Annotated in this window: 58 protein-coding genes (3 of these 58 only partly in view); 43 read left to right on the forward strand and 15 right to left on the reverse strand. The window is 58.8% G+C overall.

The features are described 5' to 3' along the window. Positions 1–2: a 2-nt sliver of an ABC transporter substrate-binding protein gene (locus ABJM11_RS13475; RefSeq protein ID WP_348296397.1), read on the reverse strand. Its footprint begins 931 nt before the window's first position; just 2 of its 933 coding nucleotides fall inside the window; the start codon is cut by the window's left edge — 2 of its three bases fall inside, at positions 1–2; the stop codon falls past the left edge of the window. Next, a protein-coding gene (locus ABJM11_RS13480; RefSeq protein ID WP_348296398.1) for an ATP-binding cassette domain-containing protein crosses the window boundary here: on the reverse strand, positions 1–765 show its 5' portion. It extends 9 nt beyond the left edge of the window; only the first 765 of its 774 coding nucleotides appear in the window; it begins with the start codon at positions 763–765; its stop codon lies off the left edge, out of view. The genes ABJM11_RS13475 and ABJM11_RS13480 overlap by 11 nt, the downstream gene beginning before the upstream one ends. An 87-nt stretch (positions 766–852) precedes the next feature. Then, positions 853–2,643 carry an ABC transporter ATP-binding protein gene (locus tag ABJM11_RS13485; protein WP_348296399.1) on the reverse strand — a complete coding sequence of 597 codons (1,791 nt, stop codon included), beginning with the start codon at positions 2,641–2,643 and terminating at the stop codon, positions 853–855. A 117-nt stretch (positions 2,644–2,760) separates the two neighbouring features. Further along, positions 2,761–3,723, reverse strand: a complete 963-nt coding sequence (locus ABJM11_RS13490; protein WP_348296400.1) for a hypothetical protein — start codon at positions 3,721–3,723, stop codon at positions 2,761–2,763. A 73-nt stretch (positions 3,724–3,796) separates the two neighbouring features. Then, positions 3,797–4,249: a YaiI/YqxD family protein gene (locus tag ABJM11_RS13495; RefSeq protein WP_348296401.1), complete on the reverse strand. Its 453-nt coding sequence runs from the start codon at positions 4,247–4,249 to the stop codon at positions 3,797–3,799. Between the two features lie 282 nt (positions 4,250–4,531). Between ABJM11_RS13495 and ABJM11_RS13500 the strand changes: the two genes are divergently transcribed. The 3 genes from ABJM11_RS13500 to ABJM11_RS13510 are packed head-to-tail and all read left to right on the forward strand — an operon-like array spanning position 4,532 to position 6,056. Then, the gene (locus ABJM11_RS13500; protein WP_407069996.1) at positions 4,532–5,116 is read left to right on the forward strand and encodes a histidine phosphatase family protein; all 585 of its coding nucleotides are present in this window, start codon (positions 4,532–4,534) and stop codon (positions 5,114–5,116) included. Between the two features lie 39 nt (positions 5,117–5,155). Continuing rightward, complete coding sequence (locus ABJM11_RS13505; RefSeq protein WP_348296403.1) at positions 5,156–5,494, forward strand: zinc ribbon domain-containing protein YjdM; 339 nt, start codon at positions 5,156–5,158, stop codon at positions 5,492–5,494. Between the two features lie 37 nt (positions 5,495–5,531). After that, positions 5,532–6,056: a phosphate-starvation-inducible PsiE family protein gene (locus tag ABJM11_RS13510; protein ID WP_348296404.1), complete on the forward strand. Its 525-nt coding sequence runs from the start codon at positions 5,532–5,534 to the stop codon at positions 6,054–6,056. Between the two features lie 26 nt (positions 6,057–6,082). Here ABJM11_RS13510 and ABJM11_RS13515 read toward each other — a convergent pair whose 3' ends face one another. Further along, the gene (locus ABJM11_RS13515) at positions 6,083–6,820 is read right to left on the reverse strand and encodes a tellurite resistance TerB family protein (protein WP_348296405.1); all 738 of its coding nucleotides are present in this window, start codon (positions 6,818–6,820) and stop codon (positions 6,083–6,085) included. Between the two features lie 216 nt (positions 6,821–7,036). On the opposite strand from ABJM11_RS13515, the gene ABJM11_RS13520 reads away from it, so the two are divergent. Together ABJM11_RS13520 and bla are read left to right on the forward strand one after the other, a co-directional pair. Beyond that, on the forward strand, positions 7,037–7,549 hold the full coding sequence (locus ABJM11_RS13520) for a copper chaperone PCu(A)C (protein WP_348296406.1): 513 nt from the start codon (positions 7,037–7,039) through the stop codon (positions 7,547–7,549). Positions 7,550–7,689: 140 nt separating this feature from the next. Then, positions 7,690–8,553, forward strand: coding sequence for a class A beta-lactamase (bla, locus tag ABJM11_RS13525; RefSeq protein WP_348296531.1), 864 nt, complete (start codon positions 7,690–7,692; stop codon positions 8,551–8,553). A 34-nt stretch (positions 8,554–8,587) separates the two neighbouring features. On the opposite strand, the gene ABJM11_RS13530 is transcribed toward bla, so the two are convergent. After that, positions 8,588–8,920, reverse strand: a complete 333-nt coding sequence (locus tag ABJM11_RS13530) for an SMR family transporter (RefSeq protein WP_348296407.1) — start codon at positions 8,918–8,920, stop codon at positions 8,588–8,590. A gap of 241 nt (positions 8,921–9,161) precedes the next feature. On the opposite strand from ABJM11_RS13530, the gene ABJM11_RS13535 reads away from it, so the two are divergent. Continuing rightward, complete coding sequence (locus tag ABJM11_RS13535) at positions 9,162–9,959, forward strand: PEP-CTERM/exosortase system-associated acyltransferase (protein ID WP_348296408.1); 798 nt, start codon at positions 9,162–9,164, stop codon at positions 9,957–9,959. A 5-nt stretch (positions 9,960–9,964) separates the two neighbouring features. Here ABJM11_RS13535 and ABJM11_RS13540 read toward each other — a convergent pair whose 3' ends face one another. Then, positions 9,965–10,483, reverse strand: coding sequence for a host attachment protein (locus ABJM11_RS13540; protein ID WP_348296409.1), 519 nt, complete (start codon positions 10,481–10,483; stop codon positions 9,965–9,967). Positions 10,484–10,719: 236 nt separating this feature from the next. Here ABJM11_RS13540 and ABJM11_RS13545 point away from each other — a divergent pair, with 236 nt between their 5' ends. From ABJM11_RS13545 to ABJM11_RS13655, 23 genes are all read left to right on the forward strand, one after another. Then, positions 10,720–11,730: a DctP family TRAP transporter solute-binding subunit gene (locus ABJM11_RS13545; RefSeq protein WP_348296410.1), complete on the forward strand. Its 1,011-nt coding sequence runs from the start codon at positions 10,720–10,722 to the stop codon at positions 11,728–11,730. Between the two features lie 60 nt (positions 11,731–11,790). Next, positions 11,791–12,285, forward strand: coding sequence for a TRAP transporter small permease (locus ABJM11_RS13550; RefSeq protein ID WP_348296411.1), 495 nt, complete (start codon positions 11,791–11,793; stop codon positions 12,283–12,285). Continuing rightward, complete coding sequence (locus tag ABJM11_RS13555) at positions 12,275–13,579, forward strand: TRAP transporter large permease (protein ID WP_348296412.1); 1,305 nt, start codon at positions 12,275–12,277, stop codon at positions 13,577–13,579. The genes ABJM11_RS13550 and ABJM11_RS13555 overlap by 11 nt, the downstream gene beginning before the upstream one ends. 8 nt (positions 13,580–13,587) lie before the next feature. Next, positions 13,588–14,640: a nitronate monooxygenase gene (locus ABJM11_RS13560; protein ID WP_348296532.1), complete on the forward strand. Its 1,053-nt coding sequence runs from the start codon at positions 13,588–13,590 to the stop codon at positions 14,638–14,640. A gap of 125 nt (positions 14,641–14,765) precedes the next feature. Then, positions 14,766–15,404, forward strand: coding sequence for an alpha/beta hydrolase (locus ABJM11_RS13565; RefSeq protein WP_348296413.1), 639 nt, complete (start codon positions 14,766–14,768; stop codon positions 15,402–15,404). A 130-nt stretch (positions 15,405–15,534) separates the two neighbouring features. Beyond that, the gene (locus ABJM11_RS13570; RefSeq protein ID WP_348296414.1) at positions 15,535–16,326 is read left to right on the forward strand and encodes a peptidylprolyl isomerase; all 792 of its coding nucleotides are present in this window, start codon (positions 15,535–15,537) and stop codon (positions 16,324–16,326) included. After that, a complete protein-coding gene (locus tag ABJM11_RS13575; protein ID WP_348296415.1) occupies positions 16,274–17,209 on the forward strand; it encodes a lipase secretion chaperone in 936 nt (311 codons plus the stop codon). The genes ABJM11_RS13570 and ABJM11_RS13575 overlap by 53 nt, the downstream gene beginning before the upstream one ends. Before the next feature lie 135 nt (positions 17,210–17,344). Continuing rightward, on the forward strand, positions 17,345–17,761 hold the full coding sequence (gene ndhC, locus ABJM11_RS13580) for an NADH-quinone oxidoreductase subunit A (RefSeq protein WP_348296416.1): 417 nt from the start codon (positions 17,345–17,347) through the stop codon (positions 17,759–17,761). 72 nt (positions 17,762–17,833) lie between these two features. Next, entirely contained in the window at positions 17,834–18,511 is a 678-nt protein-coding gene (locus ABJM11_RS13585) for an NADH-quinone oxidoreductase subunit B (RefSeq protein ID WP_348296417.1), read from the forward strand. Positions 18,512–18,562: 51 nt separating this feature from the next. Continuing rightward, positions 18,563–20,335 (forward strand): NADH-quinone oxidoreductase subunit C/D, encoded by a 1,773-nt coding sequence (gene nuoC, locus ABJM11_RS13590; RefSeq protein WP_348296418.1) that lies wholly within the window; start codon positions 18,563–18,565, stop codon positions 20,333–20,335. Then, positions 20,335–20,850 (forward strand): NADH-quinone oxidoreductase subunit NuoE, encoded by a 516-nt coding sequence (gene nuoE, locus ABJM11_RS13595; RefSeq protein ID WP_348296419.1) that lies wholly within the window; start codon positions 20,335–20,337, stop codon positions 20,848–20,850. Before nuoC ends, nuoE begins: the two co-directional genes overlap by 1 nt. After that, complete coding sequence (locus ABJM11_RS13600; RefSeq protein WP_348296420.1) at positions 20,847–22,208, forward strand: NADH-ubiquinone oxidoreductase-F iron-sulfur binding region domain-containing protein; 1,362 nt, start codon at positions 20,847–20,849, stop codon at positions 22,206–22,208. The genes nuoE and ABJM11_RS13600 overlap by 4 nt, the downstream gene beginning before the upstream one ends. Positions 22,209–22,216: 8 nt before the next feature. After that, positions 22,217–24,934, forward strand: a complete 2,718-nt coding sequence (nuoG, locus tag ABJM11_RS13605) for an NADH-quinone oxidoreductase subunit NuoG (protein WP_348296421.1) — start codon at positions 22,217–22,219, stop codon at positions 24,932–24,934. After that, entirely contained in the window at positions 24,931–25,908 is a 978-nt protein-coding gene (nuoH, locus tag ABJM11_RS13610; RefSeq protein WP_348296422.1) for an NADH-quinone oxidoreductase subunit NuoH, read from the forward strand. Before nuoG ends, nuoH begins: the two co-directional genes overlap by 4 nt. 30 nt (positions 25,909–25,938) lie before the next feature. Next, positions 25,939–26,487: an NADH-quinone oxidoreductase subunit NuoI gene (gene nuoI / locus ABJM11_RS13615; RefSeq protein ID WP_348296533.1), complete on the forward strand. Its 549-nt coding sequence runs from the start codon at positions 25,939–25,941 to the stop codon at positions 26,485–26,487. Positions 26,488–26,505: 18 nt separating this feature from the next. Continuing rightward, on the forward strand, positions 26,506–27,021 hold the full coding sequence (gene nuoJ / locus ABJM11_RS13620; RefSeq protein ID WP_348296423.1) for an NADH-quinone oxidoreductase subunit J: 516 nt from the start codon (positions 26,506–26,508) through the stop codon (positions 27,019–27,021). Further along, positions 27,018–27,326 carry an NADH-quinone oxidoreductase subunit NuoK gene (gene nuoK / locus ABJM11_RS13625; RefSeq protein ID WP_348296424.1) on the forward strand — a complete coding sequence of 103 codons (309 nt, stop codon included), beginning with the start codon at positions 27,018–27,020 and terminating at the stop codon, positions 27,324–27,326. Before nuoJ ends, nuoK begins: the two co-directional genes overlap by 4 nt. Further along, positions 27,323–29,191: an NADH-quinone oxidoreductase subunit L gene (nuoL, locus tag ABJM11_RS13630; RefSeq protein ID WP_348296425.1), complete on the forward strand. Its 1,869-nt coding sequence runs from the start codon at positions 27,323–27,325 to the stop codon at positions 29,189–29,191. Before nuoK ends, nuoL begins: the two co-directional genes overlap by 4 nt. Next, positions 29,188–30,720 carry an NADH-quinone oxidoreductase subunit M gene (nuoM, locus tag ABJM11_RS13635; RefSeq protein WP_348296426.1) on the forward strand — a complete coding sequence of 511 codons (1,533 nt, stop codon included), beginning with the start codon at positions 29,188–29,190 and terminating at the stop codon, positions 30,718–30,720. Before nuoL ends, nuoM begins: the two co-directional genes overlap by 4 nt. Continuing rightward, the gene (gene nuoN / locus ABJM11_RS13640; RefSeq protein WP_348296427.1) at positions 30,720–32,159 is read left to right on the forward strand and encodes an NADH-quinone oxidoreductase subunit NuoN; all 1,440 of its coding nucleotides are present in this window, start codon (positions 30,720–30,722) and stop codon (positions 32,157–32,159) included. The genes nuoM and nuoN overlap by 1 nt, the downstream gene beginning before the upstream one ends. Positions 32,160–32,194: 35 nt before the next feature. Next, a complete protein-coding gene (locus ABJM11_RS13645; protein WP_348296428.1) occupies positions 32,195–32,419 on the forward strand; it encodes a hypothetical protein in 225 nt (74 codons plus the stop codon). Between the two features lie 68 nt (positions 32,420–32,487). Continuing rightward, complete coding sequence (locus tag ABJM11_RS13650) at positions 32,488–33,708, forward strand: helix-turn-helix domain-containing protein (RefSeq protein WP_348296534.1); 1,221 nt, start codon at positions 32,488–32,490, stop codon at positions 33,706–33,708. A 35-nt stretch (positions 33,709–33,743) separates the two neighbouring features. After that, entirely contained in the window at positions 33,744–34,370 is a 627-nt protein-coding gene (locus ABJM11_RS13655; RefSeq protein WP_348296429.1) for a glutamine cyclotransferase, read from the forward strand. Here the strand turns inward: ABJM11_RS13655 and ABJM11_RS13660 are convergent, their stop codons facing one another. Further along, positions 34,371–35,183 (reverse strand): M90 family metallopeptidase, encoded by an 813-nt coding sequence (locus tag ABJM11_RS13660; RefSeq protein ID WP_348296430.1) that lies wholly within the window; start codon positions 35,181–35,183, stop codon positions 34,371–34,373. A gap of 149 nt (positions 35,184–35,332) precedes the next feature. Between ABJM11_RS13660 and ABJM11_RS13665 the strand changes: the two genes are divergently transcribed. Together ABJM11_RS13665 and ABJM11_RS13670 are read left to right on the forward strand one after the other, a co-directional pair. Continuing rightward, complete coding sequence (locus ABJM11_RS13665; protein ID WP_348296431.1) at positions 35,333–35,791, forward strand: MgtC/SapB family protein; 459 nt, start codon at positions 35,333–35,335, stop codon at positions 35,789–35,791. Positions 35,792–35,817: 26 nt separating this feature from the next. After that, on the forward strand, positions 35,818–36,489 hold the full coding sequence (locus tag ABJM11_RS13670; protein ID WP_348296432.1) for an SDR family oxidoreductase: 672 nt from the start codon (positions 35,818–35,820) through the stop codon (positions 36,487–36,489). 104 nt (positions 36,490–36,593) lie between these two features. Here ABJM11_RS13670 and ABJM11_RS13675 read toward each other — a convergent pair whose 3' ends face one another. Beyond that, positions 36,594–38,057, reverse strand: coding sequence for a vanadium-dependent haloperoxidase (locus tag ABJM11_RS13675; RefSeq protein ID WP_348296433.1), 1,464 nt, complete (start codon positions 38,055–38,057; stop codon positions 36,594–36,596). A 255-nt stretch (positions 38,058–38,312) separates the two neighbouring features. Further along, positions 38,313–38,519 (reverse strand): cold-shock protein, encoded by a 207-nt coding sequence (locus ABJM11_RS13680; protein ID WP_027831301.1) that lies wholly within the window; start codon positions 38,517–38,519, stop codon positions 38,313–38,315. 281 nt (positions 38,520–38,800) lie between these two features. Between ABJM11_RS13680 and ABJM11_RS13685 the strand changes: the two genes are divergently transcribed. From ABJM11_RS13685 to ABJM11_RS13715, 7 genes are all read left to right on the forward strand, one after another. Next, positions 38,801–39,736, forward strand: coding sequence for a M23 family metallopeptidase (locus tag ABJM11_RS13685; RefSeq protein ID WP_348296434.1), 936 nt, complete (start codon positions 38,801–38,803; stop codon positions 39,734–39,736). Further along, complete coding sequence (locus ABJM11_RS13690) at positions 39,736–40,056, forward strand: antibiotic biosynthesis monooxygenase family protein (RefSeq protein ID WP_348296435.1); 321 nt, start codon at positions 39,736–39,738, stop codon at positions 40,054–40,056. The genes ABJM11_RS13685 and ABJM11_RS13690 overlap by 1 nt, the downstream gene beginning before the upstream one ends. Positions 40,057–40,066: 10 nt before the next feature. Next, positions 40,067–40,651, forward strand: a complete 585-nt coding sequence (locus ABJM11_RS13695; RefSeq protein WP_348296436.1) for a CPBP family intramembrane glutamic endopeptidase — start codon at positions 40,067–40,069, stop codon at positions 40,649–40,651. Further along, positions 40,644–41,201: an RNA 2',3'-cyclic phosphodiesterase gene (gene thpR / locus ABJM11_RS13700; RefSeq protein WP_348296437.1), complete on the forward strand. Its 558-nt coding sequence runs from the start codon at positions 40,644–40,646 to the stop codon at positions 41,199–41,201. The genes ABJM11_RS13695 and thpR overlap by 8 nt, the downstream gene beginning before the upstream one ends. 68 nt (positions 41,202–41,269) lie before the next feature. After that, positions 41,270–41,665 carry a thioesterase family protein gene (locus ABJM11_RS13705; RefSeq protein WP_348296438.1) on the forward strand — a complete coding sequence of 132 codons (396 nt, stop codon included), beginning with the start codon at positions 41,270–41,272 and terminating at the stop codon, positions 41,663–41,665. 33 nt (positions 41,666–41,698) lie between these two features. Continuing rightward, positions 41,699–42,133 (forward strand): PaaI family thioesterase, encoded by a 435-nt coding sequence (locus ABJM11_RS13710; protein ID WP_348296439.1) that lies wholly within the window; start codon positions 41,699–41,701, stop codon positions 42,131–42,133. A 34-nt stretch (positions 42,134–42,167) separates the two neighbouring features. Further along, positions 42,168–43,253 (forward strand): serine hydrolase, encoded by a 1,086-nt coding sequence (locus ABJM11_RS13715; RefSeq protein WP_348296440.1) that lies wholly within the window; start codon positions 42,168–42,170, stop codon positions 43,251–43,253. On the opposite strand, the gene ABJM11_RS13720 is transcribed toward ABJM11_RS13715, so the two are convergent. Beyond that, complete coding sequence (locus ABJM11_RS13720; protein ID WP_348296441.1) at positions 43,192–43,605, reverse strand: DUF2721 domain-containing protein; 414 nt, start codon at positions 43,603–43,605, stop codon at positions 43,192–43,194. The two genes, ABJM11_RS13715 and ABJM11_RS13720, sit on opposite strands and share 62 nt — an antisense overlap. A gap of 197 nt (positions 43,606–43,802) precedes the next feature. Here ABJM11_RS13720 and ABJM11_RS13725 point away from each other — a divergent pair, with 197 nt between their 5' ends. From ABJM11_RS13725 to ABJM11_RS13735, 3 genes are read left to right on the forward strand one after another with little or no spacing between them, the layout of a single operon-like run. Then, on the forward strand, positions 43,803–45,164 hold the full coding sequence (locus tag ABJM11_RS13725) for a glycine cleavage T C-terminal barrel domain-containing protein (protein WP_348296442.1): 1,362 nt from the start codon (positions 43,803–43,805) through the stop codon (positions 45,162–45,164). 18 nt (positions 45,165–45,182) lie between these two features. Beyond that, entirely contained in the window at positions 45,183–46,112 is a 930-nt protein-coding gene (locus tag ABJM11_RS13730; RefSeq protein ID WP_348296443.1) for a methylenetetrahydrofolate reductase, read from the forward strand. Then, complete coding sequence (locus tag ABJM11_RS13735; RefSeq protein WP_348296444.1) at positions 46,093–47,829, forward strand: formate--tetrahydrofolate ligase; 1,737 nt, start codon at positions 46,093–46,095, stop codon at positions 47,827–47,829. Before ABJM11_RS13730 ends, ABJM11_RS13735 begins: the two co-directional genes overlap by 20 nt. On the opposite strand, the gene ABJM11_RS13740 is transcribed toward ABJM11_RS13735, so the two are convergent. Continuing rightward, entirely contained in the window at positions 47,821–48,945 is a 1,125-nt protein-coding gene (locus ABJM11_RS13740) for a GlxA family transcriptional regulator (protein ID WP_348296445.1), read from the reverse strand. The genes ABJM11_RS13735 and ABJM11_RS13740 overlap by 9 nt on opposite strands. A 309-nt stretch (positions 48,946–49,254) precedes the next feature. Here ABJM11_RS13740 and ABJM11_RS13745 point away from each other — a divergent pair, with 309 nt between their 5' ends. After that, entirely contained in the window at positions 49,255–50,637 is a 1,383-nt protein-coding gene (locus ABJM11_RS13745) for an L-serine ammonia-lyase (protein ID WP_348296446.1), read from the forward strand. Positions 50,638–50,664: 27 nt separating this feature from the next. Here the strand turns inward: ABJM11_RS13745 and ABJM11_RS13750 are convergent, their stop codons facing one another. Continuing rightward, entirely contained in the window at positions 50,665–53,235 is a 2,571-nt protein-coding gene (locus ABJM11_RS13750; RefSeq protein WP_348296447.1) for an FAD-dependent oxidoreductase, read from the reverse strand. Between the two features lie 137 nt (positions 53,236–53,372). Next, complete coding sequence (locus ABJM11_RS13755; RefSeq protein ID WP_348296448.1) at positions 53,373–54,428, reverse strand: alpha/beta hydrolase; 1,056 nt, start codon at positions 54,426–54,428, stop codon at positions 53,373–53,375. A 107-nt stretch (positions 54,429–54,535) separates the two neighbouring features. Between ABJM11_RS13755 and ABJM11_RS13760 the strand changes: the two genes are divergently transcribed. Further along, on the forward strand, positions 54,536–56,050 hold the 5' portion of the coding sequence (locus ABJM11_RS13760) for a chloride channel protein (RefSeq protein WP_348296449.1). The gene runs 216 nt beyond the window's last position; 1,515 of the gene's 1,731 nt are visible here — the first part of the coding sequence; it begins with the start codon at positions 54,536–54,538; its stop codon lies off the right edge, out of view.

A 56,050-nucleotide genomic window follows, 5' to 3' on the forward strand; every position in this document is an offset into this window, starting at 1 on the left:
ATAGGAAACCCACTGGCCCGGCGCTCGCTCCATCACGCCCATGGGCACCCCGTAGATGGTTTCCAATATCCCGGATTCCATAATCTCCCGGGGGCTGCCGTCGGCAATGAGCTGCCCGGTTCTGAGTGCCACAAGACGATCGCAGAAGCGGGCAGCCAGGTCGACATCGTGCAGCACCACAATAACAGTCAGCTCCCTCTCGTCTGCCAGGCGGTGTACCAGGCGCAGGGTTTCTACCTGGTGTTTCACGTCCAGGGCGGAGATGGGCTCATCAAGCAGCAGGCAGCGGGTTTGCTGGGCCAGCAACATGGCAATCCACGCTCGCTGGCGTTCGCCGCCGGACAGTGTATCCACAGAGCGATGCTGGAAGCGGTCCAGGCCAGTGTCGGCGATTGCCTGATCAATCAAGCGATGGTCTTCGCTGTTGTAGCGGCCCAATGGTCCGCGCCAGGGGTAGCGGCCCAGGGCCACCAGCTCCCGCACAGTGAGACCATCGGTGCCCGGGGGATGCTGGGGCAGGTAGCCAACGGTGCGAGCAAATTCCCGTGCGCCGGTGGTACGGAAGGATGTTCCCAGCAGACTGACGTCACCGGACGTGCGCGACATCTGCCGGGCGAGAACCTTAAGCAATGTGGATTTGCCGGAGCCGTTGTGCCCGAGCAAAGCGGTTACTTCGCCTTCCCGGAATTCGATGTTGATGTTCCGGAGGATAGCGGTATCGCCAATATTCACATCCAGACCGGATACTTCGAAGAACGCAGACATGCAGGCTCCCGTGATTCTGAAGGCCTGCAGGATAATCTAAATGCGAATTACTATCAATACATTGTTGTCATAGAGCAGGGCCAGGGGTCATGCCTGGCCGGTCTGTACCCGCCATTGGGCGTTATAGGCGCCATCGCTTTCCAGCAGATCGTCATGCCGGCCTGACTCCACGATACGACCTCCCTCGACCACGGCAATGGTGTCTGCATCCACGATGGTCGACAGCCGGTGAGCGATCATGATCACGGTGCGGTTATGGCCGATGCGCTTCAGCGAGCGCTGGATGGCGGCTTCGGTTTCATTGTCGACAGCGCTGGTGGCTTCGTCGAGGACCAGAATGGGCGGGTCTTTCAGCAACGCACGGGCGAGAGACAGACGCTGGCGCTGCCCGCCCGACAGCCGCACACCCCGTTCCCCCACAGCAGTCGACAACCCTTCAGGCAGTGCTTCGATGAACGCCCAGGCCTCAGCGGTTTTTGCTGCCTCAATGATCTGTTCATCGCTGGCGTGGGGGAAGCCATAGGCGAGGTTATCGCGGATACTACCCTCAAACAGGTAGACATCCTGGCTCACCAGCCCGATCGCTTCCCGCAGAGATTTCAGGCTGACGGACTGGATAGGCTGCCCGTCGATGCGAATCTGGCCGCCGGTCGGATCATAAAAGCGCAGCAGCAATTTGATCAGTGTCGACTTGCCGGAGCCGGTCGCGCCCACCAGCGCCAGGGTATTCCCGGCCGGCACGTGTACGGAAATGTTGTCGATACCGGCCCCGCTTGAGGGGTAGTGAAAGCTCACTTTCTCGAAGCTGACTTCACCCTTTACCGGTTGCTCCAGTGTTTTGCCGGCATCGTCTTTTACATGCACCGGCTCGGCCAGCAGGTCGAGAATGCGGCGGGTGCTGGCCATGGCCCGTTCAAACAGGTCGATCACTTCCGCAAGCCCGGTCAGTGGCCACAGCAAGCGCTGCGTCAGGAACACCAGAACCCCGTAGGCACCCACGTTCAGGTTGCCTTCCAGCGCCATCATGCCGCCAACGGTAAAGGTAGCCAGAAAACCCGCCAGAATCGCCATGCGGATAATCGGGATAAACGCCGAACTGATGCGAATGGCCCTGCGGTTGGCGTCAACGTAGGCTTCACTGCTGGCTTTCAGGCGCTCGGCTTCGCGCCGTTCCGCGGTGAAGCTCTTGATGGTGGCTATGCCGCCCAGGTTATTGGCCAGTCGGCTCGACAGGTCTCCCACTTTCTCACGCACATCGGCGTAAAGCGGGCCGGCTTTGCGCTGGAAATAGAACGCGCCCCAGACGATAAGAGGAATCGGGGTGAACGCCAGCAGGGCGATCAGGGGGGACAGCACGAAGAACACGGCGCCCACAGCCACTACGGTCACCACTACCTGGATCATGGCGTTGGCACCGCCGTCGAGGAAGCGTTCAAGCTGGTTGACGTCGTCGTTCATGGTGGCGACCAGCTGGCCGGAACTGCGGGCTTCAAAGAAGCTCATGTCCAGCTTCTGGGCATGTTCGTAGGCATCCTGCCTCAGGTCGGACTGCAGGCGCTGGGCCAGGTTGCGCCAGAGGATCTGGAACAGGTATTCGAATATGGATTCGCCGGCCCAGATGAAGAACGTAAGGACCGCCAGAATGGTGATCTGCTCCTGGGCGGTTTCAAATCCCAGGCCTGCCACGAAGCTCTCTTCCTGGTTGACCACCACATCAATGGCAACACCGATCAGGATTTCCGGAGCAATATCGAACAGCTTGTTGATAATGGAGCAGGTGGTCGCAGCAATGATCTGGCGGCGATAGCCTCTGGCATAACGCAGAAGGCGCCCGAGGGCGGCAAAACTGCTGGTGGTCTTGGGGGAAGGCTCGTTCATATTCGCTCCGCTTGCGCCAGAAAAGCGGCAAGGGTAGCGGATTTAGGCTTCGGTTAAAAGAGAATGATTATCATGAAGCTCGCTATGTTGCGGAGCTTCATGACTGAAGGACAAACACTAGAGGATTTCGACACCCTCGCATTTGTATCGGCCTATCAGGGTGTCCTGTTGCAGCACATTGCCATCCAGATCAAAGCAGAACAGCCAGGTTTCAGTGTGCTCGCCGATTTCAACACTCTTTAAACCGACGCATTCGTTGGGATAGCCCGGAATAATCTTGAACGACGATATTCCCCGCTCCGGTACCCGTTCACCGATGGTGATGGTGCGTATGTTGCTGAAATCCTCATCGGCAATGATCAGAGTGTTGGCGCCGCGCTCCCGCTCGTCAATGGGTTCGTCGAAGGGTTCTGTGGAAATCTTGCGGGGGAAGAATAGCCACTCCTGGCGATAGGGGTGCCACTCCGCAGCCTCATGGATCACGTAGCCGTCTGGCCCAACCTCCAGGGCATCGCGGATGCGCTGGTAGTTCTCCCGCCAGTCAATACTGCTTAGCCCATACTGGCGGTCCAGTACTTTGATCCACTCTTCCCTGGTTTTTTTGCCGTGGCTGCCAACAATCATATTGTCGCCCTTCAGGGTGGCCCACTCGCTTTTGAAGCCCTTGAACTTCTCGTCACCGCTGCCGGTCATCAAAATGTGTCTGGGAACAAGCTGGTTCTCGTTGCGGATCTCACAGACCAGGCCGGTGCGGTCATCAAAGGTGACCAACCTCTGGCCAAATTGCACCAGTTCGGAGAACTCGGCGCCCCGGCCGCCTTCGGCAATCAGACTGATCAAATGGTGTTCGCCGCCCTGGGCCTCCGGGATCTCTTCCAGGCGGTAGCTGACTTTGCCGGTGGCCGGATGTACGTCGCGATAGAGTTTGTCGTAGCGCAGGGTGGACTTCCATGCCGTCTGGCCATCGTCCAGTTCTACCTGGGAAGCATGGTCCTCGTCGGTGATGATGGCAAGGGTGTATTCACGGGTGTCCGGCCCGTAGCGTTCGAGGCGGGCGACATCGGCGGATTGCTGAGTCATGGAGATCCTCCCGGCATTGGATCGACTTTCTCGTACCTTGGAGGATGGCTCGGATGATTGCCAGCCCCGCGAATTACCGTTTTGTATTCTGTTGCAGCCACCGGTCCAGCTTGTCGGCAAATTCTTTGCGGTCGGTCTGACTGAACGGCGCGGGGCCGCCCGTCACCTGGCCGGCGTTTCGCATTTCTTCCATGAAGTTGCGCATGGCCAGGCGCTGGCGAATATTCTCCCTGGTAAAGGCCTGGCCGCGTGGATTGAACACCTCCGCACCTTTCTCGATGGCTTCGGCGGCCAGGGGGATATCCTGGGTGATAACAAGGTCGCCTTTGTGCATCTGGTCCATAATTTCGTTGTCCGCCACATCAAAACCCTGGGGCACCTGCCGGCGCTTGATGTAGGGGCTCGGGGGCAGGTTAATGGCGTGGTTCGCGATGAAGGTGGTCTCGACTTGCCAACGGGTTGCGGCGCGGCAGAGAATTTCCCGGATGGGGACGGGGCAGGCGTCGGCGTCGACCCAGATTGGCATGGCTGGTTTCCTCATGGTTCAGTTCTCGATGGAGTTTACCTTTTGTTGTTGTGAGCCTGGTAGTTGTGTTCCGCGTATTGTTTGGTGGGACTGCTGAACTGTCGGGCTTGCGCCCTTGGGAGGGGCTTTCCAAAAAACGCTACAAGCACGTCCGTGTGCGCTTGATTCCGGCCATCCATGGCCTCCAACATTTTTGGAAAGTCCCTCCCAAGGGCGAGATCAGGCTGCGGCGTAATATCCACGATAGTAGAGATGACTCAACACTCAAAGGTGGGGTTTCTTATGAGAGTAAGTATTGTTTCCGCTGCTTTTTTTACTCTGGTGTTAGGCCTCGCTCTAATTTCGACGGCTACCGCACAGGCTGACGAGTCAGAAGCTTGGGAGGCTCTTAGGGAAGGCCGGGCGGTGTTAATGTTGCGGCATGCTCTGGCGCCAGGTACCGGAGACCCTGGCAATTTCAAAGTGGACGACTGCTCCACCCAGCGCAATCTGAACGACACTGGCCGTGAACAGGCGAGGGCGTGGAAGCCTTTATTGGCGGAGCATGGTATTGATCAGGCGCGGGTGTTCAGCAGCCAGTGGTGCCGTTGTCTTGAGACTGCGCGGGAGATGGATATCGGGCCGGTTGAAGAGATGATATCGCTGAATTCGTTTTTCCGGAACCGTGGCAACGGGCAAATGCAGACCGAGCAGACCATTGCGATTGTGAACGAGCTGGAACCCGGCCCCCCGGTGGTGCTGGTGTCGCACCAGGTGAATGTGACGGCGCTGACGGATGTGTATCCCTCATCTAATGAGGGAGTGTTGATTGCATTGCCGCTTTCGGCAAACCCGACCGTGCTGGCAAGGGTTTCGCCTGGGCGGTAGTGGTATAATCCCGCGTTCATTCAGTTAACAGGAAACAACATGTCCCAACTTCCCCCGTGCCCCGAATGCAGCTCTGAATACACCTATGAAGACGGTGTGCGATTGGTTTGTCCTGAATGCGGGCATGAATGGTCAGAGGCGGAAGTGGCAGCGAATGAAGCCGGCAAGGTGATACGTGATGCCAACGGCAACGACCTTCAGGATGGCGATACCGTAACGGTGATCAAGGACCTCAAGGTCAAGGGCTCCAGCTCTGTGGTAAAGGTGGGAACCAAGGTGAAGAACATTCGTCTTGTGGACGGTGATCATGGCATCGATTGCAAGATCGATGGCATTGGTGCCATGAAACTGAAATCCGAGTTCGTCAAGAAAGCCTGACCCGATGGTTTCATCGCAGTATTAACGGAGAGATTGAATGGCCGATAACGATAAGGATGTAACGCCAGCGCAACCACAGCCACCATCGCCAGAGAAGAAAAATGAATTGCATCAGGAACTCCCGGTTGATTTCCCTGATCCGTTCTTTCGCAGTCTGCACCGTGTTATCCGGTTTGCGATCCGGGTGCTCGCGGTACTGATGGTCGCGGTTATTCTCTGGGGCGTGGGCGATGTTATTTACATCATTTACGACAGGTTGATCACGCCGCCTTTTCTACTGTTGAACATTAACGATATTTTCTACACCTTCGGTGCCTTTATGGCGGTGCTGATTGCAGTGGAAATCTTCATCAATATACGGCTCTACCTAGGTACCAACGTCTTCCCGGTACAGCTGGTTGTCGCCACCGCGCTTATGGCGATCGCCCGGAAAGTTATCGTGCTGGATTTTGAAACACTGACCCCCATGTACCTGATCGGTATCGCCGCGACTACCCTCGCACTTGGCGTTACCTATTGGCTATTGAGGCAGGGCAATCAGTACCATGAGTGGGACGACTGATTGCCCTCTGTTTGGGGGGCGCCTGGCTACGCGCCCGCTGCAACCTGCACTTGTTGTTCCAGCTCCCTGGCAAGGGCCGGTTCCAGCTTCAGGGCATTGGCCAGTTGGTCCAGCCAGGCCCGCTCCATGGGGTTCTGATCGTCGATCATCACCGCACTGACGATATAGATTTCCCGGCTTGCCTGGGGTGAGTCGGCACTGCGGGCAAGGCCGTTGGCGTCGAGAGGGGCGTCGAATTGCTGTTGAATCCAGGCGTGCAGTTCATCATCCGGCCCCAGCTTTTCGATTTCCTGGGTAAGCAATGCCCGCTCGTTGGCATCAACGTGTCCGTCGGCCCGGGCAGCCATGATCATCGCCTGCAATATTTCCAGGCCACGCTGCTCCTGTTCGCTGCCTTGCAGCTGCTCCAGTGGCTGGCCCTCTCGGGCACTATCGGTCACAGGGCTGGAGGACTGGGCCTGATAGTTCTGGTAGGCTTTCCAGGCCAGCACGCCAACCCCCGCGAGGGCGCCATATTTCAGAGCCTTGCCGCCCATCTTGCGCCCCCGCTTCGATCCCATCATAAGCCCGACCGCTCCACCACCGAGCAGACTCTTGACGTCGATCCCGCTGGAGCCTGTACCTCCGGAACCGCTGCCGCCGAACTGGGAGGCGAGGTTCCCCACCATACGATTCACATCGGTACCTCCTGAGGTACCTCCTGAGCCTGATTGGCTTCCGGATGCCTGGTTCATCAACTGCTTGAGAATATTCATGGCGTTCATGTATTCGCTCCTGAATTGCGCCTATGGCCAAGCTGGTCATTTGGTTGAGGCATTTCTGTATCCGCTGGTATGACCGTAGCGTTCAGATTTGGTGCCCGAATCCACGCATGACATTGGCTGCAAAATTGACGGTGAGACTTGTCATCAACGGCAGCCGAAGTGACACTGTGTTCGTTTTGCCAACTTATTAACGATAACTCCACAAAGCGAGGCTCCATGAAAACACTCACTGCGCTGGCCGCCAACGTGCTGTTCGGTTTCAGCATTCTCGCAGGCACAATTTCCACCACTGCCCTGGCCCACGAATACACCGAAGGCAATATCACAATCGACCACCCCTGGAGCCGGCCCACACCCCCGGGCGTACCCATGGGCGTTGGCTACATGGCCATTACCAACCATGGCGACAGCGACATCACCTTCACCAGCGCCACCACCCCCAGAGCGCAAAACGTCTCCCTCCACGAAAGCACCATGAAAGACGGCACCATGAGTATGCGCCCGTTGAAGGACGGCCTCACCATCCCAGCCGGCGAAACCGTGGAACTCAAGCCCCACGGCTACCACCTGATGCTTGAAAAGCTGAAAGGCCCCTTGAAAGAAGGCGAAAGCATTCCACTCACATTAACATTTGAGGGCGCGGCGGACATGAACGTTGAATTAAACGTTGAACCGCTGGATGGAGGCGTGCAGAAGAAAGACAACGGAATGGACCATTCCGGGCACTGAAAATGCTGGCTGGAGTTATACGAGCGGGTTCGTAGAATACGTTGTTAGGGAGTAAGGAAGCCATGGATCAGGCAGAATATTGGTACGCGGTGGCTTCAGTTCAAAAGGTAGGTCCTGACAAATATGTGAGAATACATTCAATGAAAAAGGTTTTAACTTTTCTTCTTGTATTATTGCCATCAGTAGTCATCGCCGAAGCTAACGATTCTGTTGTCGCAGCTTTAGATCGAATGGCTGATGAGCTGGATGCTCGTGTGGGCTTTTCCGCTTATGATCTGGAGACAGGGCAGCGCTGGGAATATCAGGCTGACCAGAGGTTTCCTCTGTTGAGCACGTTTAAAACTCTTGCTTGTGCCGAATTATTATACCGATTCGATAAAGGGGAGGTGCAGTTAAGCAGAGAAGTAAGCTTTTCGGACGCAGATTTAGTGACCTATTCTCCCGTCACTGAAAAATTTGCGGGCCGCCAGGCAATGACACTTTCAGAGTTGTGCGAAGCAACCCTGAGTACGAGCGACAACACAGCCGCCAATTTGATTCTGCGAGCTCTGGGCGGACCTGAAACAATTACGACCTTCGCCAAGTCTCTGGGGGACGATGTAACCCGTCTTGATCGTTGGGAGACGGACCTTAATGAGGCGCAGCCGGGCGACCAGAGGGATACAACTACTCCAAACGCGATGGTGCGTAATATTCAGAGATTGCTGTTAGGCGACGTGTTATCTGTAGAGTCCAGAAGGCAGCTGCGCAATTGGCTGGAAGGAAATCAGGTAGCAGATGGCCTGTTTCGGGCTGCTGTGCCTCAAAGCTGGGTTGTTGCAGATAGAACCGGGGCTGGTGGTTTCGGATCGAGGTCGATAACGGCCGTAATGTGGCCACCGGAGCGTCAGCCTATTGTTGTCGCACTCTATATTACGGAAACAGAATCTTCCTTGTCAGAGCGAAACGAAGCGATTGCAAAAATAGGTGCAGTGATAGTGGAGGCAGTGGGTCAGGGGAATTGAAGCATAACTCCCCGTTCCCGCTCAGCCTGATAACTTAGTGCACAGTAGCCTTCGAAAACACATTAATAACCGCAACACCGGTGATGATCAGCGCCATACCAATCACACTGGCGGCATCCAGTGTTTGCCCGTAAATTAGCCAGCCGATGAGTGCTACCAGCACAATACCCAGCCCCGCCCAAATGGCATAGGCCAGGCCCACCGGGATTTCCTTCAATGTGATTGAGAGGAAGTAAAAGGCAACGGTATAGCCTGCAATCACCAGCAGGCTTGGCCAGAGTTTTGTGAACCCTTCACTGGCTTTCAGCCCGCTGGTTGCGACCACTTCTGCAACAATGGCAATGCCAAGAAATAACCAACTTTTCACAGTGAATCTCCAGTAACGAACGACATTGGGACGCGGACGATACCAGCCCCCATCGCCACCTGACAGGGTGGCTATGGAAAAGCAGAAGCGCCCGGGCCTGTGGCCTGTCCCAAAAACATCAGCTACGCTTTTCCCATGATGAATGAAGAAAGCCGCCGTTCCTTGCTGTCCCGGCGTACTTTGATCGACATGGCCTATGCAGTACTACACTTCCCGCGAGGGAAGATCAGAGGACTTGCTCATGCCTGCACATCCTTCATTTCCAGACGGACACCAGAATTCACCTGCGTCCGGGAAAACCAGAAACCTCAGCGACATCTTCAACTCCTTCTTCGGGATTGAGGTCGCCACCACCGAGGAAATGATCAATAAAGTCTTTGAAGTCCGGTACCAGGTTTACTGTATCGACAGGCCCTTTGAAGACCCGCGCCAATTTCCCGACAACAGGGAACATGATGCTTACGATCCGCGCTCGGCCCATGCCCTGATCCAGCATCGCAGAACCGGAGACAGCGTCGCGGTCGTTCGCCTCGTTCTGGCGGGAGACAACCCGGAACAGTCAGACTTCCCGATGGAAGGGGCCTGTTTCCCCAGAATGAGCCAGCCAGCCCAGGACATGATTGCGGCGGCTCCCCGGCAGCATATGGCCGAGATTTCCAGAATGGCGGTAAGTCGGGAATTTCGTCGGCGCCTCAACGAGCAGGAATCACCCACTGGTGTTACCGACCAGACCTCCTACGCTGACGCCGAGGGCGGCAGGCGCGCCATGCCCTATATCAGCCTGGGCCTGTTTGCCGCCATCCTGCGAATGTCGGTCAAACACAACGTCACACACTGGATGGCGGTAATGGAGCCGGCTCAATTGCGTCTGTTAAAGCGTTTTGGTGTGGAGTTTGATCACGTGGGGCCGGTCATGGAGTATCACGGCCTCCGCCGGCCAGCCTTCACCAACGCGGCATCCCTGATCAATGGCATCCTCAGGCGCCGCCCGGATGTCTGGGAGTTGATCACCGAATCAGGTCGTTATCTGCCCCCGTGACTCGCTTATGGCCCGCCCACAGGGGGCCTCTTGGCCCGGGGCAGAAAGCCATCTTCCGCGAGTTTCGAATGCAGTTGCTGAGGCTTGAGGTGCGCGAGATCCTTGTCGACCTCGGTTAGCGTGACCTGGTCAGTCGGAAGGTTGTTGAGCTCCGGTCTCAGAACGCCGAGCATCTGGCTCTCGGCACACAGTACCAGATGGCTGATGCTTTTATCCTGGATGACCTGCTTCAGGTCGGCCACGATATCTTTGGCAAACTGGCGGTTGACCTGATGGTCGCGTTTGTCGCGGTGTTCGTCGTAATTGTGATGCGGGACAGCCGTGCCCTGGCCTCCCTTTGGCTCACGCTGCGCTCCGCGGCTGTCGCTCCAGATCTCACTCTCGCTCGCCGTGTGCTCCGGGTTGGAGAGGGTCTTATACTCCGTGAGGTAGGGGGATCTTTCCAATTCCGGTGTATCAGAGGATTCCAGTGTGAAAATCCGCGCTTTCGCTAGCTCTGCTGCAACGACACAGTATTCAGCCATGTTGGGCCTCCAGGTTTTGTTCCCTCATCACTATCCAGACTTTCCAGCCACTATTGAACTGCTTTCCGGAAGCTGGCATACAAACGAGATGTTTGGTTGGGGGAAAGGTTTTTCAAGGTCTTCCGCCTCTGGCTCTGTTTATTGCCTTCCGAAAGGTCCATTCCTATACTCGCATAGCGGGCCGTTGCCTGGGCGCCGCAGCAATCCGTCCTGATTCCAATAAAAAAGGAAACAACATGTTGAAACGTAGCACATTTCTGGCTGCTGTGGCGGCAACGCTGATGTTCAGTGCCACCGCTCATGCCCAGTACAAGGATGAATACACCGTCTCCACAGTGCTTCCGTCTGCCTTCCCCTGGGGCCAGGCTGCCGATAAATGGGTGGAGCTGGTGAAAGAGCGCTCAGAAGGGCGTATCAACATGAAGATCTACAGCAACTCGCAGTTGGTCTCCGGCGACCAGACCAAGGAGTTTTCGGCCATGCGGTCCGGGCTGATTGACATGGCGGTTGGCTCCACTATCAATTGGTCCCCGCAGGTGCCGGAACTGAATCTGTTTTCCCTGCCTTTCCTGATGCCGGACTATGCAGCCATCGATGCGATCACCCAGGGTGAGGCCGGTGAGGCCGTCTTTGCCGCGATCAAGAAGCGCGGAGTAACCCCGCTGGCGTGGGGCGAAAACGGTTTCCGGGAACTGTCGAACTCCAAGCTGACCATTGACGAGCCGGCCGATCTGGATGGTCTGAAAATCCGCGTTGTTGGCTCGCCGCTGTTCCAGGACACCTTCACGGCCCTGGGCGCCAACCCCACCCAGATGAGTTGGGCTGATGCTAAACCAGCGCTGACCACCGGCGCTGTTGATGGCCAGGAAAATCCGCTGTCGGTCTTCGATGTGGCCCGTATTGATCAGGTTGGCCAGGAATACCTGACACGCTGGCACTACATGGCTGACCCACTGGTGTTCGCGGTCAGCAACAGTATCTGGGACCAGTTCAGCCTGGAGGACCAGGCGCTGTTGAAACAGGCTGCAATTGACGCCGGTCAGTGGGAGATTGAAAAATCCCGTAGTGAAATCGATGAGACTCTGGCCGCCATCAAGGACCGGGGTGTGGAAGTCACTGAGCTGACCGATGAACAACGCGATGCCTTTGTGAACGCCACCCAGTCCGTATACGAAAAATGGACTCCGCGGATTGGCGAGGATCTGGTGGAGCAGGCCAGGGAAGCGGTCGCCAACCGCAACCAGTAACAGCGACTTGCCCAGGCACCCGCCGTTGCCGGCGGGTGCTTTTCGCGCACCGGAGTCACCATGCAGTTCCGTCCTCCCAAGTTCCGGCTCGACGCCTGGCTGGCCACCATCGCCCTGGTTGCGATCTGCGTGATCAGTCTTGGTAATGTGATAGTACGCTATGCTACAGATGCGTCGTTCGCTTTTACCGAAGAGTTCTCGGTGTTCTGCCTTGTTGTGCTTACCTTCGCAGGCGCCGCAGTCGCTGCACGCCATAACCAACATATCCGTATTGAGCTGATTGAGCACTACCTTCCGCCCAGGGCGCGAAAGGCGGTCTTCGTGCTGCAATGGCTGGGCTGCGTGACTGTGTTGGCTATCATGACCTGGTACGGCAGTACCTTTGCCCTGCAGGAATACCAGTGGGAGTCGCTCTCCCCGGGGCTGGGGTTGCCCAACTGGGTGTATGTGATCTGGCTGCCTCTGTTGTCGGTCGGCATCATCATCCGTATGACCCAGAACCTCCTGGACCGCCTGCGCGGCAAGGAAGACCCTGAGGTGATCCATGAGTCCTGACCTGTTGATGATTGGCAGCTTCCTGCTGGCACTTGTGCTGGGAGTGCCAGTAGCCATCGCCCTTGGCCTGGGCGGGCTGGTGGGGATTGTGGCAGGGCTGCCCACAGCCATGCTGGGCACGTTCGGGACCAACACCTATAACAGTGTGGCCAAGTACCCGCTGATTGCGATTCCCCTGTTTATTCTGACTGGCCTGATTTTCGAGCGTGCAGGTGTTGCTGCCAGCCTGGTGCGCTTTGCCCAGTCGATTATCGGCCCACGGCACGGCGGCCTGACCGTCGTCGCGGTACTGGTATGTCTGATCATGGGGGGGATGAGCGGTTCTGGTCCTGCGGATGCGGCCGCTGTCGCGATGGTGATGCTGCCTAGCATGCACAAAGCCGGCTATCCGAAGCCGTTTTCCGCATCACTCATTGCTGCTTCGTCGTCCACGGCGATCCTGATTCCGCCGTCTATTGCGCTGATTCTTTATTCCATCGTGGTGCCTGGCGTGGATCTGCGGGCGCTGTTTGCGGCGGGTATCTTTCCGGGCATTCTGGCGGGCGTGTCCCTGCTGGCCCCGGCACTGTACTTTGCCAAAAAATACCGTTGGGAAGATCCGGAAGCGGTCGAGCGTCCACCATTCTGGCCCAGTTTCAAGGCAGCACTACCGGCCCTGTTTGCGCCGGTGATCATTCTTGGCGGGCTCCGTTCCGGCCTTTTCACTCCCACAGAGGCAGCGGTGGTTGCGGTTACCTATGGGGTGCTTGTCGGCTGCGTGCTCTATCGCAACCTCAGTATCCGAAACCTCTGGGGCCTGATGACGGAAGCTGCCGTTACCTCCGGTGTGGTCATGTTCATCATCGCTCTGGCGGGCATCTTTGCCTGGGCGGGCACGACGCTCGGGACTTTCCAGCACCTGGCCGATGCCCTGCTGTCCCTCTCTGAAAATGGCTGGGTGCTGCTGGGGCTGGTGATGGTGCTTGTGCTGCTTGCCGGCATGCTGCTGGATGCCATCTCCATCTACCTGATTCTGATCCCGATTGTACTGCCGCTGATGACACATTTCGGCTGGAATCCGATCTGGTTTGGCATCCTGCTGGCGATGAACATTGCCATCGGTCAGTTCACTCCGCCGGTCGCCGTCAACCTGATGGTCACCACCCGGATTGCCAATATCCGCCTGGAGCACACCATAGGCTGGGCAATGATCTTTGTTGCCGCCATGGCTGTCAGCCTGGTGCTGGTCATGCTGATGCCCGGCATTGCGCTGTGGTTGCCGGAGAAGCTCGGCTATGTGGTGGGGCCATGGTAGTCGGGGCCCTGACCATTCAGAAATTGCTCGGCATCGATCTTCCCATCATCCAGGCGCCGATGGCCGGTGTGCAAGACCACGAGCTCGCCGTGGCAGTCTCCACTGCAGGAGGCCTTGGCTCGCTGCCCTGTGCCATGCTCAGCCCTGAAGGTCTGCGCAGTCAACTGACAGCACTGGCAAGCCAGACCAGCAGGCCGTACAACGTCAATTTCTTCTGTCACGTGCCGCCTGAACCCGACGCTGAGGCGGAGCGGCATTGGCGGCGCGCCCTCGCACCTTATTACGATGAGTTCGGTATCGATCCCGACACAATTTCCCCGCTTGCTGGGAGGGCGCCGTTCAGTGCCGGGATGGCCGAGGTTCTGGCGGAGTTCGAGCCACCGGTTGTGAGCTTTCACTTTGGCCTGCCTGCGAGTGATTTGATGGATCGCATACGAGGATGGGGCGGGAAGATACTATCGACCGCCACAACGGTGGACGAAGCGGTCTGGCTAGAAGCCCATGGCGCTGATGCAATCCTCGCACAAGGGCTCGAGGCCGGCGGGCATCGCGGGTTTTTTCTGTCCAGGGACGTCAGTACCCAGGTGGGCACCTTTGCCTTGCTTCCGCAGGTAGTAGCGGCGGTGAACATTCCCGTCATCGCCGCGGGCGGTATTGCGGACTCTAAAGGCGTGCAGGCTGCGATGGCGCTTGGGGCTGCCGGAGCGCAGGTTGGCACCGCCTATTTACTGTGCCCGGAAGCCCAGACCAAAGCAGTTCACCGTGCCGCCCTGAAATCAGAGGCCAGCCGTGTTACCGCATTGACGAATCTATTCAGCGGCGGGGCGGCCCGGGGTATTGTGAACCGCATAATGCGTGAACTGGGGCCGATGAGCTCCAGTGCCCCGGCTTTCCCCCTGGCGTCAGCCGCCATTGCTCCCTTGCGTGAAAAGGCAGAGTCCGAGGGCAGCGGTGACTTCTCGCCTTTGTGGGCGGGGCAGAATGCCAGTGGCTGTAGAGAGATTTCTGCGGCAACACTTACGCGGGAGCTGGCAGGTTGTGACGTACGTCACGTTTCGTAGCAGCATCCCCCATTCGGGTGATACCGGAACTGCCAGGGCTGGCTTATTTTTGATCAGCAGGAGTGGATTCGCTCCATGCACGCTGAGCCAGAGTTCAAAAATAAATACAAGAAAGGACGACCCCTATGACGAACCCGATAAATAAGCTGTCCATGCTGGCCCTGCTGGCATCCCTGTTTTTCGCCGGCCCTGTGTATGCGGCCTGCAATGCAAACCCCATCATCTTTGTTCATGGTTATTCAGGTTGGAAATCCCAGTTTGATACGATGATTAACCGCTTCAAGAATGACGGTACACCGGGCTGTGCGTTGTACAAGTTCGGGTATAACAGCCTTGGCAAAAGCAACAAGACCAGTGCCCGAGAGCTGAGATCATTCGTTAATAATATCCGGCCCAACCACGGTTACCGAAAGGCGAAGATTATTGCTCACTCCAACGGGGGCCTTGTCTCGCGCTGGTACCGGGTATTCGAAGGTGGCTCTTCAGCGACCAACCGCCTGGTCACACTGGGTACCCCTCACAAAGGGACCTCCTGGGCCTACGCCTGTTTCAGCCCGGCCTGTTTTGAGATGCGTTACAACTCGTCCTTCCTGCGATCTCTCGCCGGGCGTGGTTGTGATGTATCCCTGTGGTCCACAGTGGATGAAATTATTATTCCTCAAACCAATGCGAAGTGTGGAAACAGCCTCCGGACGTCCAGTGTGGGCCACCTGACCCTGATGGTCTGGAAGGGCGTTTACAACGATGTAAGGCGTTTTCTGTAATGGTAAAAAGCGTTTTTGCACTCTGATCAGCGTGAATCAGGGCAGGGAGGTCCGAGTGAGCAAGCCAGTTAATCTGGCTTGCTCATTTTCGTTCAGGGAGTAGGCCACCAACTTCAAACCGAGGCGATTAATGAAAGGCGTAACCCTTGTCCTGCTGGTCGGCACGTTGTCGGTTTTTGCCAGCGCTACTCACGCTGAAAAACAGGCAGCTCCTGAAGTTTTTGCCGTGGTTAATGGCACCCCTCTGAGCATGGATCTTTACCGCTTCCTGGTTGGATCCAGAGAGCAGGAAAGGATCGAAAGGCAAGCCTACGAAAGTGGTTTCGATGCGGAAATGCATCGCCAGCAGGCAGCTGAAGACCTGGTGATGACGGAACTGCTGGCGCAGCAGGCAACACGGATGGGCATTCATGAAACAGAGCTGGTGAAAGCGGAAATGGCGATGGCAGAGAAAACACTGCTCGCTCAACTCTATGTCAAGCGCTTAATGAACACGATAGAAGTCGATGAGTCAGAGATACGTCGATACTATGATCAACAGAAGGAGCAGGTCATGTATCGCTTCATGATCTGGCAAACACCGGATCAGGACCGCGCAACGGACATCCTCGCCGCCTTGAAGGCCGGAAAAGACGCTGGCACCAGCGAACAGGACATTGTTGAAACCCCCTGGCTTCTGGACACTGATATCGCTCCGGAAGTGAACGACAAGGTGCGTCGGCTGGGTGTCAATGACTTTGCGGAGAAGCCGGTCCTACAGGATGGTGTCTGGAAGGTGGTTCAGGTTATCGACAGGCAGGTGATGTCGAAGCAAAGCTATGAAGAGGAACGAGAGGTTATCAAAGCGGAACTGGCACGCCTGAAGCTGGATGAGAAACTTGAAAAGCTCGCCGACGATGCGTCAATTGTCTTCAGTGAATGAAAAGCACCCTTCAAAGGGTAAACGAGCGGGCTACGCACTGCTGTGCCTGGGCCTTGCAGCCCTGCTTGTTGCCTACCTGTTTGCCGTTTTCGGCGGAGATACACCGCCTTCTGAGAGAGTGATTGCAGATCACGGCCAGGCTGCGGTAGCTCCCCCTGCCCATGCCCCTGCAAGTGCAGGACGCAGCGTTGAGCCTGAACCTGCTGCCACTGAAACAAACCTGTCAAATACCGCCGCAGAACCGGATTCCGTGCTACAGGAAGCTGAGCTCGAACACCTGGGTGAGGTATTCATGAACAGCGTCTACCCCTTGTTTCAGTACGATTTTCCATTGAACAATGAGGGCCGTTCCGCCCTCGATGTCTTTGTGGCAAGTATGCCGCAAGGCTTGAGCGGTGAAGACCTGGACACCATTGCCACCATGATTGAAACCCGGCTTGCCAGCCCGGAGACAGAGGACCTGGCTTTCATCATCACCCACCTTTACCGGCTGGAGCAGGAGGAAGCGCGGATCACACGTGAACGTGCACCGGTGACCACCATGGCAGATCAGCTGGAAGTGCAGGAGCAGCTTTCACAATTACGCGAGCAGTGGTTCGGGCCGGAATTGTCGAAAAGGCTGTTTTCGGGGGCGGAAGACGTGCCCGGTGCCGAAGGGGCTGGCGAGGTGCCGGAATCCCTGGCCGAGGAACAGTCTGAACTTGCGGCTATCGAGAGCGACTGGGAGCAGAGATACCAGAAGTTTCTGGCAGAGAAACAGGTCATAGAGAGGGCTGGCCTGGACCAGGCCGAAAAAGACAGACAGATAGAGGCCCTCATGCGACAGCACTACACGGCCCAGGAGCTCCAGGCCGTGAGAGCGTTTGACCAGTCGCGGAAGTAGCGAGGTTGGATGCCCCGATATCGCTGAATCGCTATTTGCGCAATCGCCAATCCACTGTTAGGTTTTCAGTGAGGGCTTCGACCGAAGCGCCACACCTTTTATCAAGCGCCGCAATCAGGCTGACATGGAGAGTGCATGGCCGATACTGTCACCGAACTGTTGGCCCGCTATTGGGCCACGGGGTTCTTTATTGTTGCCACCCTGGGTCTTTGCGCCATTATGGTGGGCGTTTCCAGCCTGCTGGGCGGGCGCAGCCAGGGTGTCAGCAAAGCCCTTCCGTTCGAGTCAGGCGTTGTCGGAACCGGCGATGCGCGCCAGCGCTTTTCTGTCAAGTTCTATCTGGTTGCGATGCTGTTCGTGATCTTTGATATCGAGGCCGTGTTCCTGTTTGCCTGGGCCATTGTCATCCCCGACGTAGGGTGGACCGGGTTCTGGGGCGCGGCAGTTTTTATTCTTATCCTGCTGGCCGGCCTGTTGTATGACAGTCGTACCGGTGCCCTGGACTGGGCACCGGAAGCATCCAGCGGCAGGCCCAGTAGTACGGCAGGCTGATCCGACGCACTCACTCAAGGCCTGGGCCCGCGGTGGTTTTGCCATTGGTTCCAGAGCTCATGGAGGCGCAGTATGTCTTACACACTGACCAGAGCAGAGCAATCGACAGAAGCAGGCAGCCGGTACCCGGCACAACACCGGGAGCCGGCGGAGGATCCGGTCAAGCGCCAGCTTGAACGGAACGTGTTTACCGGCAAGCTCAGCGAAGTGCTGCACTCCGCGGTCAACTGGGGCCGCAAGAACTCCCTGTGGCCCTACAACTTCGGGCTCTCCTGCTGCTACGTGGAGATGACCACCGCCTTCACTGCCCCCCATGATATCGGGCGTTTTGGCGCGGAAGTCATCCGGGCATCGCCCCGGCAGGCTGATTTCATGGTGATCGCCGGCACCTGCTTTATCAAAATGGCACCGGTCATCCAGCAACTCTATGACCAGATGCTGGAGCCCAAGTGGGTCATTTCCATGGGGTCCTGCGCCAACTCCGGTGGCATGTACGACATCTATTCGGTGGTGCAGGGGGTGGACAAGTTTCTGCCGGTTGATGTCTATGTGCCCGGCTGCCCGCCGCGGCCGGAAGCCTTCCTGCAGGGGCTGCAGTTGCTGCAGGACTCGATCCGGGAGGAGCGCCGGCCGCTTTCGTGGGTGGTGGGTGACCAGGGCGTCTACCGGGCGGACATGCCTTCCCAGCGGGAAAAGTGGCGGGATCAGCGTATCCAGGCCACGGAGCTGAGGACACCCGACAAACTCTGATCATCGTTCACCGTTGTTTCACCACTGATTCTCAGGAGTTGAACCACGAGCATGAACACGGAGATCACGGATAAGCCGGATACCACCGGTGACAACCTGGCGGAAGCCCTGAAGCAGGATTTCGGCGACCGGGTGCGCCATGACCAGCGCACGCTCATGGGTATGCCCGTGCTGTGGGTAACCCGGGATGCGCTTAAAGATGTGCTCGGCTACCTGAAAGGCCTGGCCGCGCCCTTCGATCTGCTCTACGACCTGTCCGCCGTCGACGAGCGTTTCCGCAATGATCGGCAGGGGTTGCCACCGGCGGATTTCACCGTGTTCTACCAGTTACTCTCCGTCACCCGCAATGCGGATATCATGCTGAAAGTTGCGCTTCTGGAGGACGACCTCAGCCTGCCTACCGTGACCGGTGTTTTTCCGGCCGCCAACTGGTACGAGCGGGAGGTGTGGGACATGTTCGGTATTACCTTTGCCGGTCATCCCCACCTGACGCGCATTCTCATGCCCCCGACCTGGACAGGCCATCCCCTGCGCAAGGATTATCCGGCCCGCGCCACGGAGTTTGATCCCTACACACTCACGATGGAGGGCCAGCACACCGAGCAGGAAGCCATGCGTTTCGAGCCGGAAGCCTGGGGCATGCAGCGGGAACGTGATGGTGCGGAGTTCATGTTCCTCAACCTGGGGCCCAACCATCCGTCCGCCCATGGCGCTTTCCGCGTCGTACTGCAACTGGACGGCGAGGAAATCGTCGACTGTGTGCCGGACATCGGCTACCACCACCGGGGTGCGGAGAAAATGGCCGAGCGCCAGTCCTGGCACAGCTTCATTCCTTATACCGACCGCATTGACTACACCGGCGGGGTGATGAACAACCTGCCTTACGTATTGGCGGCGGAACACCTGGCAGGTATTGAGGTGCCGGACCGGGTAAAGGTGATCCGGGTAATGATGGCGGAAATGTTCCGTGTCACCAGCCATTTGTTATTTCTGGGCACCTACCTTCAGGATCTGGGGGCCATGACGCCGGTATTCTATACCTTCAGCGACCGGCAGCGGGGCTATGAGGTGATTGAGGGTATAACCGGCTTTCGCATGCATCCGGCCTGGTACCGCATCGGCGGTGTGATGCAGGATCTTCCCCAGGGCTGGGAGAAGCTGGTGCAGGGCTTCCTCGACTGGATGCCGTCACGGTTGCGGGAATACGAACGAGCGATGATGGAAAACGCCATCGTAAGAGAGCGCACCCGCCATGTGGCCGCCTTCAGTACCCCCGAAGCTCTGGAGTGGGGCGTTACCGGGCCTAATTTGCGGGCCACAGGCTGTAACTTCGACCTGCGCAAGCAGCGGCCCTATTCCGGATATGACCAGTTCGATTTCGAGGTGCCCCTGGGCCACCACGGCGATGTCTTCGATCGGGGCCAGCTGCGTATCGAAGAGATGCGCCAGAGCCTTAAGATCATCCAGCAGTGTGTGAACAACATGCCCCCTGGCGACTACAAGGCGGATCATCCGCTGACCACGCCGCCACCCCGGGAGCGAATGCTGGAGCATATCGAAACCCTGATCACCCACTTCCTGCAGGTGTCATGGGGGCCAGTGCTCAAGCCCCAGGAGTCTCTGCAGATGGTGGAGGCCACCAAGGGCATTAACAGTTACTACCTGATTAGTGACGGCAATACCATGAGTTACCGCACCCGTATTCGCACGCCGAGTTTTCCGCACCTGCAGCAGATACCCTCGGTGATGCGGGGTGGGTTTGTGCCGGATCTCATTGCCCACCTGGGCAGTATCGATTTCGTGATGGCAGACGTGGACCGCTGATGATGGCAAACACACCACAGACAACCGACCTGATCGCCAGCGACGGATTCGAAATACATCCGGCGGACGAGACCGCGATCCTTGAGGAAATGGCGCACTACGAACGGCCCCAGGCCGCCTGCATTGAGGCATTGAAGATTATCCAGCGCCGCCATGGCTGGGTGCCGGATGAGGCCATCGCCGCGATAGCGCGGGTTCTGGATATCGGCGCTGGTGAAGTGGAAGGTGTGGCCACCTTCTACAGCCTGATCTTCCGTCAGCCTGTAGGGCGTCACGTCCTCCTGATCTGCGACAGCAGCGCCTGTTTTCTCACCGGTTTTGACGAACTGAAGCAGGCGTTGGTCAAGCAGCTCGGAATTGATTATGGGCAGACTACGGATGATGGCCGTTTCACACTGTTGCCGGTCTGCTGCCTGGGTGCCTGCGATGGCGCGCCGGCCCTGATGATTGACGAAGACACCTATGGCCCGGTATCCCCCGGTGATCTGCCAGGCCTTCTGGAGGGCTACCCATGAATGTGTCCATTGGCAGCCAGCGCGACTCGGTACGTTATCGCAGCCGGTTGCAGCAGCCCGAGACGGAGCGACATCGCGATACCCATCCGCTGACCTGGCGGTTGCGGGATGATGGCGAGGTGATCGGGCTTGAGGAATATCTGCGCAAGGATGGCTATGAGTCGGTTCGCAAGGCACTGGCTGACGGCGATCCCCAGGCCATTATTGCCACCATGAAGGACGCCAATGTGGGGGGGCGCGGTGGTGGTGGTTTTTCCGCCGGACTCAAGTGGAGCCTGACGCTGCAGGGGCGTGACGTACCCCGGGGCTATCTGATTTGCAATGCCGATGAGATGGAGCCAGGCACTTTCAAGGACCGGTTGCTGATGGAGCAACAACCGCACCTGCTGATCGAAGGCATGATCCTGGCGGCCCTGGCCAACAATGCCCGCTTCGGTTACATCTTCCTGAGGGGCGAATACGTGACGGCTGCCCGGGTTCTCAACCGGGCAATCGATGGGGCGCGGGATGGCGGCTGGCTGGGCGCCGACATCAACGGTAGCGGCTTCGATTTCGACATTATTGTGCACACCGGTGCCGGGCGCTACATCTGCGGCGAGGAAACCGCACTGATCAATTCGCTGGAGGGCAGGCGAGCCAACCCCCGAACCAAACCCCCGTTCCCGGGGCAGTCCGGGGCCTGGGGCAAACCCTCAGTGGTGAACAACGTGGAAACCCTGTGTAACGCGCCAGGGGTGATCCTCAATGGTGCCGACTGGTACCAGAACCTCTCCGGTGACAGTACCGACAACGGTGGCACCAAGCTCTACGGCATTTCCGGGCCGGTGGAAAACCCCGGGCTGTGGGAGCTGCCCATGGGCACGACCGGTGCCGAGATCCTGGACCGGGCCGGGGGTATGCGTAACGGTCGAAAGCTCAAGGCCTGGCTTCCCGGAGGTGCCAGCACCGGCTTTCTGCTGCCGGAGCATCTCGACCTTCCCCTGGACTTCAACACGGTTGGCAAGGAGGGCAGTCGCCTTGGCACCGGCCTGATGACGATGGTGCCGCAGGAGCAGAGCCTGGTGGCGCTGTTGCGCAACCTGGAGGAATTCTTTGCCCGGGAATCCTGTGGCTGGTGTACGCCGTGCCGGGACGGCCTGCCCTGGGCCGCCAAATTGCTACGGGCTCTGGAGCTGGGACACGGTGAGGCCGGGGATATCGAACTGCTGGAGAAGCTGGCTGCGGACTGCGGCCCGACCCTGACCTTTTGTGCTCATGCGCCCGGTGCCGCGATGCCCCTGCAGACGGCGCTGAAGCATTTCCGGCATGAGTTCGAGCAGGGGATCAGCAAACCCCGCGCTGAAGCGGTAGAAGGATAAGCAGGATCATGGCAACGATTCATGTGGATGGACAAAGCTACGAGGTTAACGGAGCGGACAATCTGCTCCAGGCCTGCCTGTCCCTGGGCCTGGACATTCCTTATTTCTGCTGGCACCCGGCCATGGGCAGTGTGGGTGCCTGCCGCCAGTGTGCCGTGCGTCAGTACAAGGACCAGGACGACAACAAGGGCATGCTGGTGATGTCCTGCATGACGCCAGCGGCGGATCAGACCCGCATCGATATCGATGACGATGAGGCGAAAGCCTTCCGGGCCAGCGTGGTGGAGGCGCTGATGATCAACCATCCTCACGACTGCCCGGTCTGTGAAGAAGGTGGTCACTGCCATCTGCAGGACATGACGGTAATGACCGGCCATGACCGCCGCCGTTACCGGTTCCGCAAGCGTACCCGCCGAAACCAGTTTCTGGGCCCCTTCATTGCCCATGAGATGAACCGGTGTATTACCTGCTACCGCTGCGTGCGTTTTTATAATGATTACGCCGGGGGTGCAGACCTGGGTGCTTTCGGTAGCAAAGACAATGTCTATTTCGGCCGCTACGAAGAGGGCACACTGGAAAGCCCTTTTGCTGGCAATCTTACCGAAGTGTGTCCCACGGGAGTGTTTACGGACCTGAGTCATTCCGAACGCTACACCCGCAAGTGGGACATGCAGTTCGCACCCGGCATCTGCCTCCAGTGTTCTGTGGGCTGCAACATCAGCCCGGGGGAGCGCTATGGTGAGATACGCCGTATCGAGAACCGCTACCACGGTGGGGTGAATGGATACTTTCTGTGTGACCGCGGTCGTTTCGGCTACGGCTATGTCAATCGTTCCGACCGGCCTCTCAACCCAGAATGGCGGGAGTCTCCAGGCAGCGGGCCCGTCCGTATCAGTGTGGACGATGTTCTGGCCCAGGCGGGAGAAGCCTTGCGCCATGCTCGCCGGGTTATCGGTATCGGCTCGCCACGGGCTAGCCTGGAAAGCAATTTCCAGTTGCAGAGGCTGGTGGGGATGGACAATTTTTCCACCGGAATTGAGGTGCATGAACAGGCCTGCCTGGAACTGATGGAGCAGTTGCAGCGCGATGCCGGCCTGCCAACCCCATCGCCCCGCGAGATCGAGCACCATGATGCGGTGCTGGTGCTAGGGGAAGACCCGGTGCAGAGCGCAGGCCGGCTGGGGCTGAACCTGCGCCAGGCGGCGCTTGCCCGAAGCGCGGCCATGGGCAAAGCCATCGGCGTACCGCACTGGAACGCCGAGGCCCTGAAAACCCTGGCTCAGAACCGCTATTACCCGCTGTTTATTGCCTGGCCTGCTGCCACGGACCTTGATGAAGTGGCGGAAGGCCTCCATGCCCTCGCCCCTGACGATATCGCCCGGCTGGGCTTTGCTGTCGCCCATGCCATTGACGCGGCCGCGCCAGCAGCTGGGGACCTTTCTCCTGAGCTTGCCGGCCAGGCTGAGCGCATCGCCAAAGCGCTGATGGCGGCGGAGCGACCGCTGGTGGTCAGTGGCAGTTCTCTGTGTTCCACCGCCGTGGTTGAGGCGGCGGGCAATGTTGCCAGGGCTCTTTCCCGTCGGGCGAAGCGGGGCGGGCTGGTGTTGATCCGGCGGGAAGCCAACAGCACAGGGGTGTCGCTGATGGGCGGACAGCCCCTGGATTGGGCGCTGGATGAGCTGGCGAAGGGCGATGCCGACGCCGTGGTAGTACTGGAAAATGACCTTTACCAGCGCTTGCCAGCCCAGGAGGTGGACGCAGCCCTGGCGAGGGCGGAGATCACCGTTGTGCTGGATCATCAGCGCACCGCAACGGCCACCCGGGCAAATTTCCTGTTGTCGGCCGGTAGTTTTGCGGAATCTGATGGCACCCTGGTAAACATGGAAGGTCGCGCCCAGCGTTTCTTCCAGGTGTACGATCCCGGATATATGCGGCCGGAAACCCGCATCCACGAAAGCTGGCGCTGGTTGCACGCCCTCACCGCCCAGATGCGAAACGAACCAGCGGACGATATCAACCTGGACATCGTGGTCCGCGCCTGCGCCGACGCCCATCCGGTGCTGGCCGGTATGGTGGAGGCGGCACCGGATGCGAATTACCGCATCAATGGCCAGCGTCTGGCCCGGGAGCCTCATCGTTACAGTGGCCGCACCGCCATGCATGCTGACCGTGATGTGAGTGAGCCCCGGACACCGCAGGACCCGGACACGGCCTTTGCCCACTCAATGGAGGGTTACAGCGGTTATCAGCAACCCCGGCAGCAGATACCGTTTGCCTGGACGCCGGGCTGGAATTCGCCCCAGGCCTGGAACAGGTTCACCGATGAAGTGGGCGGGCACCTACGTGGCGGTGACCCTGGTGTACGGTTGATTCATCCTGTGCCAGGGCAGGGCCGGTACAATCAGCCAGGCCCACCCGCCGAAGCCTCCGGCACGCTGCGGGCGCTGATCCTGCCGCGCCTGTTCGGAGGCGAGGAGACCTCTTCCCGGGCACTGCCAATCCAGCGGCGGACTGAGTTAGCCGAGGTGATTCTGAGCCCTGATGATGCTCAGAGACTGGCGTTGCAGGCCGGGGACATCCTCACCATCAACGGGGGTGTGAAGCTGCCCGTTCGTGAACAGGAGCGCTGGCCCAGCGGCTGGGCAGGCCTGCCGGCCGGGCAGATTGCCGGATTACGGCAAGGTGAGGCAATAACGCTGGGCAACCCCGCGGGAGGACAGCCATGAGCTGGTGGACTCCGCAGCTGGCGACCATCCTCTGGGCGATGTTTCAGGCGCTGCTGATTCTGCTTGGTACCGTTCTGCTGAGCGCGATCCTGATCGTGATCGAACGCCGGCTGCTGGGTCTGTGGCAGGATCGCCACGGCCCCAACAGGGTCGGGCCTTTCGGAACCCTGCAGCTGGTTGCCGACATGCTGAAGATCTTCTTCAAGGAAGACTGGATACCCCCTTTTGCTGACAAGCCCCTGTTCGTGCTGGCACCGATTATTGCCTTCGCAACCTTGCTGATGTCGTTCGTGATTATTCCCATCGCGCCCGGCTGGGGCGTGGCTGATATGCACATAGGGCTGCTGTTCTTTCTGGCCCTCGCAGGCATAAATGTATACGCGGTTCTTCTCGGGGGCTGGGCCAGTGGCAACAAGTACGCTCTGCTGGGTGCCATGCGGGCCTCGGCCCAGACCCTGTCCTACGAAGTGTTCATGGGCCTGTCGCTCATGGGGGTTGTCGCCCTGGCCGGCTCGTTCAACCTGCGGGATATTGTGGCGGCACAGGAAGGGCTGTGGTTTGTGATTCCCCAGTTCTTTGGGTTCGCGACCTTCCTCATAGCCGGTGTGGCCGTCACCCACCGCCATCCCTTCGATCAGCCGGAAGCGGAACAGGAGCTGGCGGACGGTTATCACATCGAATACTCCGGCATGAAGTTCGGTATGTTCTTTATCGGCGAATACGTGGGCATGGTGCTGGTGTCGGCGCTGATCGTGACCCTGTTCTTTGGCGGCTGGCACGGGCCGTGGCTGCCACCCATCGTGTGGTTTGCCCTCAAAACCGGCTTCTTCCTGATGCTGTTCATCCTGTTGCGGGCGTCGCTGCCCAGGCCCCGCTATGACCGGGTGATGAACTTTGGCTGGAAGGTATGCCTGCCGCTGACATTGATCAACTTACTGGCCACCGGGGCTGTGATGCTCCTGGTTGGCGCATAGGGAGGACTTATGGAAAGAGAAAAGGTCCCGATCATCAAGTCCGTGCTCTGGCTGGTGCCAGCCACCTGGTCCCAGTTGCGCACCCTGGGGATGGTGTTCATGCACAGCTTCCGCAAGCGGGAGACGGTGAATTATCCGGAGCAGGAGGTTTATCTGCCGCCACGCTATCGGGGCCGTATCGTGCTGACCCGCGACCCCGACGGAGAGGAGCGCTGCGTGGCCTGCAACCTTTGCGCGGTGGCCTGCCCGGTGGACTGCATTTCCCTGCAGAAAGGTGAGCAGGAAGATGGACGCTGGTATCCCGAGTTCTTCCGCATCAATTTTTCACGCTGCATTTTTTGCGGCATGTGTGAGGAAGCCTGCCCCACATCGGCCATCCAGTTGACGCCGGATTTTGAGATGGGCGAATACGATCGCCAGCAACTGGTGTACGAGAAGGAAGATCTGCTGATCAACGGTCCCGGCAAGGATCACGACTACCACTTCTACAAGGTGGCGGGCCTGGCCATTGGTGGCAAGGACAAGGGTGAGGCGAAGAACGAGGACGCGCCGGAAGATGTGCGCACGTTACTCCCCTGACGGCTCAAGGAGGAACTGATGGAACTGGCTTTTTACCTCAGTGGCCTGGTGGCGGTTCTGGCCACAGTGGGCGTTATAACCGGTAGCAACCCGGTGCATGCCGTGGTCTATCTGATCGTATCGCTGATGGCTGTAGCGCTGGTGTTCTTCGCCCTGGGGGCACCTTTTGCCGGTGCCCTGGAAATCATCGTGTATGCCGGGGCGATCATGGTGCTGTTTGTGTTCGTGGTGATGATGCTCAACCTGCGCCCGGACGAGCCGGAGCAGGCCTGGACACACCCTCGCTACTGGGCGGGGCCATCGCTACTGGCGCTGGTGCTGCTGGTGGCCCTGGTAACACTGATCGGCCAGGGTGAGGCGGGCGGCACCATTGAAGGCGAATTGCTGACAGCACGGGCCATCGCCCTGACGCTGTTCGGGCCCTGGCTGATGGTGGTTGAGCTGGCAGCCATTCTACTTCTGGCAGCCCTGGTCACGGCGTCGCACGTGGGCCGGCGCCGAAGCGCCCGAGACACTCGGGGAGGTGCTTTATGACGGGCATTCCTGTGGAGCACGGGCTGATTCTGGCGGTCATCCTGTTCTGCCTTGGGCTCGTAGGGCTGATGTTGCGCCGCAATATGCTGTTTGTATTGATGAGCCTGGAAGTGATGCTCAATTCGGCGGCGCTCGCGTTCATCGTCGGGGCTACGGCGTGGAGCCAGCCGGAGGGGCAGGCCATGTTCCTGTTGGTCATCACCCTGGCAGCGGCCGAGGCCAGTGTTGGCCTGGCGCTGATGATTCAGCTCTACCAGCGCTTTCGCACCCTTGATCTGAATGTCATAAACAGGATGCGCGGATGATGGCGGTAGCAGTCACTCTCTCGTTCCTGATCCCATTGGCGGGCACCCTGGTACTGGCCTTATCGGCCGGCAGGTTGGGCCCTCGCGCCAGCGCTGTTATCGGCGTGGGCAGCGTGGGGCTGGCGGCCCTGGCAACCCTGTGGGCGGTACTCGCCCATCGCGGAGTCTCCGAGGGCGTGACCCTCTGGTCCTGGATCACAGTGGGGGACTTCCAGCCCACCATCGGACTGGCTATGGACGGCCTCTCACTGGTGATGATGTCGGTGATCACCGGCGTGGGCTTTCTGATCCACCTGTTCGCCGCCTGGTACATGACAGGCGAGGAGGGCATTACTCGCTTCTACGCCTGGATGAACCTGTTTGTGTTCAGCATGTTGCTGTTGGTGCTGAGCGACAACCTGCTGTTGCTGTTTCTGGGCTGGGAAGGTGTCGGCCTGTGCAGCTATGGGCTGATTGGCTATTACTACCACAACACCGCCAACGGGCAGGCAGCCTTCAAGGCCTTTGTGGTTACCCGCATTGGCGATGTGTTTCTGGCCTTGGGGCTGTTCCTGATCTTTATGGAGATGGGCACTCTGGATATTGCGACGGTACTGGCCCGGGCACCGGAACTCTGGGAACAGGGAGGCACCACTGCCAATCTCGCAGCGCTACTGATGCTTGGTGGGGCCTTGGGAAAGTCGGCGCAGGTACCGCTGCATACCTGGCTGCCGGATGCGATGGCCGGGCCTACACCGGTGTCGGCACTGATCCATGCCGCTACCATGGTAACCGCCGGGGTCTACCTGATCGCCCGCCTGAACGGGCTCTTCCTGCTGGCGCCAGATGTCCTGTTGCTGGTGGGAGTGATCGGTGCTGTTTCCCTGTTGTTGGCGGCCTTCGCGGCACTGGCTCAGACCGACATCAAGCGGGTGCTGGCCTATTCCACCATGAGCCAGATCGGCTACATGTTCGTGGCGCTTGGCGTCGGGGCCTTTGATGCGGCGATCTTCCACCTGGTGACCCATGCCTTCTTCAAAGCGTTGCTGTTCCTGTCGGCCGGAGCAGTGATTATCAGCTGTCACCATGAGCAGGATATGCGCCGGCTGGGCGGGCTCTGGCGCAAGCTGCCTGTCGCCTATGGCGGTTTCATCGTGGGTGGTGCCTCGCTGGTCGCGCTGCCGCTGGTGACCGCAGGCTTCTTCAGTAAGGATGAGATCCTGTGGCAGGCCATGGCCGCGGACCATAGCGGGTTGCTGATTGCCGGCCTGTTGGGAGCATTGCTTACTGGCGTATACACCGTGCGGCTGGTGCTGGGAACCTTTCATGGCGAGCCGGGGAGTAATCATGTCCGCCATCCGGAACCCGGAACCAGCCTGTTCACCCACCACCTGCCGCTAGCTGTGCTGGCGATTCTGTCCACTTTTATCGGGGCTTGGCTCTACCCTGGGCTGGAAGAACTGTTTCCCGCCTCGCCAGGGGAGGCGGTTCAGGCCGGCCACACACTGTTGCAGGTCCTGGCCATGGGCGCGGCCATAGCGGGCCTGGTGTTGGCGGCGTGGTTGTTCCTGTGGCAGCGGGACTGGCTTGCAGCGAAGATCCGCGGCGGCGTAGGTCGCCGGTTATGGAGCTTGTGGCACCACGCCTGGGGTTTTGATGCCCTGTTCGACCGGATGCTGGTCCGGCCCTGGCAGTTGTTGGTGAAGTACCTGCGGGTTGACCTGGTGAACCTTGCGATGAACCTGCCGGCGTTGCTGGCGCGGGCGCTGAACGCGGGGCTGGTACGAAGCCAGAATGGCCGTGTACGCACCTATGCCCTGGCGATGGTGCTGGGTACCACGGTGATATTGGTCGCGCTGGTTCTGGCGCCGGGAGGCGGCACATGATTCTGGTGTGGTTGATCCTGATCCCATTTCTGGGGGGGCTTCTTTGCTGGCAGGCGGAACGCTGGGGTGAGCAGGTGCCCCGCTGGATTGCCCTGGGTACCATGCTGTTCGTGCTGGTAATCAGTGGGCTGCTCTGGTGGAGCGGGGAGTTCAGCGTGCCTGGGGTTGGTGGCACCCAATGGATGCTGGAATGGCGAGCGCCCTGGATTCCCCGCTTCGGCATAGAGCTCCATCTGGCTCTTGATGGTCTGTCTCTGATCCTGGTGGCCCTGACTGGCTTTCTCGGAGCGCTGGCGGTGTTGTGCTCCTGGCACGAGATTGCAGAACGAATCGGTTTTTTCCACCTGAACCTGCTGTTCATCCTTGGCGGGGTGGTGGGCGTTTTTCTGGCTCTGGACCTGTTCCTGTTCTTCCTGTTCTGGGAAATGATGCTGGTGCCCATGTATTTTCTGATTGCCCTTTGGGGCCACAGCGGCTCGCCGGGGCAGACCCGAATTCGCGCGGCCACTCGCTTCTTTATCTATACCCAGGCCAGCGGCCTGCTGATGTTGGTGGCCATCATCGCCCTGGTGTTTGTCCACTACAGCACCACGGGCGAGCTTTCCTTCAGCTATGGTGTGCTGCTGAACGCTGATGTACCCGAGCCGGTGGCATTCTGGCTGATGCTGGGATTCTTCATCGCCTTCGCTGTAAAGTTGCCGGTGGTGCCTTTCCATGGCTGGCTACCGGATGCCCACGCCCAGGCACCAACGGCAGGCAGTGTGGACCTTGCCGGCATCCTGCTGAAAACGGCGGCCTACGGCATCCTCCGGTTCGCGCTACCGCTGTTTCCAGAGCAGTCCCAGGCCTTCGCCCCTGTGGCCATGACCCTGGGGCTGGTGGGCATTATCTATGGCGCGGTGCTGGCGTGCGGGCAGCAGGACATCAAGCGGCTGATTGCCTACACCAGTATTTCCCACATGGGCTTTGTGCTGATTGGGCTTTACTCCGGGTCGGAACTGGCAATTCAGGGAGCCATCGTACTGATGGTGGCTCACGCCTTCTCCAGCGCTGGTTTGTTCATTCTCAGTGGTCAGCTCTATGAGCGCATCCATACCCGCGATATGAGGGTGATGGGCGGGCTCTGGGGGCGTATCCCGGTGCTGCCGGGATTCACCCTGTGTTTCGTGGCAGCATCGCTGGGGATGCCGGCCACTGCCAACTTCGTGGGCGAATTCATGGTGCTGTTCGGTACCTTCCCCAATGCGCCGGTAACGGTGGTGATCGCCAGTGCCGGGCTGGTGCTGGCAGCTATCTATTCCCTGCTGCTGATGCAGAGGGTGCATTATGGCCCCGAATACCGTACCGGTGCGTTGGCCGGGCCCGATGCCCGGGAGTCCGGAATGATGCTGGTACTTCTGGTAACGACCCTTGCGGTAGGGCTTTACCCGCAGCCTTTGCTGGATACCACCGCGGCGGTCGCGGGGCCAGTCGCGGAGCTGTTCAGCAACGGTGCCGATCTGATAGCGCGGGCAGGGGAGGTGAACTGATGCTGACCCTGTCGAACCTTATGGCTGTTTTACCGCTGATCATCGTGGCCAGCACTGCGATTCTGGTCATGCTGGGTATTGCATGGCGGCGCCACCACGGTGGAACCGCGGTGTTATCCGCCGCCGGCCTGGTCCTGGCTCTGGCCAGTGTGCCCCTGTCCTCGACAGCGCTTTCATCACCCCCGCTGATGACAATGGACGGACTGGCACAGATGGGCACCGTCCTGGTGCTGCTGTGTGCATTGGTGACCGTGGCCCTGAGTCACCACTATCTGGCTGGCTACGCCGGTGCAAAAGAGGAATGCTACCTGCTGTTGCTGTGCGCGGTAACAGGTGCACTGGGCCTGGTTGCCAGCAGCCATCTGGCCACGCTGTTCATCAGCCTGGAGCTGCTTTCAATGCCTCTGTACGGCATGCTGGCCTACAGCGTCCGGTCGGGTCGGGCTCTGGAAGCGGGGGTCAAGTACCTGGTCCTGTCTGCCGCCGCCACTGCGTTCCTGCTGTTCGGCATGGCACTGATCTACGCCCGTACGGGCCAACTCGACTTTGCCGGACTGGCTACGGGTATGGAGGCCAGCCTTGATGTCTGGGTGCTTTCCGGGGCGGCGCTGATCGTGGTGGGGCTGGGGTTCAAACTGTCCGTTGTACCTTTCCATATGTGGACGCCGGATGTGTACCAGGGCGGACCAGCGCCGGCCATAACGCTGCTGGCCACGGTCAGTAAGCTGGCAGTTTTTGTGCTGCTGGTGCGTCTGACAATGACGGCACCGGGCTTCAGTAGTGACTGGCTGGCTTCCCTGTTCACAATGCTGGCGCTGATCACCATGCTGGGTGGCAACCTGTTGGCGTTGTTCCAGTCGGATGTGAAACGCCTGTTGGGTTACTCATCCATTGCTCATTTTGGCTACCTGTTGGTGGCCATTGTGGTGGGCGGCTCATTGGCAGTGGAAACCGCCGGAATTTACCTCGTCACCTACCTGCTTGCGACTCTCGCAGCATTTGGTGTAGTCACCCAGCTTTCCAGCCCCTTCGGGGGTGAGGATGCTGCCGGGCTGCATCATTATCGCGGCCTGTTCTGGCGTCGGCCCTGGCTGGCAGCGGTGATGACGGTGAGCTTCCTGTCCCTGGCAGGGATTCCGCTCACAACGGGCTTTATCGGCAAGTTCTACGTGTTGGCTCTGGGTGTTTCGGCGAGCCACTGGTGGCTGGTGGGTGGTGTTGTCGCAGGAAGTGCTATCGGCCTGTTCTATTATCTTCGAGTAATGGTCACACTATACTTGCCGGAGCCCGGCATGCGACGGGCGGACGCTCCTGATGACTGGGGCAGCCGGACAGGCGGGCTGACGTTATTGGTCGTCGCCGTGCTGGTCCTGGTGCTGGGGGTATACCCCACACCCATGATCCAGTGGGTGGCAGGATTATCAACGATTGGCCTCTGAAATCGATGAACAACGCCGCTGCAGGAGCGACACTGATGCGCCCTCAAGAACTTGATACCTTGCTGGAAACCATCCCCGATGTGCGGGATGGCCTGACCCGCACCGAGCGGATCATCCTGTATGTACTGTACGAAACCCAACGCGAGCTGAACGGGCGTAATGTGCCCACGGTAATGCTTTATGGCCGAGTGGTGGAACACGTTAATATCAGCGAGGCAGAGCTACACGTTTACCTGGACAGGTTGGGTGTACAGGGATGACACCCGCAGTTGGTAACCGGGGGCCGGTCGGCACTTGAAAGATGAGAGCTACACGTGACCGCTCCGGGATGGACTCGCTAATCAAGGCCGCAGCTCGCGCACTTGAAAGCGGCGACCCACTTTGCGCCCTGAACTACGTTGCCTTACGTGACGACGCGCATGCGCTTGCCTTGCGGGGCATTGCCATGGCCCAGCTTGGCGAATTTGATCGCGCCAGGGTGCTCGTCAACGATGCTGCGCGCGCGTTTGGCTCGCACGAGCCAGTTGCTCGCGCAAAATGTGTCGTGGCCGAGGCTGAAATCGCGCTTGCTTCGCGTGACCTCGGCTGGCCCCCGACGAAGCTTGATGCAGCACGCGTCATGCTGGAAAAACATGGCGATCGGGTAAACGCCGCGCATGCCCGCTATATCGATATCGGGCGCCGGCTGCTACTCGGTCGGCTCGACGAAGCCGCACAGGAACTGGTTGCCCTGGTCCCCACCTCGTTACCCCCGGCCTTGAGAACCGTCCACGAACTCATGGTTGCCGGGATCGCCATGCGTCAGCTTGATACCCGGTTAGCACGCAGTGCGCTCGAACATGCCGAACGGGCATCGCGGGAGGCAGGCATTCCGGCGCTCTCGGCCGAGGTTGCAAGCAAAGCTGAACTTCTGGACTTGCCCGCTGCCCGGCTGATCACAATGGGGATGGAGCGGCTGCTACTTTTGGAGGACGTCGAAGCGTTGCTGGAGTCGACGGCGTTTGTTGTGGATGCCTGCCGCTATGTGGTGAAACACGGAGAACGCGTTGTTTCGCTCGCAACGCGTCCCGTGCTGTTTACCTTATTGCGCACCCTGGCGGAAGCCTGGCCTGACGAGGTAACACGTGACCAACTGATTGCGCAGGCATTCCGTACCAAACGGGCTGACGACTCGCATCGTGTGCGTCTGAGGGTGGAAATCGGGCGGCTTCGGGGCTTAATGGAAACGCTGGCCGATGTGAAAGCCACATCCCGGGGCTTTGTGCTGGCAGCACCCAATGTGCGCGAGGTGGTTGTTCTGGCGCGGCCGGTAGAGGAAAAGTACGCGGCGTTACTGGCGCTGCTTTCCGATGGCCAGTTCTGGTCGAGTTCCGCATTGGCACTGGCGTTGGGGATCGGGCAGCGCAGTGTGCAGCGGGCGCTCGACACCCTGTCTGCAGAAGGTAAGGTTTTCTCTTTCGGCCGTGGACGAAAGCGCCGCTGGTCGACGCCCCCAATAGGTGGTTTCGCGACAATCTTGTTACTCCCTGGTTCGCTGCCTGTTCACTAGAATGGAGTCGTGGACAGATCAGCCAGGAGAAGAACATGAAACAGCTAAACGCAGAAATTCTCAACGAGTACGGCCCCTTTCCCGGGGCGGAACAGGTCCATGGCGTTACGTACGACGGGCAACGTATCTGGTTTGCATCAGGTGACAAGCTGAATGCCCTTGACCAGGATAGCGGAAAGCCAGTGGATTCCCTCAATGTCCCGGCACAAGCCGGAACAGCTTTTGGTGGCCACTACTTGTTCCAGATTGCAGACAACCAGGTCCAGAAGGTTGACCCGCACAACGGAAAGGTACTTGGGACTATCCCCGTGCCTGACGGCTGTTCGGGACTTGCATGGGCCGAAGGTTCACTCTGGGTGGGGCAGTACCAGGACCGCAAAATTCTTCAGTTGGATCCTCAGACCGGTGAGGTGCTTCGCAGCATCGAATCGAACCGACACGTTACCGGTGTGACCTGGCTGGATGGCGGCCTCTGGCACGCCACCTGGGAGGATAATGACAATGAGATCCGGCGCATTGATTCCAGAACCGGTGAAGTGCTGGAAAGCATTGCCATGCCGCAAGGTACTGGCATATCGGGGCTTGAGTCCGATGGCCACGACCGCTTTTTCTGTGGCGGTGGCAAAAGTGGAAAGCTGCGGGTAGTCCGTTACCCGAAGTAGTCACTCGCCCCAGCGCGGGTCCAATCGATAGAATTCGCAAAGCGCCTTATACACCGCCGGTTGTTCCGTTATGAGATGGTCAGGCCGCTGGAAAAAAGCTTCCGTCAGTACTGCAAAAAACTCTGCTGGTTCTGTTGCGCCGTACGGATCCAGCCAGGGTTTCCTGTGATGGCGGAGCGAGTGCCTGAGATCTTCGTAAGCGCGGGTCATGGTTTCCTGCCATTGCCGGGCCTGTTCGCCGCTGAGCGGCGGCGCGCCGTCGGCGGTGCCGTCCAGGTAATCAAGCTGGTGGGCAAACTCGTGAAGGATCACGTTGTGGTGCCCGGAGGGGTTGATCGCACCTTCTTCGCATTCGGCCCATGCCAGCACTACCTGGCCACGGCTCGACGCTTCGCCGGCACGGATCTGGCTGCTCTCGCTCACGACGATCCCATCGCTTTCAACCTCCCTGACATGGTAAGCATCCGGATAGACCAGAATGCTGCTTACCTCGTCGAAATCGGAAAAGTCACGGGCGACTATCAACAGGCAGGCGTGTCCTGCAATGGTAACGCGCACGGTATCGTCCACTTCAAAACCGTCACAGCCGTAGAAGGATTTTTCTGCCAGGAACAACTGCACGTGTTGCTCGAGCTGGTTCCTGAGTTCCGGGGGCAGCTTGTTGTAAACCGGCACCTGTGCACCGAGCATTTTTTGCCAGTGGCCAGGGAAGGGTTGCTGTAGTCGCCTCTCCCGTCGCCAGTTGCGATAGAAGAACAGATAGAAAATGGAAAAACCGATAACGGCCAACGCGCTGAGGGTGTAGATCATCATGGGCGGGGTCCGGCTCCGGAATCGGTTGATAGCCTGGCAGTGTAATTGGTATCCGTAGCTGTCACCATACTCAACGGTTCCCAGCCTACAGTGTTACGCTTGGGTTGACCCGATACTATTCATCAACGACGTTTCTTGCGAGGAATGCCATGGAAACCGAAATCGCTCCGCTGGATATGCTACTCCGCCTCTCTGTTGCCGCTGGCCTGGCACTGTTTCTGGGGCTCGAGCGGGAGCTGCGTGGCAAACCGGCGGGGTTGCGGTCTCACATGCTTGTTTCGCTGGGTTCGGCAACCTTCATTATCATCGGTATGAGCGTTCTGTTTGCTACCGCAGAGGGTGATCCTTCGGCCCGCATAGATCCTACGCGGGTGGTTGAGGGCGTAGTTGGCGGTATCGGTTTCCTCGGAGCCGGCAGCATTATCCGCAGCGGCGGGCAGATTCAGGGGATCACCACGGGCGCGTCCATATGGCTTGCAGGTGCTATCGGCGTTGCTGCCGGCATCAATAACTTCTACCTGGCAGGGATGGTGACTGTTCTTGCACTGGTGATTATGGTCGTTCTCGGCCGCTTCGAACGTGAGCTGGTTCCCGAGGAAAATCAATGATCTCGTCCACAAATCAGGAGGCTTCCATGTCTGATAGAAAAACCGTCGTGATTACCGGCGCCAACCGGGGCATCGGCCTTGAGCTCGCTCGTCATTACGCCGCGGAGGGGTGTAATGTTATCGGTGTATGCCGGAATGCCTCCCCGGAGCTGACCGACGTCGCAGCCCGGACCATTGAAGGGGTGGATGTAACCACCGACAGCGGCATCCGGAAACTGACGGATGAGTTGAAGGGCCAGTCGGTCGATTTGCTGATCAACAATGCCGGACTGTTGCAGGACGAAAAACTGGGCAGCATTGATTTCGATTCCATTCGCACCCAGATGGAGATCAACGCTTATGCGCCGCTTAGGGTAGCCGAAGCAGTGGTGTCACAGATTCCCTCCGGGGGCAAGATTGCCAATATCACCAGCCGCATGGGCTCCATTGCTGATAACGATTCCGGTGGCCGCTATGGTTACCGCGCTTCCAAGGCAGCACTGAATGCGTTTGGCAAGTCGCTCGCCATGGACCTTAAACCGAAGGGCGTAGCGGTGGCCCAGCTCCATCCTGGCTATGTGCAAACCCGCATGGTGAACTTTGGTGGGCTGATTACTCCTGAGGAGTCTGCAAAAGGTCTTGCCGCCAGGATCGAGGGGTTAAACCTGGAGAACACTGGCTCATTCTGGCATAGCAATGGCGAGGAGCTGCCCTGGTAACGCCAGTTTCGTTTAGAGCTATATCAGATGACTCGGGAAATCGGGTCATGAAACCCGACGGTCACACTGTCTCGTACAGCACGACCGCCGGCAGTTTTTGTTGCCTAATCTCCGTTTAATTTGGCGACCATAAAGTTATAGGCATAGCGCGCTACGCGATTGCCGATTTTTTCCCCCTCAGGAAGAGACGAGAGGAAGTGAACGCCTGACCAGAAACGGCTCATTGAGCAGTTATGCTCGAAATCACTCCAGGTGGGGAACACCAGCTCAATATCAGCGGCTGGTGTGACTCCGGGTTCAATCCGGGAGCTTCCCTGTGGCACGGAAACAACATAGCCAAGCTGGTCTGAGCCCAGGAACAGACGGCTGGCTTCAGCGTGCGCGGCGCAAAAACTGGCGGAGCCGGAAGGATATTCCGGATGGTCCGCTACCGGCAGATAACTGGTCCATTCAGAGCCCTTCAGGTCGTAGACGGTGCCTTGTCCCGGGCCACCCCACGCCGTAACCAGCTCATCTCCGTAGAGGTAACGAATTGCGCTGAATGGCCGAACGGCATCAAAGCGTGCCTTTTCCTGCCATATTGCAATAGCGGTATCAAAAGCGGCCATATTGGTCAGAAAGTCGTATTGGATGAATTCGGCCAGAGATAACTGCTGGCTGAACGAGGCGAACACCGCGGAGAAGCCAAGACTGTTGATCTTGTTGTCAAACAGTTCAGCCATGGCTTTCTGCTCGTCCGTCATACTGGCCGAAGCCTGAAGGACTTCATCTGCCTGCTGCCGGTATGCACCGTAATTGCGTACGTTACTTTTAACCGGAGGCCTGGCGCGAAAACGTTTGGGGTTGTGGTAGGAGTAGGGCCGGGTAATCCGCATTTGCGGAGTTACGAATTGCTGGATCTTGAACAGCCCATTGCTGCCTGTCATGGCTGGCTGCCAGCGCGACGGATCGCTGAGCTCGTAGGCGGTATTAACCGGGGCGTAGCCGGTATAGTCGGCATAGGGCGCGCGGTGATAGGTTCTGTCACCTTCATTGCCCAACTGGTTCATGCCGTCATTTTCCCGCGCGGCCACAAGTGCGATGCCAGCAGCGTTGCCAATGCCCGCGGGCTCGGTCAGGGCTGTTGTGTTGTTGTCCGGGTCCAGTCCCGCTGATGCCAGCATGGCGCGCCAATCGTCGTTTCTGTGGGGAAAGAGGCTGTTCAGCGCATGGTAAGACGCATACAGAAGGGCGATATTCAGGTTGAGATTGTTTTCGCTTTCGTTCGCCGGTCTTCGGCCCAGATTTGAGTAAACGCCAACGGCAGTGGGATGGTAGGGTGCCACCGCATCGAACCAGCTGTTGGTGATCAGTGTGGTGGCCCGCAATACCAGCGTTGCATCGCCCGCAGTAGGCGAGGCTTCAAAAATGGCCGGAATGGCGAAGGGGATGACCACTTCAATGGCGGCATTGCCGTGTGTCAGGTTGTGATGTTCGTTTGCCCTGGCGGGTAGTATCACTGTAAATAGCACGAGTAACAGCGTCAGGCTTCGGGGGTAGCGGCTAGGGAACAGATGTGGCTTTTTCATGGCGTTATCCTTACATGGAGCACAGAGTGATGGTCTGGTGTGCCCATCCTGTCCGGTCTGCTAAGGCGCCATTTGCGGTGTTGCCACTGATGGTAAAGCAGCGACTACTGCGGTGCGGGTTGGGAAAGGCGTTATGCCCATCCGTAACTATAGTTGATAGGTATCCGGGCCAATAAGAAAAGCAGATAAATTGGTCAGGGGCCACAACGAAAAAAGGCAGCCGAAGCTGCCTTTTTCAAACGTGCTGACTGTTATTTAAACAGCAACTACGTTTTCTGCCTGAGGACCTTTCTGGCCTTCAGTAACGGTGAAGTCGACTTGCTGGCCTTCAGCCAGAGTCTTGAAACCGCCACCCTGAATAGCGCTGTAGTGAACGAAGACGTCCGGGCCGCTTTCGCGAGTGATAAAGCCGAAACCTTTTGCTTCGTTGAAAAACTTAACAGTACCGGTAGTAGTAGACATAATCATAATCCTGAAATCGATAATTTAATGTGCCGCCAGACCATCTGAAGTGATGACTGATCAGCGTTGTGCGGAAACAAAAAACGCGCGGAATCAAAAACAGGACGGAAAACTACCGAAAACAACAGAGATGCGTCTTATTCGTGAAATGCTGTGCTAAATCTTTCCTACGAAACGCACTCTACCCTGTCGCACCCTTGATTGCCAAGTTTATTTTCATAGGCAATAACCGATGCGGGTCCTGACCGGATAATTACCCCTGCAAGAGGTGAGCTCAACAGATGACACTTTTCCTGCTCTTTTTGTCCCACATCGTCGTTCCGCTGGTGTTTATCGTGGCTGTCGGTTTCGGCAAGGCTCCGTCGAGGGTTCACTGGCTGAGCTATCTGGCATTGGCTGTTGTGTATCTAGTGCTGATTCAGCGGGCGGGAGGCTGGATATGGCTTGGTGGGTACTGGCCCTGGCTGTTCTGGGCCGGCCTGGCAGTGAGTGCGACCTGGTTCCTGGTGCGTCGCATGCCGGCGCTGCCGGTGTGGCCGGCCTGGCGTCCGGGGGCAATATTGTCGCTGGGCTTCAATGTTGCCATATTGGCTGCGCTGTCAGTGCCCGCATGGTCTTCACTGGGTGCCGGGGATGCCGGTTCCGAACCGGTTGAATTGAGATGGCCATTGGAGCAGGGGCAATACCGCGTGGGGCAGGGAGGCAACTCCCACGTAATGAACCATCACCATGGTATAGACGCTCAAAACCATGCCATTGACGTGGTGCGTGTTGGCCGCTTTGGCCTGCGTACCCGCACAATCGTCCCTGGCGTGCTGGAGGACTATAGTATCTGGAATGCGCCTGTAACAGCTCCCTGTTCCGGCGAGGTAACCCGCGTTGCCAAGGGCGTACCTGATCAGACACCGCCCCGGAGCGACCAGGGCAATCCTGCTGGTAACTTTGTTGCCGTCCATTGTGGCAATGTGACTGTACTGCTGGCTCACCTCCGGCAGGGTTCGGTTTCGTTACAGAAGGGCGATAAGGTAATGTCCGGGGAGCTGGTAGGGCGAGTGGGTAATTCCGGGAATACCAGTGAGCCCCACCTGCACATGCATGCTGTGCACGGCAGGGTTTCAGAGCATGATCGCCTTCTGTGGAAGGCCAGGGGGCTGCCCATGAGCTTCGATGGCCGTTATCTTGTTCGCAATGATGTGGTCGGAAAGAGGATTGATTGATGAAATACATCTTTGAGGTTCGCATCCGCGAGGGACACACCGCCGAGGAATACGCTGATGCCTGGGTCCGCGCCAGCGAGATTATTCAGCAGGCGCCCGGCGCAAGAGGGACAGAGCTACACCGAAAGATCGACGATCCCGATGTATTGATTGCCATCGCCAGTTGGGACAGCAAGGCGGCCCGGGATGCCATGGAAGGTAAGCACAATCCGGAGGTTGCCCGCATCATCCGCAGTGCAGCACCATTCTGCGACATTACCCCTCTTGGTGAGTTTGAAGATCCTGAGTGGGTGGTTATGCCTCCCGGAAAACGGAAGTAACCGAGGGATCATGTCAGCAGGAACCCCGCAGATTTCGTCCACAGCCGCCCTGGCATTCCAGGGCGGGATCGGGGTGCTGGGGCTGGCAGCCATTCTGCTGTTTGGTATTCCTGTCCTGAACGACGGGCTGAGCCTGGGCGCTGCGTTTATCTGGGGGGGCCTTGGCAGCGTGGTGACCTACGGGGTTATCATGACCCTGACGTGGCTGCCCGGCTTGTTGCGACAATCGCTGGAAGCCCAGCTAGAACAGTTACACAGGTTTGCACGTGATTATTCCTGGCCAATTCTGGTGGCGCTCTCCATACTGGCTGGTGTCGGCGAAGAGTTGCTGTTCCGTGGTGCCATTCAGGGCTGGCTGGCCCAGCATCTTGATGAAAGTCTGGCGATCATAGTGGCCTCGTTGTTGTTCGGGTTGGTGCACTATCTTTCCTTGACCTATTTCGTACTGGCAACCGGACTGGGCCTTGTTCTCGGAACGGCCTACGCGGCGACAGACAGCTTGTTACTGGTAATGGTCTGGCACGGGGCTTACGACATGTTGGCACTGTATTGCCTGCGCCGGTTTCCAGAATGGTTCGGGGTTCGCAGTGGATAAGCCACAAACGCGTCGCCTGTTCTTCGGGGTGGAGATCCCCGAAGGCATCAAACAGCGGTTGCTGTGGATTCAAACTCCAATGGTAGGGGCGCGCTGGCAAACCCCGGAACAGATGCATCTCACCCTGGTGTTTCTGGGAAGTGTGGAAGCGCAACGGTTCGAGGATGTACGCGAAGCCGCCCGAAACCTCCCCCTGAAACCGTTTGAACTGACTGTGGCAGGGCTAGGGTGTTTTGGTCATCCTGATCACCCGAAGAATTTGTGGGCCGGAGTGCATTCTGTCGATGAGCTGGCCGAGTTAAAAGGCATGCTCAGTCAACGATTGGCATTTTCCGGGTTCGCACTGGAAAAACGGGCTTTCCGACCGCATATCACGCTGGCCCGGTTCAAGAAAGAATCCAGCTCGGTGAGGGAGGTGTTGCAGAAGCATCAGGCGTTCCATGCCGGTACGTTTTTGGTTACCACATTTGCGTTGGTTGAAAGCAACATCGGGGAGCAGGGTTCCGTCTACCAGGTAGTCGAAACGTTTCCGCTGGTCGGGGCAGAATGACATTGAGCACCCATCCTGGACAAATTTTCGGTAAGATTCGGGTTTAAATCATTTCTGGGGTGCTCCGAATGTTCTACTACGAAGTTGAGCCAAGATTCAGCGATACCGATGCGCTTGGCCATATCAACAACACCGTTTATCCGGTCTGGTTCGAGCAGGCCCGGACCCCGGTGTTCCAGATCTTCCACCCGTCACTGACACCTGAAGGTTGGCCTCTTATCCTCGCCAGGATGGAAATAGACCTGAAAGCACAGTGCTACTGGGCGACCCCGGTCGAGGTGCGCTCGGGTATCGGGAAAATCGGCAACTCCTCGTTCGAGGTTATTCAGGAAGCCTGGCAGAACGGCGCACTGGTTGCGCGTGGTGTAACCGTGCTGATTCATTTCGACTACGAGATCCAGAAATCCGTTCCTGTCCCCGCCGAGATTCGTAACCAGCTTGCGGGGCACATCTTCGAGGAATAGGCGAGTATCCAGTAGGCATAGCCGGGAGGTGTCATGGACAGCTTTAACAAAGAAGAAGTGGAACGTGTTTTCTCATCTGCACCGTTCATTGCCGATCTGGGCCTTGAGCCGGTATCAATCGAATCTGGAGAGTGTCGCTCGAGGCTGGTGCTGGCGCCCCGGCATCTGCAACAGGATGGCTTTGTTCACTTCGGGGTCCAGGCAACCATGGCAGACCATACGGCTGGCGCGGCCGGCGCTTCCATGGCAAAGCCCGGGCAGATTGTACTCACCTCGGACTTCTCGCTGAAACTACTGAGGTCGGCAAAAGGCACGCACCTTGATTGCATTGCCAGGGTGCTCAAGGCCGGTTCCTCGCTGACGGTGGTGGAGTCCGAGGTGTATTGCGGGACACGCGAGGACATGCGGCTTGTTTCCAAGGCGACGGTTACACTGGCTGTCGTGAGCCCCCGCGAGTTTCCACAGTAGCTCATGTAACCCGCACTTCCCCGGAGAACTCGCGATGCGCACAGAGCCATGTATCGAGAAAAAAGGGAAATACCTGAGCAGGCTCCTGCGTGATTTGACCGCAGCTGTACTGATAACGCCTTTGGTGCTATTCGCCACATTGGCCCGCGCCGATGTGTCTGACGCATTATTTCCCGGGCTGGTCGAACAGGCTTCCGGGCTTGAACGCCTGCACAGCCTGGTGATCGCCGTGGACGGCGAACTCCTGTTTTCAAAGGCATTCCGTGGCCCGGGAACTGAAGTGCCCGTCAATATCAAATCCCTGTCGAAGACCGTACTCTCCGCGATCGTTGGCATAGCGGTCGACCGTGGGGTATTCACGAGCGTGGATCAGCCCATTGCGGACCTTCTGGACGTGCCTGCCAACGCCAGCCACCGGGTCAGTGACGTCACCGTTGGTCACCTGCTGTCCATGCAGGCCGGCCTGCAACGCACGTCTGGCCGTTATTACGGGGAGTGGGTCAACAGCGATAACTGGGTGAACTATGTTCTCAGCCGCCCGTTTGTGGCGGAGCCTGGCGCCGACATGCTCTATTCCACGGGCAGCTACCATTTGTTGTCTGCGGCCCTTACCGAGAGTACGGGGCGTAGCACTCTCGCTACTGCCCGTGACTGGCTGGGCGAGCCGCTGGGCATAAAAATACGTCCGTGGTTGAAGGATCCCCAGGGAATCTATTTCGGTGGCAACAACATGCACCTGTCTCCCATGGCGCTGCTGAAAATCGGCGAACTGTATCGTAACGATGGCGTGCATGCCGGTAAGCGGCTGTTGTCACCTGAGTGGATTGACCAGTCATGGACAGAGCGGGGTACCTCCCGGTACACCGATGACCGCTATGGTTATGGCTGGTTCGTGACCGATCTGGGAGGGCACCGCGCCTATTATGGCCGCGGATATGGTGGGCAGATGCTGTATGTTGTTCCTGACCTGGAAATGACTGTCGTGATGACATCTGATCCGGAACCGCCGGCATCGCCCTCGTTCATGCAGAAGCAGAATGCGCTACTGGAAGACTTCGTTATTCCTGCGTTTCCGCTTGCCCCTGCTTCCTCGCCTCGAAGCTCTCAAGCTCAACGTTAATCGCGTTGGTCGAAATCACGATTTCATACAGTGAGTACAGCAACGACACTGAAAGCAATAGCAGGCTGATGCCAAACGCGATGGCTCCGGCGAGCTCCGCTCCGACAAACAGCACGAACATGGACATGGTGCAGAGGAAAAAGCTGAGCACGCCATAGGCCTGCATTCGCTTGGTCAGCACAATGCGTTTTCGCAGCATGCTGATCTGCCTGGCAATAAGCGCGTGGTCCTCTTCCGTGTCCATCTGCTTGAGCTGGCGGATCAGCTGGGCGAGTACAAGAAAGCGATTGGTGTAGGCCAGCAGCAGCAATGAAATCGCCGGGAACAGCAGGGCGGGCGTGGTCAGTGTCAACGTTTGCTCCTCGGTGGATTGCGTCTGTGGGAAAGCGTCCAGTCTATAGTTGGTACGGGGCGTTAGCCAGCGATTACAGGGTACCACCGACTGCCCTACTGACGCTTTTGGTCGTGCCAGTGTCGTATTGGTTCAACCCGCTCCACGCAAACAGGGTCACATTAGAGCTATCGACAACCCGGTAGGGGGAGATAGCAATGGCCGTTAAATTTGAACACGCACTGCAAGACTATCCGCAACAACGTGCAGGTGCTGCACGCCAGCCTGACAGCGTCGATCAGTCGGATCGACGGGTGCCGATCAACCTGCGCCAGTCCGGCCCAACACCGGTGGAAATGCTGATTTCCACACGGGTCCGTAAGTCGCCGTACTGGCACCTGGCCTATGAGGCAGGCTGCTGGAGGGCAACCGTTTACAACCGTATGTATCACCCCCGGGGTTATGTCCGCCCTGAAGACGGTGGTGCCATGGTGGAATACGACTCTCTGATCAATGACGTCACCATGTGGAACGTGGCTGTAGAGCGCCAGATCCAGGTCAAGGGCCCGGATGCGGAACGCTTTGTAAACTACGTGATCACCCGGGATGCCACCAGGATCAAACCCATGCGGGGCAAGTACGTCATCCTGTGTAACGAGGAGGGAGGCATCATCAACGACCCCGTGTTGTTGCGGGTTGCTGAGGATGAATTCTGGTTTTCACTCTCCGACAGTGATCTGGAGCTGTGGATGCGGGGCGTAAACATCGGTATGGGGTTCAATGTCTCCATCGCGGAAATCGATGTGGCGCCGGTTCAGATCCAGGGTCCCAAGTCTGAGGCCCTCATGGCGGATCTGTTTGGTGATGCGGTGAGGGATATTCCCTTCTACGGGCTGATGGAAGGCCAGGTTGCCGGCCACGACGTGATCGTTTCCCAGACCGGTTTCACTGGCGAAAAAGGCTACGAGATATACCTGAAGGAAGCCACCAAATACGCCGAAGATCTCTGGTATACCGTGCTTGCTGCGGGTGAGCCCCACAATCTTCGGGTTATTGCCCCTGCGCATCATCGCCGGATTGCCGCGGGCATTCTTTCCTGGGGCCAGGATGTCGACCAGGAGACCCTGCCGTTCCAGTGCGCACTGGCCTACCAGGTACCTCGCAACAAGGAGGCGGACTACATCGGCAAGCAGAAGCTTGAGAAGGTTCGTGAGCAGATCGATGCCGGTCATCCTCCGTTTAGCCACATCATGGTGGGTATCCGCTTTGGCGGCAGCCCGGTGACGGATTATGCCAATGATTTCTGGCTGATCAGCGGGCCGGACGGTGGCCAGCCCGAAGGCTATGTCACTTCGCCCTGGTACTCGCCCGAGCTGGAGACGAATATCGCACTGGCGTATGTACCCTATGATCTGCGCAGCATCGGCACCCGGCTGACGGTCCACCTGCCGGTGGAGTATGCCACCGCGGACGGCTCCACCGATGTGGAGGCGGAAGTGGTTGAGGTTCCCTTCCGGCCATCCGTGAATCCCAATGCCCGCGAGCGGGCCCGGGCGAAAGGCATCGATTTCGCGGATTAGCAACAGGATGCGTTGGTTATGAAACTGGTGGGTGAAAAACAGGCGTTCAGTCCCCTTGGTGAAGAGGCCGCTGCCAGGCTGCGGAGCCTGGCGCGCTGTGCTTCCATTGAGGCGACACCTCGCCAGATACTGACTTCAGAGAATCTGACAGCCCTGTTGCCTCAGGGTACCTGCGTCTACGTACCGTTTCTGCCAAAAGGGCAGTTTACGGACACACTGGCTGCCTGCCGGCATCTTCTGGATACCGGCATGCAGCCAATCCCTCACGTGCCGGCACGCATGGCCGATAGTCGCGAGCAATTGCGGGACTGGCTGGTGCAGCTGGAGGAGAGCCGGGTTGATCGCCTGTTGCTGATTGCCGGCGACAGCGATGCGGCCGCTGGCCCATTCCCGGATACCCTGGCGGTGCTGGAGTCCGGGCTGCTGGCCCAGTTCCGGTTTCACGGGATCGGAGTGGCTGCCCATCCCGATGGGCACCCCATGGCGGACCGTGCCACGTTGATCCAGGCCTTGGGCATCAAGCGTGAATACGCCCGCGCCACATCCACCCGGCTATGGGTGGTGACCCAGTTTACGTTTGACGCCGGCGTGGTTATCGACTGGCTGCAAAGCCTGGGCGATATCCTGGAAGAAGTGCCGGTCTACATCGGCATGGCAGGGCCGACACGGGTGAAAACCCTCATCGCCTATGCCGCCCAGTGCGGGGTGGGCGCGTCTGCCCGGGCGATGCTGCGTCGACCGGGCAGCGCCAGACTGCTTCGTGCCTGGACGCCGGACGGCATGGTGCATGCCCTGGTCCGGTATTGCCTGGACAACCCGGATACGCTGCTGCGGGGTATCCATCTGTTTCCGTTCGGGGGTCTGCGCCAGTCGGCGCAATGGATTCAAGAGCATAGCGGGTCCGCTACGGACCAGAGGGAGCATTTCCATGAGTCTTCAGTACAGTAAGCTGACATCCGCCACGCCGGTTTCGGAGGAGTGGCTGCCGCCGGGCACTCCGGATATCGAGATTGCCCGCTCGGTCCAGCCCCAGTCTATTCTGCTGCTGGCCCAACAGCGTTTCGGTCTGCCAGGGGAGAGTCTGGTGCCTTTCGGGCACTACAAAGCCAAGCTGGATATGGCTTATGTGGATACCTCCGCTACCGCTCCGCGCGGCAAGCTGGTTCTGGTTACCGCCATTACGCCAACCCCGGCCGGAGAGGGAAAGACTACCACCAGCGTGGGGCTGAACGACGGCTTCAACCGGCTGGGAGTCCGCTCTTCCGTGTGCCTGCGGGAGCCGTCCCTTGGCCCCTGTTTTGGCATGAAAGGCGGGGCCGCTGGCGGTGGCCGTGCCCAGGTCATTCCCATGGAAGACATCAACCTGCACTTTAACGGCGACTTCCACGCCATTACTACCGCCCACAACCTGTTGGCCTCGCTGATCGATAACCATATCCACTGGGGCAACGAAGCCGGGCTGGATCCGCGTTACATAAGCTGGCGAAGGGTAATGGACCTGACCGACCGATCCTTGCGCAACATGGTGTGCGGTCTGGGTGGTGCGGCCCATGGAGTACCCCGGGAAACCGGGTTCGACATCACGGTGTCGTCAGAGATCATGGCGATTCTTTGCCTGGCAGACGGGCGCGCCGACCTGAAACAGCGATTGGGAAATATCATCGTTGGCAGGCGTTCGGACATGACACCGGTCACTGTCCGTGACCTTGGTGTGGAAGGCTCGCTGACCGTTCTGCTGAAAGAAGCACTGCAGCCAAATCTGGTTCAGAGCCTGGAGCATAATCCGGTGTTTATCCATGGTGGACCGTTTGCCAACATTGCCCATGGCTGCAACTCCGTGACGGCTACCCGGGCCGCACTGGCACTGAACGATGTCGTGGTGACAGAGGCTGGCTTTGGTGCCGATCTGGGGGCGGAGAAGTTTATTGATATCAAATGCCGACACACGGGCCTGCGCCCTGACGCTGCTGTGATTGTCTGCACCATTCGGGCCCTCAAGATGCAGGGTGGTGTGCCACGCAGCAGACTGGCGATTCCCGACCTGGCCGCGTTGCGGGAAGGCGCCACCAATCTGGAGCGACACATCCGCAACCTTCAGCAATTCGGCCTGACCCCGGTGGTGTGCATTAACCGTTTCCCGGATGACACCGACGAAGAACTGTTGCTGGTGCAGTCCATCAGTGAAGAACTGGGGGTCAGGGCGGTGCCGGCCGACCACTGGGCGACCGGAGGCGAGGGGGCTACCGAACTGGCCCAGGCGGTGCTCGACCAGATGGACGAGGCCACGCCTGAAGTGAAGTTCCTCTACGAGGACAGCCTGCCGCTGGCTGACAAGATCCGCACTATTGCAACGCGCATCTATCACGCGGGAAGCGTCGAATTTACAACCGTGGCCAGGCGACAACTGGAGGAATACGAGAACCTGGGATTTGGCCACCTGCCGGTATGCATCGCCAAGACCCAGTACAGTTTCTCGGCGGATTCGTCGGTCAAGGGCGCACCCTCCGGGCATATGCTGCCGGTGAGGGAAGTGCGCCTGGCGGCCGGCGCGGGATTTGTGGTTGCAGTGTGTGGCGACATCATGACCATGCCGGGGCTGCCACGGCGTCCTGCTGCGCTGGATATTGCCCTGGATGAGGATGGCCTGGTGGTGGGGTTAACCTGAGACGATGTCCTCACGGGAGCTCTCAAAGGTGCCGTAAGTGGGTTCCGCACGGGCCCGCTTCAGCGCTTGCAGGGAGGAAGACGGCAAACTGGCCATTGTGTCTGTCAGTGCGCCGTCGGCCCTGGCTGGAGTGAAAAATTCCATGCGTTCATACTTCGGAGCTCGTCCCATGGTTTTGCGGTAGCAGCGGCTGAAATGAGTGGCAGACACAAAGCCGCACATGGAAGCGATCTCCACAATCGAACAGGACGTCTGCTTGAGCAGCCGGCGGGCGCGATTAAGCCTGACCCTCAGGTAATAACGCGATGGCGTGCAACCCATATGTTTCAGGAACAGCCGTTCCAGCTGCCGGCGTGATATACCGGCCAGAGTCGCCAGTTCCTGCAACTCGATGGGCTCTTCGATATTGGCTTCCATCAATTGGGCGGCTTCTGCCAGCTTGGGTTGGGCGCAGGCCAGCCGCGGGTGCATCGGCATGGGCTGTTGTTCGCTGTCTTCCCGCACCCGGTCGCAGACAAACATGTGGGAGATGGCGTTGCTGAGTTCCTGCCCGTGCCGCCTCGCCAGAAAGCTGAGCATCATGTGCATTGGTACGGTGCCACCGGTGCATGTCATACGCTCCCGCTCAACAGTAAACAGGTGGTTGTTGGTCTGCACCCGGGGAAACCCCTCCTGAATGGCTTCCAGGCATTCCCAGTGTGCACTGCAGGCATAACCGTCCAACAGGCCGGCGCTGGCCAGAACATAAGGCCCGGTGCAGACAGCTCCCAGCAGGATATGCCGCCTGGCCATCTGTTTCAGCCAGGTGATTTCCCGGGGTGAAAAACTTCGGGTTACGTCAATGCCGGCAACTACAATGACCAGGTCGAAGCTGTGTTCGTCCTGAATGGAGGCGTCCGGCACCATGGTGATGCCATCACTGGCCCGGGCATAGCCGCCGTTTGCGGTGAGGAGTTTCCAGGAATAGAGCTCGGTGCCTGCCAACTGGTTGGCCACGCGCAGGGGTTCAACAGCGGTGGCAAGGGCAATCAGGGTAAAGTTTTCGATCAGCAGAAAGCCTACCCGGTAGGGCTCCTGGGTGGGTCTGTTTGCGAGCGAGCCTGTGTCAGCGGTCATGTGTAACCCCCTTGGCCCGCCTGGGCCTGTTGCCGCCGCCGGTACCCGGAATGTCCGTGTCGACAGCCACAACCTGAACACTAGCTGTTGCACCTTGGTAGTGCAATAAGTGATCAGTTCCAATGTGGTTTCATTCTAAGGCGGCGGTCAGGAGGTCAATGGTCCAGATGCGACATCGTGAGTTCCAGTATGGCCTCCACGCGACTTTCAAACCTGTCGTAAATCATCTTTTCGGTGTCGCCGGCAAGCATACGGCCGCACACCGGCTGAGCTATTGTTGAAACAGGTCCCCATGAAGGAGTGCCCGAATTGGCCATCAGCCTGTTTGAACTGTTCAAGGTAGGCATTGGACCTTCCAGCTCCCATACCGTGGGCCCGATGGAGGCTGCGCGGCGCTTCGCCGAGGCTCTGGAGGGAGACGGACTGATGGCGTCTGTGGGTCGGGTCAGGGTTTCCCTGTATGGCTCACTTGGGGCTACCGGCAAGGGCCATGGCACCGGCCCCGCGGTGATGATGGGGTTGCAGGGGGAACGGCCTGACCGTATCGACCCGGAGAAAATGCCGGCTCGCCTTGAACGCATCCGCGGCAGCGAGACCCTTTTGATGGCAGGGCGTTACCCTGTTCGATTCCGCGAGAAGACCGACCTGGTTTATTACCGCCGTAAATCCCTGCCTGACCACCCCAACGGCATGACGTGCCAGGCGTTCGACGACAATGACCAGTGCCTGTACGAAAAAACCTACTACTCCGTGGGCGGTGGTTTCGTCGTGGATGCCGCCACCGAAGGCACTCCGTCGATTCGCGAAGACGATACGCCACAGCCATACCCTTTCGGCAGCGGCAAGGCGCTGCTGAGCCTGTGCAGGGAAGGGGGGCTGACAATTGCCGATATCATGTACGCCAATGAACAGGCCTGGCGCACACCGGATGAGATTCGCGGCGGTATCCTGGAGCTCTGGCGGGTGATGCGGACCTGCGTACAGAACGGTATTGCCCATGAAGGAGAGTTGCCTGGCGGCCTCAGGGTCCGGCGCCGTGCCGCGTCGCTGTATCGTTCGCTGATGGACAAGCAGAGGGTGGATCTGATTTCACCGTCCCTGAGCGCCCTGGACTGGGTGAATCTATATGCCTTGGCCGTTAACGAGGAAAACGCCGCCGGGGGACGGATTGTAACAGCGCCAACCAATGGCGCGGCGGGCATTATTCCGGCGGTGCTTCACTATTACTGGGAGTTCTGTCCCCGGGCGGACGAAGATGGCATTGTGCGTTTTATGCTTACCGCCGGGGCGATTGGCGTGCTGTTCAAGGAAAACGCATCCATCTCCGGGGCTGAAGTGGGCTGCCAGGGCGAGGTTGGTTCGGCCTGTGCCATGGCTGCGGCCGGACTGGCTGCGGCGACCGGCGGTTCGCCGGAACAGGTGGAAAACGCGGCCGAAATTGGCATGGAGCATCACCTTGGCATGACCTGCGACCCCATTGGAGGGCTGGTGCAGATTCCCTGTATCGAGCGCAACGCGATGGCCTCGGTGAAGGCCATCGATGCCGCCATCATGGCCCTGAGGGGGGATGGCAAGCATTACGTATCGCTGGATAAAGTGTTGCACACGATGAGGGAAACCGGCCGCGATATGCTGGACAAGTACAAGGAAACGGCAAGAGGAGGGCTGGCGGTCAACATCATTGAATGCTGACCGTCAGGGCCAGCCGGCGAGCACCGGTCACGACTTGACCCGTTCGTTGTCCGCGTCAAACAGGGCACGGTAGCCCACCGCCTCAATACGGATGGGGTAGTGCTCCTGGAAATATTCGAGAAGCAGTTCCCGGCCTTCTTGGGCATAGTCCACCGGAATATATCCCAGCAGGATGATTTTGCCCACGGAGGGCCCCCACACCACGCTGGTGTTGTAGGAACGGCGGCCGTGGCTGTCCACCAGCACCTCCCCGGTCTGGGGGTCCAGGATCGGCCACTGGCCGACCGGATACCGCAGGACACCATTGGCGTCCCTGTGGTCCGTCATGGTCATGGTACAAAGATACGCTGCCTGGCTGGGCCAGCCCCGCTGTTCCAGATAGGCGGCCTTGCCGTGGAAATCCGCCTCCTTGACCTTCGGCCGCTGCAGCCCGGCTTCATAGAGGTTGTATTCGGTTTCCAGGTCCACGTTCTGCAGGCGCAGGCTCTTCTCCAGGCGCCGGGTATTGGCATAGGTTTCGATGCCCACAGGGGTAACACCCGCCTCAAACAGCAGGTCCCAGATCCGCAGACCATAGCTGAACGGGAAGTAAAGCTCCCAACCCTGTTCACCCACGTAAGAGATGCGAAAAGCCCAGACCGGAACGCCCTGTATGTTCAGTTCCCGGGCGGTGGCAAACGGAAAATTCTCTGCCGACAGCTGGTCCGGGTCAGTGACGAACCGGGCCAGGGTTTCCCTCGCTTCCGGGCCCCAGAGCCCCAATGTTGCCAGCTCGTCCGTGCGGTCGTGCAGCTGGATGTTTTCCAGGCCTTTCTCCCTCGCCATGCGGGTAATCCAGCAGTAATCCCGGTGGCCGGTGTCGCCGCCGCAGACCACACGGTAGTCTTTCTCGCCCCGGCGGATAATGGTCAGGTCGGAGCGTATGCCGCCGCGACCGTCGAGGAAGTGGGTGTAGACGCCTTTACCGTGGGGTGTCGTGCCACCCACCTTGGCCACGGAAAGATATTCGAGCAGCGCTTCGGCGTCGTCACCGGTGATGTCGAAGATGGCGAAATGGGAGAGGTTGATCATGCCCACAGACTCGCTCATCTCCAGTTGCTCGGCGTTGGACACTTCCCAGAAATGCCGTGCATCCCACTCATGTTCTCTCACCGGTATGCGGTCCCGGTATTTCGCCAGCAGTGTGGGCTCGTTGGCAGCGTAGCCATGAGCCCGCTCCCAGCCGGCCGCTTCCATGAAGTAGGCACCCAGCTCCACTTCCCGCAGGTAGAACGGGCTGGTCCGCATCCTGCGGCCGGTGAGGTAGGGCTCGCGGGGGTGAACCGCCGGGGTGTAGATCTTCTTGGCGGTCTCGTAGCAGCGGTTGTAGACATACTCCGGCGTTTTCTGCAGCGGGTAATGGCGAGCAATGTCGATGCTGTGAGGGTCCATGTCCGGAGCCCCATGGGTCATCCAGTCCGCCAGTACCTTGCCCGCCCCGGGGCCATCCTTGACCCAGACTGCCTCGCAGAACCACAGGTTGCGCACTTCCGGGGATTCTCCCATCAACGAGCCGCCATCCGGGGTCACCGACAGCAGGCCGTTGAAGGAATGCTTTTCCTCCCAGCCCAGCTCGCCGAGAATCGGGGTCATTTCGATGGCCTTTTCGTAGGCGTTCATGACCTGTTCCAGGGAAAGGTCGCGCATGGACGGTGACATCCGCGCCTCGCCAGGCTCGGCAATGGCACCGGGATAAACCAGACGCGGGTTTTCGGCCTCGTAATAGCCCCATTCGATACGGCCACCTTCGGTGGTGGTGGGGTCGCCGGTGTCCCTAACGTAGGCGGAGTTGCCCTGGTCGCGAAATAGTGGATAGACAATCTGCTTGCCGGTGCCGGCCAGGTCCTCATAGGGGCCAAAGAACAGCAGCGGGTGTTCCAGCGGCATCAGCGGCAGGGGGGCGTTGGCGGTGTTGGCCATCAGAGGCCCCCAGATGCCCATGGATAGCACGACATATTCGGTTTCAATGTAGCCCTTGTGGGTTTCCACGCCACGCACCTGGCCGTTCTGGACATCGATACGAATGGCCGGTGTGTAGGCAAAGGCCTGAAGCTTTCCGCTGGCGACCGCCTCCTCCACCAGATCGCCGGCCACCTTCTGGGAACGGGGAACCACCAGCCCTGCATCCGGGTCCCACATGGCGCCCTGGATCTGGCTTTCCTCCACCAGCGGAAACAGCTCTTTCGCCTGCTTCGGAGAGATCATGCTGACATTGGTGCCGAAGGCCTTGCCGGAGCCCACCTTCCGACGGAGTTCGTCCATGCGCTCGTCATTGTCAATGCGGGCCACTTCCATACCGCCGCATTTCACATAATTGCCACGTTTTTCGTAAAAGGCCTGGCTGTATTTGGTAGTGTAAATATTCAGTTTGTCATGAGAGGTGGTGAAGCAGAAATCAGAGGCGTGGGAGGTGGACCCGATATCTGAGGGAATGGCGGATTTCTCCAGCCCTACAATGTCATCCCAGCCCAGCTCAATCAGGTGATGAGCTACCGAGGACCCCACGATACCGCCCTGACCGATGATGACGACCTTTGCACGTTTGGGTAGTTGTGCCATCTTGATTCCCCTTTCCCCGCATTGAATGCCCGCATATGTCGCGGCACGGCCTTGATTCAATGTGGCTCTGATCGGTCAGGGGAGGTAAATCCAATACGACACCAAGCCGTCCAAAAACGGCAAAGGGCAGGGGCGGGTCAACCCTGCTTAATCTTTCTCAGGAAATCTCCAATATTCTCAAAAGCTTCTTCAGCTTCTGGCAAAACATCCGGAAACATGTGCCATACATGAACCATGCCTGGCCAGGTTTTCAGCTGTACCGGTGATCCGGAATCTTTTGCCTTGTTGGCATAGCGACGGGCGTTGTCCAGCAGCATTTCCGAGTCGCTGGCGTGGATCAGAACAGGTGGCAGGTTTTCCAGGCTGCCCCGGAGGGGTGAGGCCAGTGGGCTGGAAGGTGACAGGCGCATGCCAAAAAAGCTCAGCCACCAGAGCACCGGCAGCGGCACCCGCATGAGGCTGCCGAAGGTGGGGCCAAGCAGGGGGTCAGTCTTGATATTGAGGCGGTTGCTCGGCGCCGTCAGTGTCAGGTCGGTGGATGGCGACAGGGCAACGGCCGCATCCGCCTGACGCAGGCCCTGGTCACGAATCCAGGCAATCAGGACCAGAGTGTGGCTGCCGCCGGCGGAATCCCCGGCCACCACCACGAATTCCGCCGGCTCCGGGCCATCGGGGCCATGTTCCAGCATCCACTGATACGCTTCCTGGCAGTCCCGCAATCCTTCCCGGTAACGATGTTCCGGCAGCAGCCGGTAATCCACGGTAAATACGGCAGCATTGGCCACTTCCGAAAGTCGGTCGGTGATGGTGCGGTGGCTGCGGGGGCTCCCTGCGACCCATGCCCCGCCGTGAATGTAGAGGATCCGGTGCCGGGTATTGGCACCAGGTGCCAATACCCACTCACCTCTTGGCGCATTGGGGCCGGATGGGCGGAATTCCGAAACAAATTCCCGCCCCTCGCTCAGGCCGTCCATGTGTTTACGCAGGGCCATCAGCCGGGCCCTGCCCCTCAGGCCCCTGGCAGAGCGGCTCATGTCCCGGATCGTCTCCAGTACCTGGTTGTGGCCCGGGCTCGGGTTGTAGTCCTGTTTCGGGAAATCGTCCCGGTCCAGATGCGCGAGATTCTCCCCGCGAAGCACCAGAACCGTGATCAGAACAATCATTAACAGTAGCGTCAGTACGAACCAGATCATGAATGAGCCTTTTTGGCAATCAACGTCTTGTGATACCGGAGTTTTCGCCTATTTGGCGGGCAAAGTAAACATTTGAGCGATTCGCCAATCGCGACTTTAATCTCAGTATGGACAGAGGCAACGTTCAGAAGATTACGTACCAGATTGGCATGGTGATGGTGGTGGCCGTGGCGGTGGGTGCTATCGCCTCACTTGCGGCCATCGGATTTGTGGATGCCGTGCATTACCTGAATGATCGCCTGCTGATCTCTCCCTATGCCCGTATCCTGGCAGAAAGCCAGCCAGGTCTGGTGGCTGTGGCCACCCTCGTGGTGCCGGCAGGTGGTGGCCTTGTTGTCGGCCTGATTGTTCACTTCCTGGTGAGGGAGAAGCGTGGACTGGCACCGCCCGATGCTATTCTGGCTGCACAGACCAGCGGGCCCGCACCTGGGTTCAGAAGCGGTGTGGCTTCAACGCTCGCTGCGCTGGTATCGCTTGGCAGCGGGGCGTCGGTGGGACAGTATGGCCCGCTGGTGTATCTCGGTGCCATGTTCGGGAACCTGGCGGGAGGGCTTCGGCTGAATCTCCGCCACCAGCGTTCCATTGCCATCGCCTGTGGCGTGGCGGCTGCCATTTCCACTGCCTTCAACGCGCCTATTGCGGGGCTGGTGTTTGCGCACGAAGTCATCCTTCGCCACTACTCGTTGCGCGCTTTTGCACCGGTGACAGTGGCAGCGGCTACGGGATATATCATTGCCAATGTGATATTTGATCGTCCTGCACTGTTCCTGGTGAGTTTCGACCGGGTGGAGCACAGTTACGAATTCGTCTTCTTTGCCCTGGAAGGGGTGCTGTGTGCGGGCCTGGCCTGGGTGTTCATGGTATTGCTGAAGTTCAGTAACAGCCTTGCCCGGCGTCATATTGCACCGCTCTGGGCACGCCCGGCCGTAGCGGGACTGGCAGTGGGGCTCGTGGCTCTGTGGATACCGGAAGTGCTGGGCATCGGGCAGGAAACCCTGCGGTTTGCCACCATCGAAGGGGCGTTCGGAATTGGCGAGCTGGCGCTGATCATCGCTGCCAAGCTGGTTCTGACGTCGGTGTGTGTCGGCTTCGGGTTCGTGGGCGGCGTTTTCAGCCCCGCGTTGTTGATTGGTATTCTGTTTGGCGCTTTTTATGGGCTGGTGTTGCCCTACGTGGCACCGGCTCCGCATTCCGGCCTGGTGGTATACGCCATTTGCGGCATGATGGCGTTGGCCAGTTCCGTCATCGGGGCCCCGTTGACCACCATTCTGATCGTATTCGAGTTGACCCGCAGTTACGATCTGACGATAGCCGCCATGGTTTCCGTTGTCTTCGCCAACCTGATTTCCTACCGGGTTATCGGCCGTTCACTGTTCGATCTGCAGTTGCGGTCCCGCGGTTTTGATCTCTCCCTGGGACGGGACAAGGCGATACTGGAAACCCACAGCATCGGCGACTATCTCTCCAAACATGTCACCACTGCCACTGATCGGGATACCGTCGGAGATGTGCGCCAGCGCCTGGTGGACGACCACCGTTCGGAAGCCATGGTCCTCAACCGGAACGGAAAACTGCTGGGGGTGGTCAGGCTACAGGGCATAGTGAACAGTAACGCCGATACG

The organism is Marinobacter sp. (assembly GCF_039977835.1).
Lineage (GTDB): Bacteria > Pseudomonadota > Gammaproteobacteria > Pseudomonadales > Oleiphilaceae > Marinobacter.

Coding starts and splice junctions, on each gene's coding strand:
- nuoN (WP_348296427.1), top strand. CDS start 30,720: ATGCTGACCCTGTCGAACCTTATGGCTGTTTTACCGCTGATCATCGTG.
- ABJM11_RS13510 (WP_348296404.1), top strand. CDS start 5,532: ATGGCCGATAACGATAAGGATGTAACGCCAGCGCAACCACAGCCACCA.
- ABJM11_RS13725 (WP_348296442.1), top strand. CDS start 43,803: ATGGCCGTTAAATTTGAACACGCACTGCAAGACTATCCGCAACAACGT.
- ABJM11_RS13555 (WP_348296412.1), top strand. CDS start 12,275: ATGAGTCCTGACCTGTTGATGATTGGCAGCTTCCTGCTGGCACTTGTG.
- ABJM11_RS13585 (WP_348296417.1), top strand. CDS start 17,834: ATGTCTTACACACTGACCAGAGCAGAGCAATCGACAGAAGCAGGCAGC.
- ABJM11_RS13710 (WP_348296439.1), top strand. CDS start 41,699: ATGGACAGCTTTAACAAAGAAGAAGTGGAACGTGTTTTCTCATCTGCA.
- ABJM11_RS13600 (WP_348296420.1), top strand. CDS start 20,847: ATGAATGTGTCCATTGGCAGCCAGCGCGACTCGGTACGTTATCGCAGC.
- ABJM11_RS13675 (WP_348296433.1), bottom strand. CDS start 38,057: ATGAAAAAGCCACATCTGTTCCCTAGCCGCTACCCCCGAAGCCTGACG.
- ABJM11_RS13535 (WP_348296408.1), top strand. CDS start 9,162: ATGCCTGCACATCCTTCATTTCCAGACGGACACCAGAATTCACCTGCG.
- ABJM11_RS13490 (WP_348296400.1), bottom strand. CDS start 3,723: ATGACTCAGCAATCCGCCGATGTCGCCCGCCTCGAACGCTACGGGCCG.
- ABJM11_RS13650 (WP_348296534.1), top strand. CDS start 32,488: ATGGACTCGCTAATCAAGGCCGCAGCTCGCGCACTTGAAAGCGGCGAC.
- ABJM11_RS13565 (WP_348296413.1), top strand. CDS start 14,766: ATGACGAACCCGATAAATAAGCTGTCCATGCTGGCCCTGCTGGCATCC.
- ABJM11_RS13645 (WP_348296428.1), top strand. CDS start 32,195: ATGCGCCCTCAAGAACTTGATACCTTGCTGGAAACCATCCCCGATGTG.
- ABJM11_RS13735 (WP_348296444.1), top strand. CDS start 46,093: ATGAGTCTTCAGTACAGTAAGCTGACATCCGCCACGCCGGTTTCGGAG.
- nuoL (WP_348296425.1), top strand. CDS start 27,323: ATGATGGCGGTAGCAGTCACTCTCTCGTTCCTGATCCCATTGGCGGGC.
- nuoE (WP_348296419.1), top strand. CDS start 20,335: ATGATGGCAAACACACCACAGACAACCGACCTGATCGCCAGCGACGGA.
- ABJM11_RS13685 (WP_348296434.1), top strand. CDS start 38,801: ATGACACTTTTCCTGCTCTTTTTGTCCCACATCGTCGTTCCGCTGGTG.
- ABJM11_RS13680 (WP_027831301.1), bottom strand. CDS start 38,519: ATGTCTACTACTACCGGTACTGTTAAGTTTTTCAACGAAGCAAAAGGT.
- ABJM11_RS13515 (WP_348296405.1), bottom strand. CDS start 6,820: ATGAACGCCATGAATATTCTCAAGCAGTTGATGAACCAGGCATCCGGA.
- nuoC (WP_348296418.1), top strand. CDS start 18,563: ATGAACACGGAGATCACGGATAAGCCGGATACCACCGGTGACAACCTG.
- ABJM11_RS13705 (WP_348296438.1), top strand. CDS start 41,270: ATGTTCTACTACGAAGTTGAGCCAAGATTCAGCGATACCGATGCGCTT.
- ABJM11_RS13545 (WP_348296410.1), top strand. CDS start 10,720: ATGTTGAAACGTAGCACATTTCTGGCTGCTGTGGCGGCAACGCTGATG.
- nuoG (WP_348296421.1), top strand. CDS start 22,217: ATGGCAACGATTCATGTGGATGGACAAAGCTACGAGGTTAACGGAGCG.
- ABJM11_RS13740 (WP_348296445.1), bottom strand. CDS start 48,945: ATGACCGCTGACACAGGCTCGCTCGCAAACAGACCCACCCAGGAGCCC.
- ABJM11_RS13670 (WP_348296432.1), top strand. CDS start 35,818: ATGTCTGATAGAAAAACCGTCGTGATTACCGGCGCCAACCGGGGCATC.
- ABJM11_RS13660 (WP_348296430.1), bottom strand. CDS start 35,183: ATGATGATCTACACCCTCAGCGCGTTGGCCGTTATCGGTTTTTCCATT.
- ABJM11_RS13500 (WP_407069996.1), top strand. CDS start 4,532: ATGAGAGTAAGTATTGTTTCCGCTGCTTTTTTTACTCTGGTGTTAGGC.
- nuoJ (WP_348296423.1), top strand. CDS start 26,506: ATGGAACTGGCTTTTTACCTCAGTGGCCTGGTGGCGGTTCTGGCCACA.
- ABJM11_RS13730 (WP_348296443.1), top strand. CDS start 45,183: ATGAAACTGGTGGGTGAAAAACAGGCGTTCAGTCCCCTTGGTGAAGAG.
- ABJM11_RS13690 (WP_348296435.1), top strand. CDS start 39,736: ATGAAATACATCTTTGAGGTTCGCATCCGCGAGGGACACACCGCCGAG.
- nuoK (WP_348296424.1), top strand. CDS start 27,018: ATGACGGGCATTCCTGTGGAGCACGGGCTGATTCTGGCGGTCATCCTG.
- ABJM11_RS13540 (WP_348296409.1), bottom strand. CDS start 10,483: ATGGCTGAATACTGTGTCGTTGCAGCAGAGCTAGCGAAAGCGCGGATT.
- ABJM11_RS13520 (WP_348296406.1), top strand. CDS start 7,037: ATGAAAACACTCACTGCGCTGGCCGCCAACGTGCTGTTCGGTTTCAGC.
- ABJM11_RS13755 (WP_348296448.1), bottom strand. CDS start 54,428: ATGATCTGGTTCGTACTGACGCTACTGTTAATGATTGTTCTGATCACG.
- nuoH (WP_348296422.1), top strand. CDS start 24,931: ATGAGCTGGTGGACTCCGCAGCTGGCGACCATCCTCTGGGCGATGTTT.
- ABJM11_RS13505 (WP_348296403.1), top strand. CDS start 5,156: ATGTCCCAACTTCCCCCGTGCCCCGAATGCAGCTCTGAATACACCTAT.
- ABJM11_RS13750 (WP_348296447.1), bottom strand. CDS start 53,235: ATGGCACAACTACCCAAACGTGCAAAGGTCGTCATCATCGGTCAGGGC.
- ABJM11_RS13550 (WP_348296411.1), top strand. CDS start 11,791: ATGCAGTTCCGTCCTCCCAAGTTCCGGCTCGACGCCTGGCTGGCCACC.
- ABJM11_RS13575 (WP_348296415.1), top strand. CDS start 16,274: ATGAGAAACTTGAAAAGCTCGCCGACGATGCGTCAATTGTCTTCAGTG.
- bla (WP_348296531.1), top strand. CDS start 7,690: ATGAAAAAGGTTTTAACTTTTCTTCTTGTATTATTGCCATCAGTAGTC.
- ndhC (WP_348296416.1), top strand. CDS start 17,345: ATGGCCGATACTGTCACCGAACTGTTGGCCCGCTATTGGGCCACGGGG.
- ABJM11_RS13715 (WP_348296440.1), top strand. CDS start 42,168: ATGCGCACAGAGCCATGTATCGAGAAAAAAGGGAAATACCTGAGCAGG.
- ABJM11_RS13495 (WP_348296401.1), bottom strand. CDS start 4,249: ATGCCAATCTGGGTCGACGCCGACGCCTGCCCCGTCCCCATCCGGGAA.
- ABJM11_RS13570 (WP_348296414.1), top strand. CDS start 15,535: ATGAAAGGCGTAACCCTTGTCCTGCTGGTCGGCACGTTGTCGGTTTTT.
- nuoM (WP_348296426.1), top strand. CDS start 29,188: ATGATTCTGGTGTGGTTGATCCTGATCCCATTTCTGGGGGGGCTTCTT.
- ABJM11_RS13485 (WP_348296399.1), bottom strand. CDS start 2,643: ATGAACGAGCCTTCCCCCAAGACCACCAGCAGTTTTGCCGCCCTCGGG.
- ABJM11_RS13695 (WP_348296436.1), top strand. CDS start 40,067: ATGTCAGCAGGAACCCCGCAGATTTCGTCCACAGCCGCCCTGGCATTC.
- ABJM11_RS13655 (WP_348296429.1), top strand. CDS start 33,744: ATGAAACAGCTAAACGCAGAAATTCTCAACGAGTACGGCCCCTTTCCC.
- ABJM11_RS13665 (WP_348296431.1), top strand. CDS start 35,333: ATGGAAACCGAAATCGCTCCGCTGGATATGCTACTCCGCCTCTCTGTT.